General features: G+C 63.3%; 51 protein-coding genes and 1 riboswitch. Of the genes, 19 read left to right on the top strand and 32 right to left on the bottom strand.

Annotated features, from left to right (window positions below; genetic code table 11):
- Positions 1-69 precede the first annotated feature (69 nt).
- Positions 70-1287 (top strand): PucR family transcriptional regulator, encoded by a 1218-nt coding sequence (locus BLQ01_RS17740; RefSeq protein ID WP_091553412.1) that lies wholly within the window; start codon positions 70-72, stop codon positions 1285-1287.
- A 247-nt stretch (positions 1288-1534) separates the two neighbouring features.
- Here the strand turns inward: BLQ01_RS17740 and BLQ01_RS17735 are convergent, their stop codons facing one another.
- Positions 1535-2971 (bottom strand): hypothetical protein, encoded by a 1437-nt coding sequence (locus tag BLQ01_RS17735; RefSeq protein WP_091553237.1) that lies wholly within the window; start codon positions 2969-2971, stop codon positions 1535-1537.
- Between the two features lie 2 nt (positions 2972-2973).
- Positions 2974-3118: riboswitch (cyclic di-AMP (ydaO/yuaA leader) on the bottom strand.
- A gap of 129 nt (positions 3119-3247) precedes the next feature.
- Positions 3248-3478, bottom strand: coding sequence for a hypothetical protein (locus BLQ01_RS17730; protein WP_026543006.1), 231 nt, complete (start codon positions 3476-3478; stop codon positions 3248-3250).
- A gap of 45 nt (positions 3479-3523) precedes the next feature.
- Here BLQ01_RS17730 and BLQ01_RS17725 point away from each other — a divergent pair, with 45 nt between their 5' ends.
- On the top strand, positions 3524-4588 hold the full coding sequence (locus BLQ01_RS17725; RefSeq protein WP_091553236.1) for an ATP-dependent DNA ligase: 1065 nt from the start codon (positions 3524-3526) through the stop codon (positions 4586-4588).
- A 95-nt stretch (positions 4589-4683) separates the two neighbouring features.
- Here BLQ01_RS17725 and BLQ01_RS17720 read toward each other — a convergent pair whose 3' ends face one another.
- The 7 genes from BLQ01_RS17720 to ptsP all read right to left on the bottom strand — a co-directional run bounded on the left by BLQ01_RS17720 (position 4684) and on the right by ptsP (position 9840).
- Positions 4684-4947 (bottom strand): DUF6480 family protein, encoded by a 264-nt coding sequence (locus BLQ01_RS17720; protein WP_026543004.1) that lies wholly within the window; start codon positions 4945-4947, stop codon positions 4684-4686.
- A gap of 152 nt (positions 4948-5099) precedes the next feature.
- On the bottom strand, positions 5100-5930 hold the full coding sequence (locus BLQ01_RS17715) for an alpha/beta fold hydrolase (RefSeq protein WP_091553230.1): 831 nt from the start codon (positions 5928-5930) through the stop codon (positions 5100-5102).
- Positions 5930-6589 (bottom strand): maleylpyruvate isomerase family mycothiol-dependent enzyme, encoded by a 660-nt coding sequence (locus BLQ01_RS17710; protein WP_091553227.1) that lies wholly within the window; start codon positions 6587-6589, stop codon positions 5930-5932. Before BLQ01_RS17710 ends, BLQ01_RS17715 begins: the two co-directional genes overlap by 1 nt.
- A gap of 367 nt (positions 6590-6956) precedes the next feature.
- A complete protein-coding gene (locus BLQ01_RS17700; RefSeq protein WP_026543000.1) occupies positions 6957-7208 on the bottom strand; it encodes a hypothetical protein in 252 nt (83 codons plus the stop codon).
- A gap of 80 nt (positions 7209-7288) precedes the next feature.
- Positions 7289-7708, bottom strand: coding sequence for a helix-turn-helix domain-containing protein (locus BLQ01_RS17695; RefSeq protein WP_091553223.1), 420 nt, complete (start codon positions 7706-7708; stop codon positions 7289-7291).
- A gap of 121 nt (positions 7709-7829) precedes the next feature.
- Positions 7830-8108 carry an HPr family phosphocarrier protein gene (locus BLQ01_RS17690; protein ID WP_026548476.1) on the bottom strand — a complete coding sequence of 93 codons (279 nt, stop codon included), beginning with the start codon at positions 8106-8108 and terminating at the stop codon, positions 7830-7832.
- A 31-nt stretch (positions 8109-8139) separates the two neighbouring features.
- A complete protein-coding gene (gene ptsP, locus BLQ01_RS17685; protein ID WP_091553409.1) occupies positions 8140-9840 on the bottom strand; it encodes a phosphoenolpyruvate--protein phosphotransferase in 1701 nt (566 codons plus the stop codon).
- Positions 9841-9969: 129 nt separating this feature from the next.
- Between ptsP and BLQ01_RS17680 the strand changes: the two genes are divergently transcribed.
- The 7 genes from BLQ01_RS17680 to BLQ01_RS17650 all read left to right on the top strand — a co-directional run bounded on the left by BLQ01_RS17680 (position 9970) and on the right by BLQ01_RS17650 (position 17891).
- A complete protein-coding gene (locus BLQ01_RS17680) occupies positions 9970-10692 on the top strand; it encodes a TetR/AcrR family transcriptional regulator (protein WP_014923084.1) in 723 nt (240 codons plus the stop codon).
- A gap of 66 nt (positions 10693-10758) precedes the next feature.
- Positions 10759-12807: a PTS mannitol transporter subunit IICBA gene (locus BLQ01_RS17675; RefSeq protein WP_091553222.1), complete on the top strand. Its 2049-nt coding sequence runs from the start codon at positions 10759-10761 to the stop codon at positions 12805-12807.
- The gene (locus BLQ01_RS17670) at positions 12807-13955 is read left to right on the top strand and encodes a mannitol-1-phosphate 5-dehydrogenase (RefSeq protein WP_091553219.1); all 1149 of its coding nucleotides are present in this window, start codon (positions 12807-12809) and stop codon (positions 13953-13955) included. Before BLQ01_RS17675 ends, BLQ01_RS17670 begins: the two co-directional genes overlap by 1 nt.
- A gap of 169 nt (positions 13956-14124) precedes the next feature.
- Positions 14125-15075, top strand: a complete 951-nt coding sequence (locus tag BLQ01_RS17665) for a siderophore ABC transporter substrate-binding protein (protein ID WP_091553217.1) — start codon at positions 14125-14127, stop codon at positions 15073-15075.
- 26 nt (positions 15076-15101) lie between these two features.
- A complete protein-coding gene (locus tag BLQ01_RS17660; protein ID WP_091553215.1) occupies positions 15102-16109 on the top strand; it encodes an ABC transporter permease in 1008 nt (335 codons plus the stop codon).
- Complete coding sequence (locus BLQ01_RS17655; protein ID WP_217638395.1) at positions 16102-17136, top strand: iron chelate uptake ABC transporter family permease subunit; 1035 nt, start codon at positions 16102-16104, stop codon at positions 17134-17136. The genes BLQ01_RS17660 and BLQ01_RS17655 overlap by 8 nt, the downstream gene beginning before the upstream one ends.
- On the top strand, positions 17133-17891 hold the full coding sequence (locus BLQ01_RS17650; protein WP_091553212.1) for an iron ABC transporter ATP-binding protein: 759 nt from the start codon (positions 17133-17135) through the stop codon (positions 17889-17891). Before BLQ01_RS17655 ends, BLQ01_RS17650 begins: the two co-directional genes overlap by 4 nt.
- 83 nt (positions 17892-17974) lie before the next feature.
- Here BLQ01_RS17650 and cycA read toward each other — a convergent pair whose 3' ends face one another.
- The 5 genes from cycA to BLQ01_RS17625 all read right to left on the bottom strand — a co-directional run bounded on the left by cycA (position 17975) and on the right by BLQ01_RS17625 (position 21884).
- Positions 17975-19435, bottom strand: a complete 1461-nt coding sequence (gene cycA, locus BLQ01_RS17645) for a D-serine/D-alanine/glycine transporter (protein WP_175493478.1) — start codon at positions 19433-19435, stop codon at positions 17975-17977.
- 175 nt (positions 19436-19610) lie between these two features.
- Positions 19611-20372 (bottom strand): ABC transporter permease, encoded by a 762-nt coding sequence (locus BLQ01_RS17640; protein WP_091553207.1) that lies wholly within the window; start codon positions 20370-20372, stop codon positions 19611-19613.
- Positions 20369-21190, bottom strand: a complete 822-nt coding sequence (locus tag BLQ01_RS17635; RefSeq protein ID WP_091553204.1) for an ABC transporter ATP-binding protein — start codon at positions 21188-21190, stop codon at positions 20369-20371. The genes BLQ01_RS17640 and BLQ01_RS17635 overlap by 4 nt, the downstream gene beginning before the upstream one ends.
- Positions 21187-21552, bottom strand: a complete 366-nt coding sequence (locus tag BLQ01_RS17630) for a DUF1048 domain-containing protein (RefSeq protein WP_026542987.1) — start codon at positions 21550-21552, stop codon at positions 21187-21189. Before BLQ01_RS17630 ends, BLQ01_RS17635 begins: the two co-directional genes overlap by 4 nt.
- A 2-nt stretch (positions 21553-21554) precedes the next feature.
- On the bottom strand, positions 21555-21884 hold the full coding sequence (locus BLQ01_RS17625; RefSeq protein WP_026542986.1) for a PadR family transcriptional regulator: 330 nt from the start codon (positions 21882-21884) through the stop codon (positions 21555-21557).
- 112 nt (positions 21885-21996) lie between these two features.
- On the opposite strand from BLQ01_RS17625, the gene BLQ01_RS17620 reads away from it, so the two are divergent.
- From BLQ01_RS17620 to BLQ01_RS17605, 4 genes are all read left to right on the top strand, one after another.
- On the top strand, positions 21997-22503 hold the full coding sequence (locus tag BLQ01_RS17620) for a GNAT family N-acetyltransferase (protein ID WP_091553202.1): 507 nt from the start codon (positions 21997-21999) through the stop codon (positions 22501-22503).
- 114 nt (positions 22504-22617) lie between these two features.
- On the top strand, positions 22618-24072 hold the full coding sequence (locus tag BLQ01_RS17615) for an HNH endonuclease (RefSeq protein WP_091553199.1): 1455 nt from the start codon (positions 22618-22620) through the stop codon (positions 24070-24072).
- Positions 24073-24099: 27 nt separating this feature from the next.
- Positions 24100-24540, top strand: a complete 441-nt coding sequence (locus BLQ01_RS17610; RefSeq protein ID WP_026542984.1) for a MarR family winged helix-turn-helix transcriptional regulator — start codon at positions 24100-24102, stop codon at positions 24538-24540.
- A gap of 46 nt (positions 24541-24586) precedes the next feature.
- A complete protein-coding gene (locus BLQ01_RS17605; RefSeq protein ID WP_026542983.1) occupies positions 24587-25825 on the top strand; it encodes an MFS transporter in 1239 nt (412 codons plus the stop codon).
- 98 nt (positions 25826-25923) lie between these two features.
- Here BLQ01_RS17605 and BLQ01_RS17600 read toward each other — a convergent pair whose 3' ends face one another.
- The 3 genes from BLQ01_RS17600 to rraA all read right to left on the bottom strand — a co-directional run bounded on the left by BLQ01_RS17600 (position 25924) and on the right by rraA (position 30013).
- Positions 25924-27393 (bottom strand): sugar porter family MFS transporter, encoded by a 1470-nt coding sequence (locus BLQ01_RS17600; RefSeq protein ID WP_091553196.1) that lies wholly within the window; start codon positions 27391-27393, stop codon positions 25924-25926.
- A 361-nt stretch (positions 27394-27754) separates the two neighbouring features.
- Positions 27755-29407 (bottom strand): MDR family MFS transporter, encoded by a 1653-nt coding sequence (locus BLQ01_RS17595; protein ID WP_091553194.1) that lies wholly within the window; start codon positions 29405-29407, stop codon positions 27755-27757.
- 132 nt (positions 29408-29539) lie between these two features.
- Positions 29540-30013 (bottom strand): ribonuclease E activity regulator RraA, encoded by a 474-nt coding sequence (gene rraA / locus BLQ01_RS17590; RefSeq protein ID WP_091553191.1) that lies wholly within the window; start codon positions 30011-30013, stop codon positions 29540-29542.
- Between the two features lie 158 nt (positions 30014-30171).
- Here rraA and BLQ01_RS17585 point away from each other — a divergent pair, with 158 nt between their 5' ends.
- Positions 30172-31476, top strand: coding sequence for an MFS transporter (locus BLQ01_RS17585; protein ID WP_026542979.1), 1305 nt, complete (start codon positions 30172-30174; stop codon positions 31474-31476).
- Positions 31477-31478: 2 nt separating this feature from the next.
- On the opposite strand, the gene BLQ01_RS17580 is transcribed toward BLQ01_RS17585, so the two are convergent.
- The 6 genes from BLQ01_RS17580 to BLQ01_RS17555 form a co-directional block, all read right to left on the bottom strand.
- Positions 31479-33326 carry an FG-GAP-like repeat-containing protein gene (locus tag BLQ01_RS17580; protein WP_139183514.1) on the bottom strand — a complete coding sequence of 616 codons (1848 nt, stop codon included), beginning with the start codon at positions 33324-33326 and terminating at the stop codon, positions 31479-31481.
- Between the two features lie 51 nt (positions 33327-33377).
- The gene (locus BLQ01_RS17575) at positions 33378-34274 is read right to left on the bottom strand and encodes an FG-GAP repeat domain-containing protein (protein ID WP_245232974.1); all 897 of its coding nucleotides are present in this window, start codon (positions 34272-34274) and stop codon (positions 33378-33380) included.
- A 461-nt stretch (positions 34275-34735) separates the two neighbouring features.
- A complete protein-coding gene (locus BLQ01_RS17570; protein ID WP_139183513.1) occupies positions 34736-36019 on the bottom strand; it encodes an FG-GAP repeat domain-containing protein in 1284 nt (427 codons plus the stop codon).
- A gap of 142 nt (positions 36020-36161) precedes the next feature.
- The gene (locus BLQ01_RS17565; RefSeq protein WP_091553187.1) at positions 36162-38015 is read right to left on the bottom strand and encodes an FG-GAP-like repeat-containing protein; all 1854 of its coding nucleotides are present in this window, start codon (positions 38013-38015) and stop codon (positions 36162-36164) included.
- Positions 38016-38030: 15 nt separating this feature from the next.
- Entirely contained in the window at positions 38031-39179 is a 1149-nt protein-coding gene (locus BLQ01_RS17560) for an FG-GAP repeat domain-containing protein (RefSeq protein WP_091553184.1), read from the bottom strand.
- Positions 39180-39230: 51 nt separating this feature from the next.
- On the bottom strand, positions 39231-40358 hold the full coding sequence (locus BLQ01_RS17555; RefSeq protein ID WP_091553182.1) for an FG-GAP repeat domain-containing protein: 1128 nt from the start codon (positions 40356-40358) through the stop codon (positions 39231-39233).
- 219 nt (positions 40359-40577) lie between these two features.
- On the opposite strand from BLQ01_RS17555, the gene BLQ01_RS17550 reads away from it, so the two are divergent.
- The 3 genes from BLQ01_RS17550 to BLQ01_RS17540 all read left to right on the top strand — a co-directional run bounded on the left by BLQ01_RS17550 (position 40578) and on the right by BLQ01_RS17540 (position 43358).
- The gene (locus BLQ01_RS17550; protein WP_026542974.1) at positions 40578-41186 is read left to right on the top strand and encodes a TetR/AcrR family transcriptional regulator; all 609 of its coding nucleotides are present in this window, start codon (positions 40578-40580) and stop codon (positions 41184-41186) included.
- 281 nt (positions 41187-41467) lie between these two features.
- Complete coding sequence (locus BLQ01_RS17545) at positions 41468-42658, top strand: NAD(P)-dependent malic enzyme (protein ID WP_026542973.1); 1191 nt, start codon at positions 41468-41470, stop codon at positions 42656-42658.
- A 196-nt stretch (positions 42659-42854) separates the two neighbouring features.
- Positions 42855-43358, top strand: a complete 504-nt coding sequence (locus BLQ01_RS17540) for a DUF456 domain-containing protein (protein ID WP_091553180.1) — start codon at positions 42855-42857, stop codon at positions 43356-43358.
- A gap of 110 nt (positions 43359-43468) precedes the next feature.
- Here the strand turns inward: BLQ01_RS17540 and BLQ01_RS17535 are convergent, their stop codons facing one another.
- Complete coding sequence (locus BLQ01_RS17535) at positions 43469-44428, bottom strand: polysaccharide deacetylase family protein (RefSeq protein WP_091553177.1); 960 nt, start codon at positions 44426-44428, stop codon at positions 43469-43471.
- On the bottom strand, positions 44425-46029 hold the full coding sequence (locus BLQ01_RS17530; protein WP_254779518.1) for a purine-cytosine permease family protein: 1605 nt from the start codon (positions 46027-46029) through the stop codon (positions 44425-44427). Before BLQ01_RS17530 ends, BLQ01_RS17535 begins: the two co-directional genes overlap by 4 nt.
- Before the next feature lie 107 nt (positions 46030-46136).
- Here BLQ01_RS17530 and BLQ01_RS17525 point away from each other — a divergent pair, with 107 nt between their 5' ends.
- The gene (locus tag BLQ01_RS17525) at positions 46137-47645 is read left to right on the top strand and encodes a PucR family transcriptional regulator (protein ID WP_091553175.1); all 1509 of its coding nucleotides are present in this window, start codon (positions 46137-46139) and stop codon (positions 47643-47645) included.
- 97 nt (positions 47646-47742) lie between these two features.
- On the opposite strand, the gene purU is transcribed toward BLQ01_RS17525, so the two are convergent.
- Genes purU through glyA form a run of 7 tightly spaced genes read right to left on the bottom strand, consistent with a single transcriptional unit; the run spans position 47743 to position 56657 of the window.
- On the bottom strand, positions 47743-48642 hold the full coding sequence (purU, locus tag BLQ01_RS17520) for a formyltetrahydrofolate deformylase (RefSeq protein ID WP_091553173.1): 900 nt from the start codon (positions 48640-48642) through the stop codon (positions 47743-47745).
- A gap of 2 nt (positions 48643-48644) precedes the next feature.
- Positions 48645-50036 (bottom strand): L-serine ammonia-lyase, encoded by a 1392-nt coding sequence (locus BLQ01_RS17515; RefSeq protein WP_026542968.1) that lies wholly within the window; start codon positions 50034-50036, stop codon positions 48645-48647.
- Positions 50036-50680: a sarcosine oxidase subunit gamma gene (locus BLQ01_RS17510; RefSeq protein WP_091553171.1), complete on the bottom strand. Its 645-nt coding sequence runs from the start codon at positions 50678-50680 to the stop codon at positions 50036-50038. The genes BLQ01_RS17515 and BLQ01_RS17510 overlap by 1 nt, the downstream gene beginning before the upstream one ends.
- Entirely contained in the window at positions 50673-53618 is a 2946-nt protein-coding gene (locus BLQ01_RS17505; protein WP_091553169.1) for a sarcosine oxidase subunit alpha family protein, read from the bottom strand. The genes BLQ01_RS17510 and BLQ01_RS17505 overlap by 8 nt, the downstream gene beginning before the upstream one ends.
- 2 nt (positions 53619-53620) lie before the next feature.
- A complete protein-coding gene (locus tag BLQ01_RS17500; protein ID WP_091553167.1) occupies positions 53621-54052 on the bottom strand; it encodes a sarcosine oxidase subunit delta in 432 nt (143 codons plus the stop codon).
- A 29-nt stretch (positions 54053-54081) separates the two neighbouring features.
- On the bottom strand, positions 54082-55302 hold the full coding sequence (locus BLQ01_RS17495; protein WP_026542964.1) for a sarcosine oxidase subunit beta family protein: 1221 nt from the start codon (positions 55300-55302) through the stop codon (positions 54082-54084).
- Entirely contained in the window at positions 55299-56657 is a 1359-nt protein-coding gene (gene glyA / locus BLQ01_RS17490; RefSeq protein ID WP_091553164.1) for a serine hydroxymethyltransferase, read from the bottom strand. Before glyA ends, BLQ01_RS17495 begins: the two co-directional genes overlap by 4 nt.
- Before the next feature lie 152 nt (positions 56658-56809).
- Here glyA and BLQ01_RS17485 point away from each other — a divergent pair, with 152 nt between their 5' ends.
- Complete coding sequence (locus tag BLQ01_RS17485) at positions 56810-57481, top strand: GntR family transcriptional regulator (protein WP_091553163.1); 672 nt, start codon at positions 56810-56812, stop codon at positions 57479-57481.
- The last annotated feature ends 190 nt before the right edge of the window (positions 57482-57671 follow it).

Raw genomic sequence — 57671 nt, 5'->3', positions numbered from 1 at the left:
TGCGCTGCCGCGGCTCGACATTTGTCGAGCCATGGAGCGTCAGGTGTCGCCTGCTGTTGGTACGCTTCTCTGATGCAGCAAGACGTGGAACAGATCGTCGAGCGGGTGGCGTTGAAGCTGGGCCGCGGCCTCTCCTTGGAAGACCTCGACGGCGTGCTCCTCGCCTACAGCTCCAACCAATCCCACGCCGACCGCGTCCGCGTGAACTTCCTGCTGAGCAAACGGGTCCCCGGCGATGTCAGCCTCTGGCAACTGTCCCACGGCATCGCCACGGCTGTGCGTCCCGTAGTGGTTCCCGCAAACGAGGAACTGGGGATGTTGGGCCGGGTCTGCGTCCCGCTCCTGGTGCGCGGATTCCGCGTGGGCTACTTGTGGGTCCAGCTGGACCTTGAAGAGCAAAGCGCGACGGCGATACTCGCCGAGTTGCCCGGCGTGCGTGACGAGCTGGACCTGTTGGCGGGGTTGCTCCTTGATTCCAACACGGCAGAGTCGGAGTTCCGGCGCAGGCGTGAACAGGAGTTCCTGGCGGCTTGCAGCGGTGAATCGAATGCCGTGGCTGCCGTGGCCGGGTGGAAGGAAATCCAGGGCCGGGGTCCGTGGCAACTGGTGACCATCCTGGACGCGGAAGGTGCGAGGTCCGACGTCGATCCTCTCGCCGCGACCCTGACCCACCGTTCCGCCGCCCTGCAGTCCACCATCGGTGTCAACGCCGCGTTGTTCAGCGCAGGAACCGAAACGCATTCAGTGGTGCTGTTCCGCGAGTCCGGTGGCCGGGCGGACCACGCGCAGGTGCTGGTGCACTACCAACTGGAACTCGCCAAGCGCGCCGGACGGACTGTGGACCGCGTGATCCTGGGCATCAGCGAGCCGTTCCAAGTGATCCGTCAACTGGCGGGGGCGTACCGGCAATCGAAGGTTGCGGCGCAGGCGGCAGCTGTGGACAGGCCTCTCGGCGAGCTCGTGGACAGCCGGAACGTGGGTGTCTACCAGCTTTTCGATCGCCTCCTGGCGCCCGGCGGCTGGGACGACACCGGCTCACTGCACTTCCGGACCCTGGAGGACCAGGACAAGAACGGCGAACTCCTGCCCGTGCTGGAGCTCTTGTATGACAGCGATGGCTCAGTGCAGGACGTCGCGGCCAAACTTCACCTGCACAGGAGCAGCATCTACAACAGGCTGGGACGGATCCGCCAGCTGATCGGTGCTGATCCGCTGAGCGGCTCGATCCGCCTCGAGCTGCACGCCGCCTTGAAAGCCCGCCGATGGGCCGGCCGGCCAAGGATCTGAGCACTGAACGGGGCACTGAGCGCTGAACCGCGGGCCTGAGCACTGAACGGGGCACTGAACGCGATTGAGGCAGGCACCCAATGCGGGTGCCTGCCTCCATGAACTGCGCTAAACCGTGCCCGTTACGAGCGCCTCAAGCGCTGGCAGCTCCAACGGCCCAACCGACGCCGGAACGTGGCCGTGCGGCTGCTGCTGCAGTACCGGCTGTGCCATCCGGCGTGGGTGGTGATGCGGGGCAGGCGCGTGCTCATTTGAGGGCGTCCTTTGCTGCGTCAAGGATCTCGTCGAGCGCAGACTGCGTGGGCGCCGGCGTGGTCGCGCCGGGCTTGCCCGTTGGCTTGGGCTTGGAGGTCTGGGTGGGGGTAGGGGTTGGTGTTGGCGTGGGCGTCGAGGTAGCCGGAGGGGTGGTGGGTGCCGGGGTGGTCGGCGCAGGCGTGGCCGGCGGCGTAGTGATGGTGTCCGATGGCACGTCGGACGGTGCCGGTGCAGGCGCCGAGGGCGTGGGTACCTGACTGGTGCCCGGTGCCGCAGCGATGGTCGCCGGCACTGCGGATGGGACCCAGACGGGGTCAGCCAAGGAAACCTTAGGCGTGGGAACGGACGACGGCGACACTGGCGCAGGTGCCTCCGGAACCGTGGCCGGTTGGCCGGCCGCTGACGTCGCAGCAGCTGAGGCAGACGGAGAAGATGCCCTGGAGTAGGAAGCACTGGGGGCTGGTGATGCGGAACCCGAATTCCTGTCGGCACCGCTGGCTTCCTGGGCGGGCGCCTCCTGGCCGAAGAACGGCAACTCAAGGGCCTGCCCCACAGTGCCGGCCGTCAGGACCAGGCCGAGCGCGCCTGCCACTACGGCCATGCGCTGGCTCATGTGCTTGACCGAAGCCGCCTTCTGCAGGACTGCCTGGGGCTCCCGGCCAAGCGGGGACCCGCCCAGCCCTGATCGTGAACTCTGCCCGGAGCGCGAACCCTGCCCGGAGCGTGAACCAGTGGTGACGCCGGACTGTTCCCTGACATCCTTTCGGCTTGCCAGGGATGCCGATGCCGTGGCTGCCGCAGCAACCCGTGCCGGGGATGTGGCGCGAGCCTGCAAAGCAGGTGCAGCCGAGACGGGTGCAGGCGCTGTGTGGGATTCGGGGGTGGCTTCAGGCGCCGGATCTGCGGACACCAGTGGAATGGCGGCTGTGGCCGGTTCCGGTGTGGTGGGCAGGGGGTTTGCCGGCTGCCCGGAAGCCTGGACGATGGGAATGGCGGCTGTGGCCGGCTCCGGTGTGGTGGGTTGGGGGTTTGCCGGCTGCCCGGAAGCCTCGACGATGGGAATGGCGGCTGTGGCCGGCTCCGGTGTGGTGGGTTGGGGGTTTGCCGGCTGCTTGGGAGCCTGGACGATCGGAATGGCGGCCGTCGGAGGCCCGGGCGTGGTGGATACGCGGGCTTCTGCTTGCGCGGCCCGTTCCCGCTCGGCTGCACGCGCAGCCGCACGCGTGGTGGGCGTCGCGATGGTAGGCGCCGCCGCAGCGGGGGCGTCCGGCGTCGTGCCTGAAATTTCGGGTGCGGCAGTCCTGGGCGTGCCGGAATCCGGCTGCAGGCTGATATCGGATCCGCTGGGTTGGGCCCGACGGCGTCCGGTTGGCTTGGTGCGCTCGCCGTCAATTCGGGCGCGGCGCGGCTGATCCATGGTTGGGGACATGGTGGTTGCCTCTCAACGCCTTCGAGGTTAGCTGTCGGGTTCGGACGAGGCCGTCCGGCCGCAGTAGCGGCTTCACCCCAAGGACTTGGAAAAGTCCGGGAACTTGTGGGTCCCCCGCCTCTGCCGCGGGTCTGGCGGATTCCGGAGTGCGGCAGAGCTCGGCGTCATTCCGGAAGCGGCCCAGCGGAGATACGGGTCGCCCTACGACGGTACATGAGCAGGAAAGTAAAGTCACATTAATATAACGGCCGGTAGGTCTCTGCTGGCGGGAGGGCCTTAGCCCTTAGGCTTCGGGGCCGGAGCGGGCGCCGGGAGTTCGTGCTGGATCCTTTGGATCTGGTGGGCCTGATGCGTTTCCGGTCGGAAGATCTCGTCGGCGATTCCCAGCATCCCGCCGGCTGCGGCACGCCTGACACCCCGGCGGTTCTGCCGGGAAACCCAGTACCAGGCCACGGCCAGGAGGGCGGGAACTCCAAGTACGGCCGCCAACACGGCCAAGATATCCATCGCCTAAGACTAGCTTCGGCGTGCACCGGCAGGTAGACATTGTTTATGGACCTGCCCGTGATGCCACCCGTCTCGCCCATGCTTGCCAAATCCGTCCCCGCCATCCCGGACGTTGGGCACTACGAGCCCAAATGGGACGGCTTCAGGACCATCGTCTTCAAGGACGGGGATGAAATCGTCCTGGGCAGCCGCAACGAGAAGCCCATGACCCGCTACTTCCCTGAACTGGTGGAAGCCCTGCGGAAGAACCTCCCGGACAAATGCGTGATCGACGGCGAGATTGTCCTGATCGAGGGCAACCGGCTTGAGTTCGAGGTCCTGCAGCAACGGATCCATCCCGCGGACAGCCGGGTGAGGATGCTGGCCGAAAAGACTCCGGCGTCGATGGTTGCGTTCGACATCCTTGCCCTCGGCGACGACGATCTGATGGGCAGGCCGTTCTCGGAGCGTCGCGCCGTCCTTGAGCGTGCGCTCAAGGCAGCAGAGCCGCCCGTTTACGTCACTCCCGCAGTCACGGACCTGGAGCGTGCGCAGGAGTGGTTCGTGCAATTGGAAGGCGCAGGCCTGGATGGCGTCCTGTCCAAGCCGTTGGATGGGACATACCAGCCCAACAAGCGCGTGATGTTCAAGACCAAGCACGAGCGCACCGCCGACTGCGTGGTGGCCGGATTCAGGTGGCACAAGACCGCTAAGGTCGTGGGGTCCATGCTGTTGGGTCTTTATAACGACGCCGGCAAACTCCAGCACGTCGGGGTGGTTGCCTCCTTCCCCATGGCGAGGAGGGAAAGCCTGGTGGCAGAGCTTGAGCCTTACCAGGTGGACCTCAGCGAGCACCCGTGGGGCGAGTGGGCCAGCCAGGGTGAGGGGGCTGCGGGGTCCAGGATGCCCGGCGCCCAAAGCCGGTGGAGCGGAGGCAAGGATTTCTCCTTTGTGCCGTTGCGTCCCGAACTGGTCATCGAGGTGGCCTACGACTACATGGAAGGGGACAGGTTCCGGCACACCACCCAGTTCCGCAGGTGGCGGCCGGACCGGACCCCCGAAAGCTGCACCTACTCACAGCTGGAAGAGCCGGTTGCGTACGACCTCGGGGAGATCCTGAGGTTGCCGTAGCCTGCCTGCCGGGGCTGCGCAGCCGACCCGCTTAGCTGGCCTGCATGGACGTTCAGCTTGGACTTTCAGCCTGGCCGTTCAGCCGAGGCGGAGCGTTACTCTTCGTGTCCTTGATCGCTGCTCATGCTGCCCTCGGCCGGCGGGGTTTCTCCCGGCGGCACTCCACCGCCGGGTTCCAGGCCGGTGACGTTCCCATCGAGGGGATCGGGGTTGGCAGAGGCGGCGGGATCGTCGTCCTCGTCCTGGCGCATGTCGGGATCCTCGTGGATGCTGTCGGCGTCGGCGGTCGTGTCGAACGGCCCTGTAGCGCCGGTTGCTCCGAAGCCCTGGGTTTCCTCATTTGAGTCTTTATCAGTCACAATCAGCCCTTTCGTAAGCAAACTTACTAATGCGCTTGCTTTGCCAGCCTAGCCGGGAGGAGCGGACTCAACAAGCAGGCCAAAGCCAGGCGCCGGCGTCGTGCGTTAGTGCATTAGCGCGTCAGCGCATTTGAGCGTTAGAGCGTCAGCGCTTAGCGGTGCGGCGTTGTGGCGGCGACGAAACTCCGGATGGCGTCGGCCACGGCTTTGGGTCGCATGTGTTGGGCCACATGGCCGACGCCGGGAATCTCCACCAATCGCCCCTGCGCAACTGCCCTGGAAAGCCGGAGCGACCACTCCGGCCCAGCTACGTGGTCGCGGCTTCCCCGCAGGATCAGGACGGGCACCTTGATGCCGGTCAGCCGCTTCTCCGTGGGGTAGCCCATCATGACCGGAAGCTCCGTGAGGTACCACCGCGGACCACACTTGAAGTAATCGGAGATCACAATCCAATTGGACGACGCGCTCTCGCGGAGCAGTCCGTCCAGGAAGAGCGCCAAGGACTGCCGGCGAACGTTCTTGTGCCGGGAATCCACCACCGGCCCCATGAGCACCACCTGCCGTGCCTGCTCAGGCGAGTGCAGCGCCGCTTCGATGGCAAACTGCACGCCCATGGAGTGCCCCACCAATACGTAGGAACTGATGCCGCAGGATGCCAAGGCCCCGGCGATGAAAGCGCCGTAGTCCTCCACGGAGAGCTGCCTCCCGGGCTTCGGGGTCCCCGCGAATCCGGGCAGGTCCAGCGAGTACGTGGGTGCACCCGCTGCCAGGACGGTGTGGAGCCGGGCCAAGTACCGGTGCGAAACTCCAATCCCATGGATCAGGATGTATGCGGGCTCGTCGGGACTGGACACCGGTCCGGTGCCTGCATCAAGCCCGGACCCGGGAGTCGGTGTTCCCTTGGCCCAGAGGATCCGCCCCTTCAGGCCCAAAGCCTCGACGTCGGCAGAGAGCAAAGCCTCCGCAGTTGCGTGCGTTTTCATCAAGCCTGCCGCTGCAGGAATACCGGAGCGCCGGGGCCGCTGAGCTCGTTCATCCCGATCGGGCGGCCGGACACGGCAAGCAGCAGGGCTATGGCTGGTCCTTCAACCGCCGGGCCCTCTCCGTGATCGAAAGCCGCGTCAGTGGCCACCAGGCGCCAGCCCTCGGCCACTTCCTTGCCTCCGCCCATCTTGGTGCTGGTCCGCACTTGGTATCCCAGGGCCGTGGCCACGTGCGCCGCCGGGTAGTGTCGGCGCAGCCCCAACGGACGCCGAATGTCTTCGCCGTGGACGAACGCTTCCACCAGCCGGGTAGCCAGACCTGCCGGGGGTCCGGAAGTGCGGGAAACCACTGCCTGGAACCGGACCAATGTGGTGCCGGGGTCAAGGGTCCGTTCGCGCTCAACTCCCACGGCGTTGTCGCGGTCGAAATCCATCCGGGCGGCAATCATGCGGCGGATGAAGCCCAGCCGGGTGGTCTTGGCACTGTCGATCACGTGCGCCAGGACGTCATGGACGTCCCAGCCGGGGCAAAGGGATGGCGTCTTCCATTGGAAGGGCTGAAGTGGTTCGAGATCCCGGATCAGTGCGCGACGTTCCTCGTGCACCACGGGCCACACGTCGGAGGGTGAGGTCAGGGCCATACCGCTATTGAACCCCATGGTCCGGTCTGCAGCTGCCTCTGTCCCCGGCGGTTCCAGGAAGCCGCGGGTCTGGGAGATGCGGTTCAGGGAAAACCCGGTCCCGGGAGGGCTTGCGGGAATACCGCAGCGCCCTGCCCAGCCCCACGAGGCTCCAGGCAAGGAACAATGCCATGGCTGCCGTGGCAGTCCAGGTCACCGGATAACCGAGGAACGGAGCGGACTGGCAGGAATCGAATTCCCCGGTTCCCACCGCTTGGCCGCAGCCTCCGGTGTACATCCAGATCGTCCCGAGGAGCAGGCCGGTCGGAGCGATGAAAAGGAGCCAAGGCCAGGGGCGGTTCCAGGGCCACTCGGAGTACTTTGCGTTTTTCCCCGACTGCACAGGCTATTCCCTGGTGGCGTCGTCGGATTCGCTGGGGTCTGCCGCCGGCTGCGCAGCCTCAGGCGCGGCGGAAGCGTTGGCGGCGTCCCGGCGTCGTGCGATTTTTGATTCCGTCCACATGGCTACTGCCACGAAGACTGTGCAGGCAAACATGAAGGTTGCCACGAAGTTCAATCCCATGGCAGAGCCCAAGGGTGCGGCAAGGGCCATGGCGGCCAACCCGGCCACGATATGCCACCCCTTGAAATTGCCCACCGATCAAGCGTAACCCCGCCTTTAAGGGGTGCTGGTCCGTTGGCTGGGATCGTTGCTTGATCCTTATCACTCCGCAACCATCAGCCGGCGCTGGAGTCGTTCTCCCCGGGCTGGCCGGCTGTTGCTTCGGAGTGTTTCGCCTTCTGCGTTTCCAGCCACGCCATGATGGCTGCCTGCCGGATCCGTCGGTGTGTTCCACGGTATTCCACGGGGATTTCGCCGCGATCGGTCATATTGCGCAGGTAGGTATGGGAGATACCGGCGAGCTCCGCGGCCTGTGAAGTGGTGAGCATTTCCTCCACGCTGCTGACGGTCACGGTTTCGCCGCGGCCCAACCGCGCAAGGAGGTCGACGACGGCGTCCCTCGCCTCATCGGGGAGGCGGTGTACCGTGCCGTCCACGAACACAGTGATGTCGTTGCTGTCCTGGAGGGAGCGCGCCAGGTTCCGGGCGTCGTCGGCGGGGAGCCCTGCTGTGATGCGGGGAGCTATCAATGCCATGGCAGAAGCCTAGCGTGCGCGGCCGCCCATTTCGGGGGTTCCCTGCTGGCCATGCCGTGCGCGCGGCATTGCTGGCAGGGAACCATCGAAACGGGTGGGCCAAGGCCAGCAACGAGCCCGGCTACTCCGCGTCCAGGTCCGTCTCCAGGAGCTTCACCAGTGCGTCCAGCGCGTCGTCCGCGCCGTCACCCTCGGCCCGAAGCACCACGACATCGCCTTTCGCAGCGCCAAGTGTCATGAGCGACAGGATGCTGGCGGCGTCGAGGGCGTCTTCGGCAGGTTCACCCTGCATGGCAATGGTGACTTCCACGGGCTGTTCGCCGGCGGCCTCGGCAAACAAGGCGGCCGGGCGGGCATGCAGTCCGGAGCGGCTGGCGATGGTGGCTGTGCGTTCGGGCATGGTTTCTCCTTCGACGGAAACAAACAGAGGTTTAGAGGCCGAGCTCTTCGAGCACGGGGAGCTTTGCGCGGACCCAATCGCGGGCCTCAAGAGCACTCGGCGCAGACAAAGCGAGCTGTGCGAGTTCCTGCGCCTGCTCCAACGTCACAGTCTTCAGCACAGTCCCGACCGCCGCCAACGAGCGAGCGGTCATGGACAAGGTGGTGACGCCCAAACCGGTAAGAACGACGGCGAGGGCGGGGTCCGCGGCTGCCTCACCACAGACGCCGACCGGCTTCGCATCACCTTCCCGGCCCGTGCTCTCCTGGGAAGCACCTTCAACAGTGAGCTGCACCAGCCGAAGCACGGCCGGCTGCCATGGCGTGTTGAGCTCGGCGAGGGGGCCGAGTTGGCGGTCGGCGGCCATGGCGTATTGCGTGAGGTCATTGGTTCCCAGCGAGGCAAACCCGACTTCCCGCAACACGGTGGCGGCAGTCAGTGCAGCGGAGGGAACTTCCACCATCACTCCGGGCGTCTGGATTCCAGCGGCGGCACAGAGCGAGGCGAAACGTCCGGCTTCGGCAGCCGTGGAGATCATGGGGGCCATGACCCACACATCGGCCTCGGATTCCGAAGCAGCCCGGGCAATTGCCTCCAGCTGGCGTTCCAGGACGCCGGGCGTGGTGAAATCTGTGCGATAGCCGCGAACGCCCAGTGCAGGGTTGGGTTCGGTGGCATCGGTGAGGAAGGGGAGGGGTTTGTCGGCGCCGGCGTCGAGGGTGCGCAGGACAACCTTCTTACCCGGGAATGCATCGAAAACGGCCTTGTAGGCTGCCGCTTGCTCATCCACTGACGGCTCGGTGTCGCGTTCCAGGAAGCAGAATTCCGTGCGGAACAGGCCTACTCCCTGGGCACCCAAACCGGCTGCGGCTACGGCATCCTTGGCTCCACCGACGTTGGCGAGCAGCGGCACCAGGTGGCCGTCCGCCGTCGTGCCGTTACCGTCGAAGGATGCAAGGGTTGCGGACGTTTCCGCCCAGGCCGTAGCGGCAGTGCGGTGTTCTTCGGTGGGCGAGACGGCCACGAAGCCTGCCGCGCCGTCCACGTAGATCTCGGTTCCGTCCGCAATGTCATCAACACCGTGCGCCGCAACCACTGCGGGCAGGCCGAGTGAGCGGGCAATGATTGCCGTGTGGGACTGCGGGCCGCCTCCGGAGGTGACCAGTGCCTGAACCACCGCGGGATTCAGCGTTGCGGTGTCGGCGGGGGCGAGGTCTTCGGCCACCAGGATGAAAGGCGTGTCCGAGGCAGGGATGCCGGGAGCAGGGACGCCGCGGAGTTCGGCCACGATCCGGGCGCGGACATCCAGGACGTCGGTGGCGCGCTCGGCCATGTAGCCGCCGAGGTTGTGCAGCATCTCGGAGACCGAGGCGCCGGCTTCCCAGATGGCCCGCTCAGCCGAGGATCCGGCGTTGATGAGCTTGCTGGCCGATTTCAGGAGCATGGTGTCCTTGGCCATGAGCGCGGTGGCCTCGAGGACGGCTTTGCCGTCGCCCGAAGCGCTGTCCGCACGTGCCTTGAGCTCGTCATGGACGGACTGCGCGGCGGCTTTCAAGCCGGCGACGGCGTCCTCCGGACTGACGTCCGCACCCAACCGCTCGCCCGACGGCGGTTCGCTCACCGGCTTGGGCATCTGGCGGACGGAACCAATGATGCGGCCAGGGCTTACCCCTACTCCTTGGAAATTCTGCACTGAATCCTCTGTTCCTGCTTGTTGGTTCAGGCACGCCGGCGACGGCACCGGGAGCCTCGAAAACTAGCCTACAAAATTCCTTTGTGAGCCACTTCATATAGCAACGCTATAGGTGCTAGGGTAGCGGTTATGAGTTTCGATGACCAGCTTCCGCCTAAAATTCGGTTGCTTCGCGCAGCTGCCGAGTTGCTGGCGAATTCGGAGGGGTCAGCGGTCTCAACGCGCCAGATCACCAAGCTTGCCGGGGTCACGGCGCCCACGCTCTACCACCACTTCGGAGACAAAGAGGGTTTGTTCGACGCCGTCGTATCAGCCGGATTTGAAGAGTATGTGGCGGGGGAGCGGGATTTTGCACCGTCCGGGGAGCCTTTGGAAGACGTCCGGCGAATGTGGGACAACCACGTCCAGTTCGGGCTGAGCCAACCCCATCTGTATCTGGTGATGTTCGGCAACATCAGGCCGGAAAGCCGCCCAGCGATCGTGGCCGATGCTGAAGCGCTTCTGGAAGAGATGCTGAACAAGGCCGCTATCTCCGGCCAGATCAACGTGCCGCCCCGCGAAGCGGCACGCAGCATTCTGGCCGCCAACGTGGGCGTCACGCTCATGCTGATCGCTGAACCGGTGGAAGAAAGGAACCTCGAGCTCTCAACGATGACCCGGGATTCCATGATTTTTGCTGTCTCCACGGACACTGCCCGTGGCGCCGCGGCGGACGATTCCGGTAAATCGTCCGTGGTTGTTGCGGCAATCGCCCTGAATGCGGCACTGCAGGCCTCACATTCAGACCAACTTTCCAGCTCTGAATTGAAGCTGTTCCTTGAGTGGCTTCACCGCATTTCCAGCAGCTCCTAAGGCTGTTCTCTCTCGATCTATATCGACTGACCCCGCGCCGCAGCGGGACACACGTTAGGAATTCACATGGCAACAGAGACCGTTGCGAAGCCCCGCACCAGCGCCCGTGTTGGTGTCCAAAAGTTCGGGACATTCCTGTCCGGCATGATCATGCCGAACATTGGTGCCTTCATCGCCTGGGGCCTCATCACAGCCCTGTTCATCGAAAAGGGCTGGATTCCGGTCCCGGAGCTTGGCGGTTATGGGACCAACGCCGAAGGTGTTGCCCACGTGGGCCTTGTGGGCCCCATGGTCAACTACCTGCTTCCGCTCCTGATTGCCTACACCGGCGGCCGGATGGTCTACGACGTTCGCGGCGGCGTGGTGGGTGCCATCGCCACCATGGGCGTGATTGTCGGTACCGGCATCCCCATGTTCATTGGCGCCATGATCATGGGCCCGCTGGGCGGCTGGACCATGAAGAAGATCGACGGCATTTGGGACGGCAAGATCCGGCCCGGTTTTGAGATGCTGGTCAATAACTTCTCTGCCGGTATCTGGGGCGGAATCCTGACCCTGCTCGGGTTCTACGGACTGACGCCCGTGGTCAAGGCCTTCACGGCCGGCGCCGGCTCCGTGGTCCAGTTCCTGGTGGACAACGGCCTCCTGCCGCTGACCAGCATTTTCATCGAACCTGCCAAGGTCCTCTTCCTCAACAACGCCATCAACCACGGCGTGCTGACTCCGCTGGGCATCCAGCAGTCGCTGGACCAGGGCAAGTCCATCCTGTTCCTGCTCGAAGCCAACCCCGGCCCGGGCCTGGGCATCCTGCTGGCGTACATGTTCTTCGGCCGTGGAGCTGCCCGTGCTTCGGCACCCGGTGCCGCGATCATCCACTTCCTCGGTGGTATCCACGAGATCTACTTCCCGTACGTCCTGATGAAGCCCATCCTCATCCTCGCCGCGATCGGCGGTGGCATGACGGGCATCGCCACCTTGGCCATCACCAACTCCGGACTCGTGGCACCTGCTGCTCCGGGTTCCATCATCGCGGTCATTGCCCAGACCTCCCGCGACAGCTACGTCGGCGTCATCCTGGCGGTTGTCCTGGCCACTGCCGTGTCCTTCCTGATCGCTTCGCTGATTCTGCGGACGTCCAAGAACAAGGGCGAGGATGACCTCTCCGCCGCCACCTCCCGCATGGAGGCCATGAAGGGCAAGAAGAGCTCGGTCTCTTCAGCATTGGTAGGCGACAGGGCTGCAGCCCAGGGGGAGGGCACCGTCCTCACCCGCCCGGTCCGGAACATCGTGTTCGCTTGCGACGCCGGCATGGGTTCAAGTGCCATGGGCGCCTCGGTGCTGCGCAACAAGATCAAGGCGGCCGGCTTCCCGGACGTCAAGGTCACCAACTCGGCTATCGCGAACCTCAGCGACAGCTACGACGTTGTGGTCACCCACCAGGACCTGACCGAACGCGCCCAGCCGAGGACAGCCAGTGCCATCCACTACTCGGTGGACAACTTCATGAACAGCCCCGAGTATGACGACATTGTTGAGCTGGTCCGCAGCAGCAACACTGAGGGCACGGCTTCAAGCACGACGGCGGAACCCGCCGCCGGGGCACAGCCCGCCAGTGCAACTGCCTCCACAGCAGCCCCCGCCCAGGGTGCGCATACCGCTGAACCGGCTGCCGCCGTCGAAGGCAAAGGTGTCCTGCTCCGCGAAAGCGTGGTCCTGAACGGAACCGCAACGGATCGTGACGCAGCGATCGACGAGGCCGGGAAGCTCCTGCTTGACCGCGGTGCCGTGGATGTCAGCTACGTCCACGCCATGCATGAGCGCGAGGAATCCGTGTCCACATACATGGGCAGCTTCCTGGCGATCCCGCACGGCACCAACGATGCCAAGGAGCACATCAACCACTCGGCCGTGTCCATCATCCGCTACCCGGAGGGCATCGACTGGGGCGGCAAGCAAGTGAAGTTCGTGGTTGGCGTGGCCGGCCTCAACAATGAACACCTCCACATCCTGTCCTCGATCGCCAAGATCTTCACCAACAAGGCCCAAGTGGCCCAGTTGGAGGAAGCAACCACGGTTGATGAAGTGTTGGAGCTGTTCGGAAAGGTCAACGCATAGTGAAGGCAGTCCATTTTGGGGCAGGCAACATCGGGCGTGGCTTCGTGGGGCTGCTGCTTCACGAAGCCGGCTATGAGGTGGTGTTCGCCGATGTCGCGGACGCCCTGATCAGCCAGCTCGCGGCGGCCAGCAGCTACGACGTCGACGAGGTTGGCGAGAACCCGGCGGTCAAGACCGTCACAGGTTTCCGCGCCCTTAACTCGGGTTCGCAGGAAGTCGCCGTTGTGGAGGAAATCTCGACGGCGGATGTGGTCACCACTGCGGTGGGTCCGCACATCCTGAAGTTCGTGGCACCGGTGATCGCCAGGGGACTGGCCGCCCGCTCCCCGGAGTTGCCGCCATTGCAGGTCATGGCCTGCGAGAACGCCATTAACGCTACGGATCTCCTGCACACGGAAATCCGTGCGGCCTGGGACGACTCCGCGGGCGACTTGGACGCGCTCGCAGTCTTTGCCAACACGGCGGTGGACCGCATTGTCCCCAACCAGGCGCCGGGCCAGGGCCTGGACGTCACCGTGGAGACGTTCTACGAGTGGGTCATTGACCGGACTCCGTTTGGTGGCAACGCGCCGGTGATTCCGGGCGCCACGTTCGTGGACGAGCTTGGTCCGTACATTGAGCGCAAGCTGTTCACGGTCAACACCGGCCATGCTTCGGCCGCGTATTTCGGGTACCAGGCTGGGCTTGAGAAGATCTCCGATGCCATGGCGGATCCGTCTGTTGCAGCGAAGGTCCGCGCAGTGCTGGAGGAAACCAAGGAACTGCTGGTTGCCAAGCATGGGTTTGTTGAGGCGGAGCAGGAAGCCTATGTTCAGAAAATCCTTTCCCGCTTTACCAACCCGCATCTGCCGGACACGGTGAACCGCGTGGGCAGGGCGCCCTTGCGGAAGCTCAGCCGGCATGAGCGCTTTGTTGGTCCTGCTGCGGAGTTGGCCGAGCGTGGCGTGACACCGGTGGCACTTCTTGAGGCGATGTCGGCTGCCCTTCGCTTCGACGATGCCAACGACGACGAAGCCGTAGAGCTCGCAAAGCTGCTCTCCGCGCTGGACGCTGCGGCCGCCGTCGAACGCATCACGGAACTGGCGGCCTCGCACCCACTGTTCGCTGCCGTCCAGAAGCTCGTGGAGGATCGGCAGGCAGAGTCCTGATCCCCACGATCGAAAAGTAATAAAGGCTCTCCAGCGGGAAAAACGCGTGACTTCGGTCACTTTCAACCGCTGGAGGGCCTTTCGGTTTTGAAGTTAGCCTCACCTTACTAATAGAGTCAAAAGCAATTAGGCAACACATCTATGACTTATTAGTGAGTGGAGTACCGGCGTGAAAAAGAGGCTGTCGAGCTACATTGGGGTACTGGCTGCAGGCGCTGCCTTGCTGGCCGTTACGGCATGTGGAGGCGGGGCGACGGCGTCTTCCCAGTCCGGGGAAGCCGGCACCATCACCATCGAGCACGCCCAAGGTTCAACGTCCAACGTTCCCGTGAACCCGGCCAAGGTTGTTACTTTCGATCTCGGCGTTTTGGACACCATGACCGCGCTCGGCGTCGAACCCACCGGCGTTCCCGAAGCCAGCTACCCGGAAGCGCTCAAGAAGTTCTCCGACGCCAAGTACGCCAAGGTTGGCTCGCTGAAGGAGCCCGATTTCGAAGCCGTCAGCTCAGCAGCTCCGGACCTCATCATCGTCTCCGGCCGCACCGCCGGCGCCTACGAGGAACTGAGCAAGATCGCCCCCACCATCGATCTCTCCGTTGACGCCGCCAAGCCGATGGAAAGCTTCAAGGCCCAGACCGAGAAGCTCGGCAAGATCTTCAAGAAGGAAGACGAAGTCGCCTCCAAGCTTGCAGAGGTAGACAAGACGGTGGCTGAGACCAAGACCAAGGCCACCTCTGCCGGCAAGGGCCTGATCGTCCTGACCTCCGGTGGCGAAGTCACCGCGTACGGTGCGGGCTCACGCTTCGGCATCATCCATGACGTCCTGGGCGTCCCCACTGCGGCCGACGTCAAGGCCGAGGGCTCCCACGGCGAGGCTGTTTCCTTCGAATACATCAAGGAAACCAACCCGGACATCCTCTACGTCATCAACCGCGATACCGCGATCGGCACCGCCGGCTCCACAGCCAACCCCATCCTGGACAACGAGCTCGTGAAGTCCACCAACGCCGCCAAGAACAACAAGATCGTCAACCTCGATCCCGCCGGTTGGTACATCGTTGGCTACGGCCTGAACAACGTCCAGGCCATGGTCACCGCAGTGGCCGACTCCGTCGCCTGACCTTCCGCTTCACCTGAAATCCTGACGTGACAACTACAGCCGTGCGCCCCACGGCAGCAGCAAGCCGCAACCGGACTGGCGAAACCGCCCGCCTGGTTGCGGCTGCCGTCGTTGTGCTGGTGATTGCGGTGGGTAGTATCTTCGTCGGGGTCAGCGACGTTTCGTTGCCGGCCCTGCTGGCGAACGACGCCGGTGCTTGGGAGATCTTCTGGGTCTCCCGGGTGCCACGCACCTTGGCTGTGGTGCTGGCCGGGATGGCCGTCGCCGTTGCCGGGTTGATCATGCAGCTCATGGCCCGGAACCGCTTTGTTGAGCCGTCCACTGTGGGCACGGTGGAATCGGCCACTCTCGGCATCCTGGTGGTCACCGTGCTTGCCCCGGACTCACCGATTCTGACCAAGATGATCGTGGCATCCGTGTTCGCCGTCCTGGGCACAGCCCTGTTCCTGGCGATCCTCCGGAGGCTTCCGGCCCGGAATACCCTGCTGATTCCGCTGGTAGGCATCATGCTGGGCGGCATCATCGCGGCCGTCACTACGTTCTTCGCCTACCGTTTTGACCTGTTGCAGACGCTCAGCAACTGGATGATCGGCGACTTCTCCGGGGTGCTGCGCGGCCGGTACGAACTGCTGTGGATCGTGGCTGTCCTGGTGTTGGTGGGCCTCCTTGCCGCCGACCGCTTCACCGTGGCCGGCATGGGCCAGGACTTCACCACCAACCTTGGCCTGAACTACGCCCGCACCATGCGGCTCGGCTTGATGATCGTCTCGCTGATCTCGGCGGTTGTTGTTACCACTGTGGGCGCTGTGCCGTTCCTCGGCCTGGTGGTCCCCAACATTGTTTCCCTGCTGTTCGGCGACAACCTCCGCCGTGCCGTTCCCTGGACCGCGCTCTTCGGGGCGGCGTTCGTGCTGGTGTGCGACATCATTGGCCGGACCATCCGGTTCCCCTATGAGGTTCCTGTGGGCATGGTCATGTCCGTCCTGGGTGCCATCTTGTTTCTCTTCCTGCTGTTGAGGAAACGCAATGCCTGAAACTTCCGTGACGCCGGCACCCCTGAAGCCACTCGCGCCCGTTTCCGTGGTGGCCCGCCTGCGCGCAACCGTACGAAGCACCCCGCCAGGACTGGTGATCGCCATCCTGGCGATTGCCGCCGTCGTGCTTGTTGTTGTTTTCCTGACCATCGACCTCAAAGGCAACATCGCATACATCCTGCCGCGCCGGGCCATCAAGGTCTCAGCGATGCTGCTGGTAGCCGTGGCGGTTGGAGTGTCCACGCTGCTTTTCCAGACCGTGACGGCCAACCGGATCCTGACGCCGTCCATTATGGGCTTCGATTCGCTGTACATCCTGGTGCAAACCGCGCTGGCTTTCGTTGCCGGGGCCGCGACGTTGGCCACCGCGCCGTCCACGCTCAAGTTCGGTGTGGAGATCCTGCTGATGGTGGGATTCAGCGCGTTCCTTTACCGGTGGATGTTCACCGGGGCCACGAGGTCCCTGCATCTGCTGTTGCTCGTGGGGATTGTGCTTGGGACGCTGTTCCGTGGTTTCTCCTCGCTGTTGCAGAGGCTCATGGAACCGAGCGAATTCATCATCCTTCAGGACCTGTTCTTCGCCAGCTTCAACAACGTGGACCCGGGGCTGCTGGGTGTTTCCGCGGTGCTGGTTGCGCTGGTATGCGTCGGGGCGTGGCGCATGCGGCACACCCTGGACGTGCTGGCGCTGGGCCGGGAAGTGGCCATCAACGTCGGCGTGGACCACAAGCGCGTGGTGATGCGGGTGTTGCTTGCATGCTCGCTGCTGGTTGCCATCTCCACGGCCCTGGTGGGTCCTGTGACGTTCTTCGGGCTCCTTGTGGTGAGCCTCGGCTATCAGCTCTGCCGTGGCTTCCGGCATGCCTGGTTGCTGCCGATCGTGGTGTTGATCGGTGCCATTGCGCTGGTGGGCGGCCAGTTGCTGCTGGAGCGCGTGTTCGGCTTTGCCACTGCCCTGAGCGTCATCATCGAGTTCACCGGCGGCATCCTCTTCCTTTACCTGTTGCTGAAAGGCTCGCTGAAATGATTACCGTCCGGAACGTGACCAAGCGCTACGGCGGCACCACCGTGCTGGACGATGTGACCTGCGAGATTCCCCGCGGCGGCATCACGTCCATCATCGGCCCCAATGGCGCCGGCAAGTCGACGCTTCTCTCCCTGATCAGCCGGCTGCAGCCCATGGATGCCGGGGGAGTCTCAGTTGCCGGACTGGATGTCACGGCCACCCCCAGTAAGGAACTGGCCAAGACCATGGCCATCCTCCGTCAGGAAAACCACCTGACGATGCGGCTTACCGTGCGCGACCTCGTGGCTTTTGGGCGCTTTCCCCACAGTGGAGGCCGGCCCACCGTGGAGGATCTTGAGCACGTGGACGAGGCGATCCGCCAACTGGATCTCACATCCATGGCGGACAAGTTCGTTGACGAGCTCTCCGGCGGTCAGCGTCAGCGCGCCTACATCGCGATGGTCCTGGCGCAGGACACTGAATACCTGCTGCTGGATGAGCCCCTGAACAACCTGGACATGAAGCACTCCGTGGAGATGATGCGCCTGCTCCGGCGTTTGGCTGACGAACTGGGCAAGACCATCGTGCTGGTGGTCCACGACATCAATTTCGCGTCCTGCTACTCGGACACCATCATGGCGATGAAGAACGGCAGGCTCATCCATCAGGGCACGCCATCGGAAATCATGCGCGCGGGGATGCTGCACGACGTCTATGACATTGATATCCGCATCGAGGAAATCGACGGCAACCGCATCGGCGTGTACTTCGCCTGACGGGTTTCTGTCCCTGCTCCAAGAAGAGCGCGACGCCGGCACCCAAGCTGGGTGCCGGCGTCGTTCACTCTCTGTTCTTGCGGTTAGCGCGCTGCCACGGTTTCGGCTTCAGCCATCGCCTTCCATTCGGCCACGCGGGCCTGATGCAGGGGCGACCTGCGGACCACTGCGTAAGCGACGCCGAGGATGGCGAACCAGATGGGCGTTACCAGCAGGGCTGTGAGGGTGTCCGGCTGGGTGGTCAGCGCCCAAACCAGGAATCCGAAGAATGCGAAGACAATCCACACCATCGGGATGCCGCCGGGCATCTTGAAGGGTGAGGCCGCGTGCTGCTCGGGGCGGCGTTTGCGGTAAACGAGGTAGCTGGCCAGGATGATCGACCAGACGAACATGAAGCAGACCGCTGAAACGGTGGTCACCATGTCGAAGGCAACTCCAACGTCCTTGCCCGCATAAAGAAGTGCGACGCCGGCCAGCAGCAGGACGCAGGACAGGAACAGGGCGTTCTGGGGTACTTTGCGGCTGGAGAGCCGGCCGAAGAGCTTGGGCGCATCGCCGTCGTTGGCCAGGCCGTAAACCATGCGGGACGTGGAGTAGATGCCCGAGTTGGCCGACGACATGGCCGAGGTGAGCACTACCAGGTTGACCACGGTGGCTGCCATTCCCAAACCGGCGAGGGAGAACATGGCGATGAAGGGGCTTTGGCCGGCCTTGAACTCGGTCCAAGGTGTGACCGACATGAGGATGATGAGGGCGCCTACGTAGAAGAGCATGACGCGCAGGGGGATGGCATTGATGGCGCGGGGGAGATTGTGCTCCGGGTTCTTGGTTTCAGCTGCGGCGGTGCCCACCAGTTCAATGCCCACGAACGCGAAGACTGCGATCTGGAAACCGGCCACGAAGCCCATGAATTCCTTGGGGAAGAAGCCGCCATGGCTCCAGAGATTGGTGAAGCTTGCGGTTCCCGCATTGGACTGGAAGCCGGTGAAAATCATCACCAGGCCCACCACGATCAATGCCACAATGGCAACGATTTTGATGAGGGCGAACCAGAACTCGGTCTCACCGAAGGCCTTCACGGTGGGAAGGTTCAGGAGGAGCAGGATGATGATGGTTGCCAGGCCCGGGATCCAGAGCTGGATTCCCGGCCAGAGTTCGTCGGCGTAGCCCGCGATCGCGATGACGTCCGCCACGCCGGTGACCACCCAGCAGAACCAATAGGTCCAACCGGTGAAGAAACCCGCCCACGGGCCCAAAAGGTCGCCCGCGAAGTCGCTGAAGGACTTGTAGTTCAGGTTGGACAGCAGGAGCTGGCCCATGGCCCTCATGACGAAGAACAGCATGAAGCCGATGATCATGTACACAAAGATCACGGACGGGCCGGCGACGGAGATGGTCTTGCCGGAGCCCATGAACAGGCCGGTGCCGATTGCGCCGCCGATTGCCAGGAGCTGGATGTGGCGGTTGCTGAGCGAGCGTGACAGGTGGGGCTCGCTGTCCCTGCTGGAGGCGCGGAGCTGCCCCTGTGTTGTCTGATCGGACATTAGTTCAAGAACCCTTCGAAGGACCCGCCACAATAGTGACGGCCGTTACAAATGTGTTCGATAAAGCTATAGCCAATGCCTGACAAATGGCGAATCGGTCTGCATGGCGAAAACCCCTCTTGTGGGAAAGAGGAGCTTAGGCCGTGGTTTGGTGCTGTTTCTGATGCTGCGGCGCCTAGGCGATCTGGCGCTTGTAGGCTGCCGTGGCAAAGGCGTAGGAGACAACGAGGATCCCGAGGCACCAGGCCAGGGCCACCCAAATATCGCCACCCGCCGGACGCTGGGCAAACAGGTCCTGGATGGTGTTCACGATTGAGGTCACCGGCTGGTTTTCAGCGAACCAGCGCACCGGGCCGGGCATGGTTTCCGTGGGGACGAATGCCGAACTGATGAAAGGCAGGAAGATCAACGGGTAGGAGAATCCTCCCGCCCCGTCCACCGACTTTGCTGAGAGGCCGGCGATGATGGCAATCCACGTCAGCGCCAGGGTGAAGAGTGCCAAAATACCCGCCACGGCCAACCAGTCCAGCACATTGGCCGAGGTGCGGAAACCCATGAGGAGCGCCACCAGGACGATGATCACCAGCGAGAGGCCGTTAGCCACCAGCGAGGTCAGTACGTGGGCCCAAAGAACCGACGAACGTGCGATCGGCATGGACTGGAACCGCTCGAAGATCCCACTCTGCATGTCCGTAAACAAGCGGACGGCCGTGTAAGCGATGCCGGATGCGATCGCAATCAGCATGATGCCCGGGAGCAGGTAGTTGACGTAGTTGTCAGTGTCCGTCCTGATGGCCCCGCCGAAGACGTAGACGAACAGCAGCATCAGGGCGATCGGGGTGATCGCGGTGGTGATGATGGTGTCGACGCTCCGGAAGATGTGCCGCATGGAACGGCCCAGCAGGACAGAGGTGTCTGCGAAGAAGTGGGTGTTCATGACCTGTCCTTTACTGACTCGGTGCTGGCGGCTTGGGTGCCGGTACCTGCGCCTTTACCTGCGCTGGCGCCGGTGCCTACCAGTGCCAGGAAGATGTCCTCCAGGCTCGGCTGTTTCTCGACGTATTCGATTTTGGCCGGCGGCAACAGGCGCTTGAGTTCGGCCAGGGTTCCGTTGGCGATGATCCGCCCCTCATGGAGGATGGCAATCCGATCAGCAAGCTGTTCGGCTTCGTCCAGGTACTGCGTGGTGAGCAGGACTGTTGTCCCCTGTTGGGCGAGATTCTTGACGATCTGCCAGACTTCGAGGCGGGCTTCCGGGTCGAGGCCGGTGGTTGGCTCATCCAGGAAGATCACCTTCGGATCGCCGATCAGGCTCATGGCGATGTCGAGGCGGCGACGCATACCGCCCGAGTACGTTCCCACCTTGCGGGGACCGGCCTCGGTGAGGCTGAACCGGGCCAGCAGGTCATCTGCTATTCCGCCCGGATTCTTCAAGTGCCTGAGTTTCGCCACCAGGATCAGGTTCTCCTTGCCGGACAGGACTTCATCCACTGCGGCGAACTGACCGGTGAGGCTGATGGACTGCCTCACCTGGAGCGACTCGGCGGCAACGTCAAAGCCTTCGACGGCGGCCGAGCCGGCGTCCGCTTTCAGCAGCGTAGAGAGGATTTTCACCATGGTGGTCTTGCCCGCTCCGTTGGAGCCCAGCAGGGCAAAGATGCTGCCGGGGGCTACCTCGAAATCGACTCCACGGAGTACATGAAGGTCCTTGTAGGACTTTTCGATGCCCTTTACTTGTATTGCCGCAGCAGTCATGATTCCGCTTCTTTCGCCTTGTCGATTGCCTTGTTCAGGCGCTCGCGTTCCTTGTCGATCCAGCGCTTGCCGCCGTACGCCTGGGCGAAGGTTTCGGCGAATTCGATCGGATCTTCGCCCACCATTTCGGTCACCGGCGTGCCTTCAATAGCAGCCCTTTCCCACAGGTCTGCCAGGTCTGTGAACATCTGGACCATGGTGTCGCCGTCGGTGACGCCGCCGTAGTACATCAGGTACCGGTTGAAGGCCGACGCTACGGTCCGGTAGGGCTCAGGCAGTGCATCCATGCGGCCCTTGGCTTGCTTGTACTGCTTCTTCTGCTCGAGTGATCCGGTGACCAGTTCGATCCATTTTGCTGCCATGGTTACTTTCCTTCCTTGCGGAGCTCTTCAATCCGTCCGGACAAGAAGCTCCAGGTGTTCCAGAATTCGTTCAGTTCTTTTTGGCCCTGCGCATTGAGCGTGTAGACCTTGCGGGGCGGCCCCTTTTCGGACGGACGCTTCTCAACGTCCACCAGCCCCTTTTGCTCGATCCTGACCAGCAGCGCGTACACGGTGCCTTCAGCGATCTCGGTGAATCCCTGCTCACGGAGCAGCGTGGTGATCTCGTATCCATACGCTGCCTTGCCGGTCAGGAGGGCCAGGACTATGCCCTCCAATGTGCCTTTGAGCATCTCTGTCATCTGCTTGCCCATCGGACACCTCCCTTGCTACTCAGTATTACTAGCTACCACTACATAGTAGAACTAAGTACCGGTACTTAGCAACACTGAGTTCTGAAGTTATTTTGCCAAGTGGCATGCTGGGGTGGTGACTACTCCATCCGGTACCGTGCCCGCCTTGTTCACCGCCGCCGTCGAGGGTGGAACCTTCACCCTTAGGCGGGCGCGTAAAGGCGACCTGCCCCGGATCCTTGAACTGCTGGTGGACGACCAGTTGGGTGCCACCCGCGAAAACACTGAGGATCCAGTGCCCTACCAGCAGGCTTTTGACGCGATCGACGCCGATCCCGCCCACCTTCTGGTGGTGGGCGAACTCGCTGGCGAGGTGGTGGCCACGTTCCAGCTGAGCTACCTACCGGGCTTGTCGCGCAAGGGATCCTGGCGTGCGCAGATCGAAGCCGTCCGGGTGGCTGATGCGCTCCGGGGCCAAGGTGTTGGGGCGCTCATGATCCAGTGGGCCGTTGACCAGGCGCAGGAGCGGGGCTGCTCACTGGTGCAGCTCACCACGGACAAATCGCGGGTAGCGGCGCACCGTTTCTACGAGCGGTTGGGGTTTGTCGCCAGCCATGAGGGCATGAAGCTGACGCTGTGACCATCTGCGTCGCTTGCTTGTGATCCACTGCTTGCTTGTTTTCCACAGTGCTTGTTTTCCACATAGGGAGATTCCGCCCTTATGGGGCCGGAGGCCCGCTGGAAGGGTTGGGGCATGGAGAAGATTCGAGAGCGGCAAGGAGTGGACCCCGGTTCAATTGCCTCCGGGGTGGGGAACGAGGCCGGTGAAACGGTGCTCGGCGTCCCGGCCCTCATCGCACTGTTGGGAGGCGTTCGTCTTGGTTCTTCCAGCGTTCAGCTGATTGATCAGCTGCGTGGGCTGGAGGACATGAAGTCTGCCATCGCCGGAGTCCAAGCCCGTGCAGCCGTGGCCTTCGACCTCGCTCAACGCCGTGAGCAGGCGCTTGCCGGTGTTCCTTCTTCGGAGCAGGGGCAGAGTTCAGGAGCCCAGATTGCCTTGGCGCGTCGTGAGTCGCCAAGCCGGGGATCCCGTCTCCTTGGCCTGGCGAACGCGCTGGTGACAGAAATGCCACGCACAATGGCCGCCTTGGAATCTGGCCAGCTCAACGAGTGGCGGGCCACTTTGCTTGTCAAAGAGACGGCGTGCCTCTCGGTGGAGGACCGGCGCTCCGTAGACGAGGAGCTCGCCCCTGACATGGGTACTTTCGAGGGCGCCGGCGACAAAGCCATCATCGCTGCCGCGAAAGCCGCCGCCTACCGGCGCGATCCCCGTTCTGTCGCCCAACGCGCAACTCAGGCTGCCACTGGGCGGATGGTCAGCCTCCGGCCGGCACCGGACGCCATGACCTACCTCACGGCACTGCTTCCCGTTGCCCAGGGGGTGGCCATCTGGGCCGCACTCAGTCGAAAAGCCGACTCTTCCCGCTCCGGTGGCGAGTCCCGGACCCGGGCCCAGGTTATGGCAGACGCCCTCGTTGAACGGGTCACAGGGAGGCGTGGTGGGATCGCCGGCGTCGACCTTGAGCTCATCATGACAGACCGCACCCTGTTGCAAGGTGACAGCGAGCCTGCCCGACTCAAGGGCTATGGAATAGTGCCGGCAGCCTGGGCCAGAGCCCTGGTTGGCGCCGGCGAAGCTGCCTCGGAAGCGGTAGGGAAAATGACGCGCGTGACCAACGAAGGGCATACAGCGCGGGCCAGTGAGCCGGGTGGCCGTGTGCTGCCACCCCGGACGGCACCCCCGGCCCAAGATGCGGAATTTAATGTGTGGGTCCGCCGCCTCTATACGGCCCCGTCCTCGGGTGAGCTGCTCACCATGGACTCGAAAGCTCGACTGTTCCCGCCGAGACTGAGGCGTTTCGTTGAAGTCCGCGATGACATATGCCGCACGCCCTACTGTGACGCTCCCATCCGGCACATCGATCACGTTGTCCCGTGGCATTCAGGAGGGACCACCACCGTGGGCAATGGCGCCGGGCTCTGTGAAGCCTGCAATCACACCAAGGAAAACCCTGGATGGATGGCAAAGCAGGTGTCCGGAGAAGTTCACACGTTGGAGGTCAGGACGCCCACCGGGCATGGGTATCGTTCATCGGCGCCGCCGCTCCCGGGGCACGGTGGGCCGCAGGGGCCGTCGCTTGATATTTAGGTACCCTAACTGTTAGGCTACCTAAGTATGAACACCTTTGATCCCCGGCTACTGGAACTCGCGCAGGAATTCCGTGAGTCACTGCGGCTTGGCGTTTACATGTTCCGCCGCCTTGATCCTGAAGGTGACCTTACCGCTGCCCAACTCAGCCTGCTGTCCATGACTTCAGATGGTGGCCTTCGCGTTGGTGATATCGCCAAGAACCTGGGCATCAAAGTTCCCAGTGCTACCGAGCAGATCATCAAGCTCGAGCGTGCCGGCCTGGTCACCAGACAGCAGGATCCCGATGATTCCCGCGCAGTCCAGGTAGTGATCACCGAGGCAGGGACGGCCGCCGTCGGATTTGCCAACCAGCGGCGCAACGCCATGGTGGCAGAACTGCTCAAAGGCCTCAGCGGCGACGAAATCGAGCATCTCGCCGCAGCATTGCCAGTCATCGCCAAGCTCAACAGTTCATTCCAGAACTGAGAAATCCATCACGACTAGAAAAACCCAGCACACAAGGAGCCATTGAATGTCACGCCAGTTGGCTGACGCTTCAGCAAGCGCCGAAACAACAATCGAAACCACGCTGGAGGCTGAGAAAGCTTCCTTCCTTAAGCAGCCGAAGGCAGTGTGGGCCACAGCGCTCGCGGCCGTCTTCGCGTTTATGGGCATCGGGCTCGTGGACCCCATCCTGCCCGCGATCGCCAAGAACCTTGAAGCGTCCACCAGCGAGGTATCCCTTCTCTTCACCAGTTACTTCCTGGTGACAGCCATTGCCATGCTGATCAGCGGCTTTGTCTCCTCAAGGATCGGCGGCAAGAAGACCCTGTTGATCGGGTTGGCGATCATCGTGGTGTTCGCGTCGTTGTCGGGGCTCTCCGGAAGCGTTGAACAATTGGTGGGCTTCCGCGCAGGGTGGGGTCTCGGCAACGCCCTGTTCGTGGCCACGGCCCTTGCCGTGATCGTTGGTGTAGCCAGCGGTGGGACCGGCACGGCCATCATCCTCTATGAAGCAGCCCTGGGCCTTGGCATCTCACTCGGCCCATTGCTGGGTGCGCTCCTTGGCGGCTGGCAGTGGAGGGCGCCCTTCTTCGGTACGGCAGTCCTCATGGCCGCTGCATTCATCGCCCTGCTGGCATTGTTGCCAAAAACGCCCGCTCCGGCCAAGAAGTCCCGTCTCCGGGATCCGCTCCTGGCGCTTGGACATAAGGGCCTTCGCACCACCGCAGCCAGCGCGCTTTTCTATAACTACGGCTTCTTCACCATCCTCGCTTTCACGCCCTTCATCCTGGGCATGGATGCCTACGGTATCGGGGGCGTGTTCTTTGGCTGGGGTGTGGCCGTGGCCGTCTTCTCGGTATTCGTTGCTCCCGTTCTGCAGAAGCGCTTCGGTGCCGTGAAGGTCCTGACGGGTACGTTGGCTGTCCTCATGCTCGACCTCGTGGGGTTGGGACTGGCCGCAGGGCACTCGGTGACTGCCGTCGTCGTGTTCGTCATCGTGGCCGGTGCCCTGCTGGGCATCAACAACACGGTCTACACAGAACTTGCCATGGGTGTCTCAGACTCACCGCGACCTGTTGCTTCCGCAGGCTACAACTTTGTGCGCTGGATGGGTGGAGCTTTGGCCCCGTTCGCTGCGGCGCAGCTCGGCGAGCACTTCGGACCCCAGGTTCCTTTCTTTGCCGGCGCTGTTGCCATGGTCATCGCCATCCTCATCGCTTTTGGAGGGCGGGCATACCTGAAATCGCACGAGCCGCACTTGGTGTGAGCACTGCGGTGAGGCCCTGCATCCCAAGCAGAACTTAGAACATAACCCCTTAAACAAAACGAAGCCCGGCGGAATCAATCCGCCGGGCTTCGTTTGCTTTACTTTGGTTCGTCGGAGGCTACCGGCAGCGGAGCAACAGGCGCCCCCTTGGGAACGAACAGTGTCTCGGCTTGCTCCAGGGACATGCCGTTGGTCTCGGGAACCTTGAACATCACGAAGAAGAACGACGCCGCCGCGAATGCCGCGTACATGGCGTACGTCAGTGGCAGCGAACCAGCCGCCATGATGGGGAAGCTAAGGGTGATGGCGAAGTTGGCGATCCACTGCGCAGCGGCGGCCAGGCCCAGGGCGCGGGCGCGAATGCGGGACGGGAAGATCTCGCCCAACAGAACCCATACGAGCGGACCCCATGAGGCGCCAAAGCTGATCACAAATACGTTGGCGGCCACCAAGGCAACAGGGCCCCAGGCGCCGGGAAGGGTGATTTCCGATCCCGTCCCGGTGGCAGACGAGAAAGCCATCGCCATGACGCCAAGTGAAACGGCCATGCCGATGGATCCGGTGAGCAGAATGGGCCGCCGGCCAATGCGGTCCACCAGTGCGATGGCTACGAGAGTTACCAGGATATTGGTGACGGACGTGGCCACAGAGATGGTGAGTGAGTCCTTTTCCTGGAACCCGACAGCCTTCCACAGGGTGGTGGAGTAATAGAAGATGACGTTGATTCCAACGAACTGCTGCAAAACGGAAAGGATAATGCCGATCCAGACCACAGGCAGCAGGCCGAATCGGTTGCCACGCAAGGAGCCCTTTTTGGTGGACAACTTTTCCTGCTGGATGGATTCGCGGATCTCGCGGATGTGCCGTTCTATGTCGTCACCGGGGATGAGCTTGTTGAAGATGGTGCGGGCTTGGTCTTCCTTACCGTTGAGTACCAGGAAGTGAGGGGACTCGGGCAAACGGAAGGCGATCCATCCGTACACTGCTGCAGGTATGGCGCAGGCGATGAACATCCAGCGCCACGCCTCGATGCCGAACCACAACGTACCTCCCGCGCCGCCGGCCGAGTTCGCCAGCACTGCATCGGAAAGGAGCGCGGCAAAAATACCGGTGGTGATCGCAAGCTGCTGGAGTGAAGCCAAGCGGCCGCGGACGTGTCGGGGCGAGATCTCGGAGATATAGGCGGGAGCAATGACCGAGGCGAGGCCGATGCCCAGGCCGCCGACGAGCCGCCAGAAGATCAGGTCCCACACGCTGAAGGCAAGGCCTGTGCCGATGGCGCTCACCAGGAAGAGCAGGGCGCCGATCTTCATGGCCGGGATGCGTCCGTAGCGGTCGGCAATCTTGCCGGCAAAGTAGGCGCCGGCAGCACAGCCCAGCAGTGCGACAGCTACAGCAAATCCGGTCAGGGCCTCGCTCATGACGAATTCGTCCGCCATCGCATCAACGGCACCGTTGACCACAGAAGAATCGAAACCGAAGAGGAAGCCGCCCACCGCGCCGGCGACGGCCAGGCCGATCACCTTCCGTGAAACTGGGGGCGCGCCTTCGGTGCTGGAACTGGACATGGGTCTCCCTTGGGGAACGGTGGTGTGGGAGCGAAGTGCGGGACGTCGTCGGCTGTCCGACAGGGACGCCGGTGCACTCGCGCTACACAGTGTGGCACGTCATATCGCCACAGTTCCAGTCAAGTGACGGACGCTACATGCATTCAGGTTGTGAACACAACTGCGCCTGTTCGGCAGCTGAGAGCCGGCTGGGAGCCGACTGCAGCTCTTCGCCAAGGGAGACAGCGAGCCCGTCGTGTAAGTACTTGAACGCAGAAGGGGTGCGACAAGCCGGGTGTGAAGACGGCAGGCAGCCCGAGGGCTGCCTGCCGTTGACTTCAGCGCCGGAAAAGGCGCCGAGGGTAAATCGCATTTAGTTTCGCTAGTGCGCCGGTACTGAATCCTTGGCTGCGGCCTTGGGATCCGTGAGCTTCTTATTGGGCAATGCAAAGCTGATCAGGAACGCAATGATCATGAGCCCTGCGGCGGTAAGCATCACCACATCGATCGCTTGGGCGAAGCCTTCCGTGATTGGCCGGGTGAGTGTGCTGTTCGCCGAGTGGAGCCAACTGGTGTCGTTCAGCGAATCGTTGTTGGCGCCGTTCTTGAAGAAGTCAAAGAGCTTGGCGTTGGCGGGGTCCGAAGCCACGGCAGGGTCACGCATGACCGCCTGGTAGTCCGGGCTGGCTGCTGCGGTCTTCATGCCGTCGGCGATCTTGTTAGCCGCGGTGCTGAACAGCATCGAGATGAACACGGCTGTGCCTACCGCGCCGCCCATGGAGCGGAAGAACGCAGCCGTGGAGGTGCCAACGCCCATGTCCTTCGGCGGAACGGAGACCTGCATGGCGAGCGTCAGGGGCTGCATGCAGAAGCCCAATCCGACGCCGAAGAATACAGCGATCAGGCCGGGGACCCACAAGCCTGTATCGACTCCCAGAACCAGCCCCATGACGGTAGCCGCGCCGGCCAGGATAGCCGTGCCCAGGATCGGGAAGATCCTGTAAACACCCGACGACGAGATGGTGCGGCCGGCAGAGATGGACCCGAACAGGATGCCCACAGTAAAGGTGATCATCATCAGGCCGGCCTCGGTGGGCGTGAGGCCCTTGACCAGCTGCAAGTACATGGGAAGCATGGCGATGGCGCCGAACATGCCGATGCCGATGATGAAGTTCAGCAGGGAAGAGAGCCCAAACGTGGTGTTCTTGAAGAGCCGCAACGGGATCAGCGCGTAGTCTCCGGCACGCTTCTCAGCGAGCAGGAATGACACGATGCCGATGACGCCCAGTCCGTAGCAGAGCCACGATCCGGCGGATGACCAACCCCAGGTCCGGCCCTGTTCTGCCACCAACAGCAGCGGAACAATAGCCAACGTAATTGCGGCAGCACCCCAGTAGTCGATCTTTTGCTTTACATGCCTGGCCGGCAGGTGCAGATACATGAAGACCACTACAAGGGCAGCCAGCCCGATGGGCAGGTTAATGAAGAACACCCAGCGCCAGCCGTCGAAGCCGAGGATATTGGAGGATCCTGCGAAGGCACCGCCGATCACCGGGCCGAGCACGGAAGAAATGCCGAACACCGACATGAAGTAGCCCTGGTACTTGGCCCTGTCCTTCAAAGCAACGATGTCGCCGATGATGGTCAACGCCAAGGCGAGCAAACCACCGGCGCCGAGTCCCTGGATGCCGCGGGCAATCGCCAACTCGGTCATGGAGTGGACCGATCCCGCGTAAAGGGAGCCTGCCAGGAAGATGACGATAGCCACGAGGTACAGCGGGCGACGACCGAAGATGTCGCTCAGCTTTCCGTACAGGGGCGTGCTCACTGTTGAAGTGATCAAGTACGCCGTGGTTGCCCATGCCTGAAGCGAAAGGCCATCGAGGTCGTTGGCAATGGTGTAGATGGACGTGGACACGATGGTCTGATCCAGCGAGGACAGGAACATGCCGAGCATGAGTCCCACCATGACGGTGAGTGTCTGACGATGGGTCAAGACCTCGCCGGCGGCCCGAACGGGCGTGGTTTTGGACATATCTTCTCCAGAGGTGGCAGAAAAGTGGATTAAGCAGGATAGTTGCTTTCAGTAACTATCTTACTGCCAGGTTGATTCCCGCTGGGAGAATATTTCTTCAACTTTCCCTCTAAGTCGGAGACCGCGGAAGAGTCAGCGCTCGATCAGGATGCCGTCCGGATCGCAGTAGATCATCACGCCGGGTTGGATGCGGACGCGATCAATGATCAGCTCCACGTCCACCTCTCCAACGCCTGTCTTGGCACTCTTCTTGGGGTTGCTACCCAGTGCCTTGACGCCAAGTGGCAGGCGGGCGATGGCTTCCCGATCCCTGATGGCCCCGTTGATCACTACGCCGGACCAGCCGTTTTCTACAGCACTGGCGGCGATGAGGTCCCCCATAAGCGCCGTGCGGAGTGAAGCCTGGCCGTCAATGACCAGCACGGCCCCTTCGCCGGGGGTGTTGAGGACGGTCTTCACCAAGGCATTGTCTTCGAAGCACCGGATAGTGCGCACCGGGCCACTGAAGTGGGTATGGCCACCCAGGTTCTGGAACTGGACCGCTATGGACTCCAGTTCCTCTCCACGCTCGTCGTAGAGATCGGCTGTCTTTACTTGATCACTCACGGTGCTTCTCCTCAATCGCTGTGAGGCCACACTAACGCGCACCCGGGGGCTAAAGCAGGGCTTTACAGGCCTATGTGGATAAAGAGCCCGACGGCGACCCAGTGACGCTTTGCCGCGTTAGGCTGAATCCGAACATCCAAAATGAGGGGGAACCTGCCATGAGCTTGTCCGACTTGCCGGGTCCGGTGCCGGATCCTGCCGTCGTCCGTGGCGGTACCACTACGGCGCTTGCCGAACCGGTGGTACCAGTGCGGCCGCTCTGGGTCACAGGAGTGGTGCTGGTCAACCTCGGCATTAACGCTGCCTTCTTCGGCCCCCTGCAGGTTCTGCTGGGCCAGCAGGCAGCCCACTTTGATGATGGCCAGAAGGAAGCGATCCTGGCATTGGTCACTGGCTGTGGTGCGGCAGTTTCCATGGTGGCAAACCCCTTGTTCGGCGCCTTCAGCGACCGCACTACTTCACGCTTCGGCCGCCGTGTGCCCTGGGTCCTGATGGGTGCCATCCTTGGAGCAGTCGCGCTGGTTGCCCTTGCAGGGGCTCCCAACGTTGCCGTCATGACATTGCTTTGGTGCCTGGTGCAGGCCGGAGCCAACGCCATGTACTCGGCAATTACGGCGGCCGTGCCGGACCGGGTTCCGGTTCCCCAGCGCGGAACCGTTGGCGGTTTGGCGGCCATGGGCCAGACAGTAGGTATCCTCGTCGGCGCAGTGATCGCTGCCGTCGTCGCAGGTAACTTCGCTGCTGGTTACTGGGTGTGCGCAGCAGCGCTGCTGGCCGGCGTCGTGCTTTATCTTTTCAAGAGCGATGACCAACCCCTGTCGCCAGGCGACCGCTCTGCGTTCAAGCTGGCTGAATTCCTCAAGGGCTTCTGGGTTTCGCCCAAACGTTATCCGGACTTCGCCTGGGCGTGGCTGACCAGGTTGTTGGTCAGTACGGGCAACCACATGGTCACGCTGTATCTGCTCTTCTTCCTCAGCGATGCTGTACATCTGGAGGAGACCGAGGGTATCAAGCCTGAGTTCGGCGTTCTCATTCTCACCGGCCTGTATGCAGTCACCGTGATCATCACCAGCGTTGTGGGTGGGCGGTTGAGCGACAGGATGGGCAAGCGGAAACCTTTGGTCATCGCCTCATCCGTCATCATCGCTGCAGCGTCGCTGATCCTCGCTTTTGCTCCCACTTGGATCGGCGGACTTGCCGGTGCGGCGGTGCTGGGAATCGGGTTCGGAGCCTACCTCGCCGTTGACTTCGCGCTGATCACACAGGTCCTGCCGACAGCATTGGACCGGGGCCGGGACCTGGGCATCATCAACATCGCGAACTCGCTGCCCCAAGTGATAGCCCCATTGATTGCGTTCCCATTTGTGGCCTACTGGGGCGGCTACATCTCGCTGTACGTAGCTGCCGCAGTCATCGGGCTTTTGGGCGCCGTGTTCGTGGTGAAGATCAAGAGCGTGGATTAGGCCTAGAACACGGCGGTGAAGCCACCCCAACCCCAGCCGACAACGGTTGACCCTTTCCAACCGCCGAGCCCGTTTCCGTAGTACATGTGCATGCGGCCGGAATAGTCGATGCCATAGACATCCTGATGGCCATCTGCGTTGAAGTCGCCGGCAGCGCCAATTCTGGCCATGACCTCCCACCCAACGCCGATGACCTGGCGCTGGTCAATTTTCGTGCCATCCAGTCGGTAGCTGTAAAGCAGTCCGGCGGGTGTTCGCCCCATGAGGTCTTCAACGCCGTCGCCGTTAAAGTCGCCGGCAGGAAAGACTGTGTTGAACATGTTCCAACCAGTGCCGACCGGGTTCCCGCCGTAAGTAAGGCCCCCGCCGCTGTAACTGGCGAAGTGCCAGAGAGTTCCGTTGGCATCGCGTCCGTAGATGCCGCTGTGACCACCACCGATGGTTGTACTGGTTGACGCAAATATGGTGTTGAAGACACTCCAGCCAGTGCCGATTTGCCGCTGCTGGAGCCAGCCACCCTGGCCGTCTCCCGGGTAGAGGAGCAGGCGGCCCGCAGCGTCTCTGGCTACAACGTCGTTCTTGCCATCGCGATCAAGATCGCCCGTCTTGATGATGGATGTCATCCCGGACCAGCCCTGCCCGATCACGCGCGGCGCCTGCCAACCGCCCTGAGTCGACGTGGGATACATGGTAAGGATGCCGGAACGGTCGCGGGCCAGGACATCCGTCGTTCCATCGCCATCGAAACCACTGGACCAGTGGGAATCCTTGATATTTTCCTTCCATTCGCTGGTTACAAGCCGCAAGGTGTCCCAGCCGGAGGAAACAGTGACCTCAGCGGCGACGAAGTGGTCTGGGTAGTTGTGCGCTTGGTCCTGCGGGGTGGGACGATACGTCGCACCGCCCGGGCGTTCGGCATAGGGAGGTCCCACCCAGCGGTACTTGACCACTGGGTTGGCCCCGGACGGAACAGGAACTTCGGCGAGGCTGAAGTCAGTACGGAGAATGGAACCAACTGCTCCTTCGCCCAAGACTTTCGGACGTCGAGGCTGAATGATGGGTCCTACCGCTTTCGAAACAATCCCTGTGGGCAGGTATCCGGGCGCGTAGACCACCGCCCTGAAGGAAATCAGGGAGCCGACGTCAAACGAAGAAAAGTCATAGTCGTAGGTCGTTCGGTAGTGGTCCACACCATCCCGCATCCACTGATAGTCGGCGTGGGACACGCTGCCTTGCCATTGACCAAGATTGGCTCTCGCCCAGATTTCGGTTTCGGGTACCCCCTCAACGAAGGCGGGCGCCAGATTGACATTCTGCTGCAGTCGTACGGCCGGGTTGATGACCTCGAAAGCAGCTTTTGGGAAGTCCTCGGTCGCCGATTTATCCCCTCCGTATTTTCGGGGCTTTATGGTGGTGTTTGAGCCGTCCGCAAAGTCAACGGCGGCTTGCCGAAGCGTGTATTTCCCTGCTGCGTCTTTCTCGTTGACAGTCCGCACCACGGATCCGGATGTCCGTGGTTCTCCGCCGGCCGGCATACTCCAATACAGGTATATCTCGGTGGCTTGTGATGGGTCGACCATCACGATACTAAGGCGAGTGGCCGGACGAGCCACCGTGAAGTTCAAGCGCATCTCGCCTGACACAGGTATGGGGGCCGTGGTAGCTGCTCCCAGAGTCAGGAAGGCAGGGTCCGGCGGCCAAACGTAGGACTCCACGGTCGACGATTCAGCCTCCAACGGCGATGCCTCAGCGGCTGGGCTGTGCTGTAATAGACCGGCCAGCATAACCGTGAGGACCAGTGCCAGGACACGCAGATGGCGCCCTGGGGATAGGGTTGGCGAGTTCGTCATCATCACATCTCCTATTGAGTGCTGAGTAGCCAAAAAGCCGAAGGGTTCGGATTAGAACACTGCTGTGAAGCCGCCCCAACCCCAGCCGACAACCGAGGAACCCTTCCAGCGGTAACCGGCTATGCCGAAGCGCGAGTAACCCGAAGTGTCGCCCAGGTACATGGTGAGACGGCCGTTGCCGTCTATCCCGTAAACGTCGAAGTCTCCATCGCCATTGAAGTCACCGGCCACGCCGATGCGCGCTACCGATTCCCAGCCCCAGCCGATGGAGCCGGCAAAACCGCCAGGCAAGCCATATTCTTCGAACCAACCGTTCCGGTGAGTGGTTCGCACTTCGAGATTTCCCCAGAAAGGACGGGTGAGAACAACAAGGTCTGGCGTGCCAAGGAAGTGCCCAGCACCGACGGCATAGTAACCCTCCCATCCTTGGCCGATCTTGCGGGGGGTAAGCCAGCCACCCCAACCGTTGCCCGGATACAAGAACAAGTTGCCGGCAGAGTCCTTGGCGAGAATGTCATTGGTGCCGTCCCCATTGAAGTCTCCGGGCGCGATGAGGTCCGTGAAACTCTGCCAACCCTGGCCAACTTGGAGTGCCTTCTTCCAGCCGCCAGAACCGTTTCCTTGGTACAGGAATAGGCGTCCCTGACCGTCGCGGCCCAGAACATCAACCGTGCCATCGCCGTCGAAGTCACCAGGTGAGACCAACAGATTGAAGTTGTTCCAACCCCACCCAATCACTTGGGTTGGCTGCCAGTTGCCGCGCCCGTCCGTGGGGTACAACAGGAGCCGGCCCGAGGCGTCCCGCGCAAAGATGTCCAGGGTACCGTCGCCGTTGAATCCGCGGGCGCGGGCAGCTGCCGCGATGCGCAGCGGGTGGGAGGCTTGAACCGTCGTTGTGGAGTCTGCGTCATAGGTGATCGTGACGGAAGCGGCTACGACTCTTCCCAAGTCAGCTGACGTTGCGCGGTACGTTGTTCCAGTTGCACCAGGGATTGCAGCTCCGTCACGCGTCCAGGCGAATGAAACGGCCGGACTCCCTCCCTCGGGTGACACATGGGCGAATGTGTTTGAGATGTCCATCACCAGTAAGCCCCCGACGGTTGCGTCGCCGCGCAGTTGGGGTGGGGTACTGACGTAAACCAAGCGCGCAGGCACTCCAATCGCGGGCACAGCCGCTTCTGCAGGCAGCGCCGGGGCGACGAGCAAACCAGCCACCAAGGACGCGGCAAGGACTGAAAACAAACGCCGTGGCTTGCGCGCAACCGCGGGCGTAGGAGTAGTGGTCTCCAAGGGGTTCCTCCAGGAAAGAGGCTGCCTGGTTCCGGCAGCGGTAGATGCATTGAAAAATACTCGGAGGAACCCCGCCCGGGTGTCGGCGGGGCAACTCGTTGGTGAAATATCGAAAGCTGCTAGAAGACGGCGTTGAAGCCGCCCCAGCCCCATCCGACAACAGCTGAAGTCTTCCAACCACCCGAGCCGTTGCCGTAGTACATGCGCATCTGGCCGGAGGTGTCGATACCCCAGACATCGTTGGCGCCGTCTCCGTCGAAGTCTCCTGCGCCTCCCAGCTTGGTGATGGCGTTCCATCCTTGGCCGATCACGCCGCTGGTGGTCCATCCTCCATAGCCGTTACCGCCATAAAAGCGCAGGTTTCCGGCCGCGTCGCGGGCCAGGACGTCGGGCTTGTGGTCACCGTTGAAGTCACCTGGTGAGAAGACGGACGTCATGCCGTTCCAACCCCAGCCAACTGTTGAAGCACCGAGGAATCCCCCGTATCCGTTGCCCGGGTACAAGACGAGTTCGCCTGAGGACTTACGGGCCAAAAGATCGTTGTTGCCGTCTCCGCTGAAGTCTCCGGCGGCGAAGACGGAGCTGAAGATGCCCCAGCCCCACCCGATTTGCTGTCGGGGATACCAGCCGCCCTGGCCATCCGCGGGGTAGAGAAAGAGAGAACCTGCATTGTCGCGGGCAATGACGTCGTTCTCGCCGTCGTTGTTGAAGTCGCCGGCGGAGAACATCATGTTGAAGATGTTCCATCCGGAGCCAACTTCATAGGCCTGCTTCCACGTACCGTTGCCCCCGGTGGGAAACAAGCCCAAGCGGCCGGAGGAGTCACGGATAAAGAGGCTCATGTTGTAGGGGTCCCAGTACTCGGCCCGGTAGAAGCCGGAAGTATGGGGCCGGTCAATGTCCACTGGCGTCACGTAGTTGAAGTCCAAGGCATCCAAGGCAACAGCAGCGGTGCCGGACCCCGGAAGGTTGCCCGGGTTGTGGATCAGTGAACCGTCGCGCCAGTAGCCGAGTTCCTGGCCGGCAGCGGTGAGGATCTGCAGATACTGCGCAACATATGTTCCCGGCGGAGTGCCTTGGGCGAAGAACACGTCGAACGAGTAGGTCGAATCGGCAGCACTGTAGGCGCCCTGCGTCATCTCCGTGTGCAGCTTGCCGGTGGCTGTGTTGCGGAAGAGCACGTAGACGTCGTTGATGGGACCTGAAGCTTGGACTGTAATCCTGGATGTTGCTTGTCCGCCTGCAGCGATCGAATCAGGTGTAGTGGAGACCGCCACCGGGACCGGCGCAAACGTGTCGTCGGCCTGCGCTGCAGGGGCCAGGCCCAGCCCGCCAACCAACACGATGCTGCCCGTTATTGCTGCCAGCCAACCGCGCACGCGGCACCAAGGAGTGGTCCCCATTGTTCCCCCAAATCGTGCCGGTCCCAGATGGCCGGCGGGTGTAAGTGACTTGAGAGTACAACGGCAGAACGACAGTCTGGGAATTTGCTGGCAAAATTTCCGACAAAAGACAAGTCAAACCCCAAACTCAACCAATTTCGGCTTAGAACACCGCAGTGAACCCGCCCCAGCCCCAACCCACAACGCCGGCACCTTTCCAGCTGCCGCTGCCGTTGCCGTAGTACATGTTCAGTTGGCCGGCGGAGTCGATGGCCCAGACGTCGTTGACGCCGTCGCCATTGAAGTCGCCCGCACCGCCGATGCGCGGGATGACGTTCCAGCCGGTGCCGATGGCCCGCGCGGTGGTCCAGCCGCCGCTGCCGTTCCCGCCGTAGAGCCTAAGGTTGCCGGCACTGTCGCGGCCCATGACGTCGGGGTTGCCGTCGCCGTCGAAGTCGCCGGGGGAGAAGACCTGGCTGAGGGCATCCCAGCCTTGGCCCACTGCGCCCGGGGAGCGGAAGCCGCCGGATCCGTTGCCGGGGTAGAGGACCAAAGCTCCTGCCGGTGTGCGTGCCAGGAGGTCGTTGGCTCCGTCTCCTGAGAAGTCACCGGCAGCGATGACGGAGTCGAAGACGTCCCAACCCCACCCGACTGCCTTGCGGGGAAGCCATCCGCCGGTACCGTTGCCCGGATAGAGGAAGAGTGTGCCTGAATCGTCGCGTGCCAGGACGTCGTTGAACCCGTCCCCGTTGAAGTCGCCGGCGTTGAGCACAAGATCGAAGACGTCCCAGCCGTATCCGATGGTTTTCGCCGTTTGCCAGCGTCCGGCGCCGTCCGTCGGGTACAGCAGAAGGTTCGCCGCGGCGTTCCGGGCGAACAGGTCAAAGGAGGTACCGGCGTCGAAACCTGCCGTGTGGGCCTTGTTCCGCACCACGGTCCGGCTGTACACGGTGAAGGGCCTCGTGGCAGTGGCCGGATTCCCAGCCTGGACCAGCGCACGGAAGCCGACGACGGCGCCACGGTCGGCCGCGGTCAACGTGTAGGTTTTGGCGGTGGCCCCGTTAATGGGGGTACCGTTCCGCACCCATTCGTACTTGACGCTGGCCGTGCCGCCGGCTGTTCCGGTGGAGACGCTGGCCTCGTTGAAGATACCCGTGAGTTTTTCGCCGACGGTCAGCTTGCCCTGGAGCGTGGGGGCAGTGGCGGTGATGGGGGAGGTGGGTGTGAGCGGCAGGGAGGATGCCGATACAGCCCGGTAGCCTGCCCGGGTGGCTGTGACCCGCACGGACAGTGTCTGGTCCAGGTCGGCTTCGGCTACCCGGTGGCTGTTGGCGGTGGCACCGGAGATGGGTTGGCCGTTCCGCAGCCACTGGTAGGCGAATCCTGTGGGAGGGTAGGTCCACGCGCCGTTGTCCGTGGTGAGAACCTGGTCGTAGCGGGCCACCCCGGATACCACTGGCGGCTTGGTGTTGGGGTTGTCCACGAGCGGGAATCCGGGGTTGTTGACGGCGAAGTCAACGCCGTCCAGGGCCCCCGGCCGCTGCGTCGGCGCTTCGAGGCCTTGGCTGATGGAGAGGATGTTGCCATCGCGGCCATAGCGCACGGAGCCCTGCCCGGCGGGAAGCACAATATTGACGCTGAGGAGCTTGTACCGGCCGGTTCGTTTAAAGGCACTTCCGTTGACCGGAACTTTGGCCTGTGCGCTGAAGGGTCCTGGCGCCTGGCTGGTGGGGCCGTACAGGATGGCCTGCTCCAACGTGTCCTCGTTGACGTAGGCGAATCCGACTTCCTGGGCCGGACCGCTGAGGGTGAAGGACAGGGAGATGGTATTGCCGGGAACCACGGTGGCCGGTGATGTCCGCGTTACGACGGTGGGGAGGGGTGCCGGACCTGCTGCGCGGGCACCCGGCGGCGGAACCGCGATGGCAAGGGCGGCGCACAGGAGTACTGCCAGCAGGAGATGGAAACCACGCCGCATGGGGTGCTGTGAAGAAAGAACGGCAGAACGAAGTGTCATGGAATCCCCCAATCCTTAGAAGACTGCGTTGAACCCGCCCCAGCCCCAGCCGATGGCAGCGGCACCGTTCCAGCCGCCGTCGCCGTCGCCGTAGTAGGCGAGCAGTTGACCCGAGCCGTCCACGGCGTAGACGTCTACGTTGCCGTTGCCGTCAATGTCGCCGGCCGCGCCGATGGTGGACATGGCGCCCCAGCCCTGGCCAACCACGGTCATGCCGGCCCAGCCGCCTGCTCCGTTGCCTTTGTAGAGGCGCAAGGCCCCGGCGGCGTCCCGTGCCAGGATGTCGACGTTGTGGTCGCCGTTGAAGTCGCCGGGGGTGATGATGTTGTTGACGGCGTTCCAGCCGCTGCCCACCACGGAACGGCTGAGCCAGCCGCCCTTGCCGTTGCCCGGGTAGAGGTACAGGAGGCCGCTGGAGTCGCGGGCCAGGACGTCGTTGGTGCCGTCACCGTTGAAGTCGCCGGGTGCAACGATCGAGGTGAAGGCGTTCCAGCCGCTGCCTGCCTGGCGGCCGGCGAGGAAACCGCCGTCGCCGTTTCCTGCATAGAGGAAAAGGTTGCCTGCGGAGTCCTTGGCAAGAATGTCGTTGGCCCCGTCACCGGTGAAGTCACCAGGGGAGACCACGGTTCCGAAGCCGTTCCAGCCCGGCCCAACGGTGCGCGGGGCTTCCCAGGCATTGTTCAGGCGCGGATACATCATCAGGGTGCCGTCGGTGCGGCGGGCGAGCAGTTCGTAGGCGCCCCGCCCCGTGAAGCCGTTCGCCCTGTTGGAAGCGGAGATCGGGGCGGTCTCTTCGCTGGAGACTTCCAGCGGCTCGCACCCGTTCTGGCTGGCCACCACGTGGGCGGCGATGGTCTTGCCGCGATCGGATTCATCGAGCGCGTAAGTCCACCATGTCGAGTGGTCCTGGGCCCGAACGCCGTCGCGGGTCCAGTAAATGCCGTAGTCCGGCCCTGCGGCGGCGCCGCAACCACGGTAGGAGGCGGGGTCGATCTCAAGCGTGAGCGTTGAGCCGACAAACGGCGCTCCATGAATTACGGGATCCGAAGGGTCCATGGTTGCCATGGCTGGTGCCGGCGCGAAGGCGATTGCGGCGACGACCGCCGCTGCTATGCCAGCCACAACCCGGCGCACACCTGACGTAGGGCGCGTTGGTGCGTTCATGATGTCCTCCCCAGACTTTATGCGGCCAATTCTACCGCGGCTGGGATTTCTCTAGAAGATGGCTGTGAAAGCACCCCAACCATTACCGACCACCTCGGAGGTCCGCCATCCTGTCCGCCCGTTGCCGTAGTAGATCATCAAACGGCCTTGCTGGTCCACGCCGTAGACATCGTTGAAACCGTCGTTGTCGAAGTCGCCGGCGGCACCCGCTGCTTTCAGCGCGTTCCATCCAACCCCAATAAGCCATGACCTGGTCCAGCCGCCGGCGCCGTTGCCCCCATAGAAGTAGAGGTAACCGCTGCGGTCACGTGCCAGCACGTCCACGTTGCCATCGCCGTTGAAGTCTCCGGGAGTCAGCAGCGCGTCCATCATTTGCCAGCCCTGCCCGACGGCGGTCCTCGCCAACCAGCCTCCAGCACCATTTCCCGGGTAGAGGTACAGGGCGCCGCCCGGTTCGCGGGCCAGGACGTCATTGTTGCCATCGCCGTTGAAGTCGCCGGGGCTGACGATGGTGTCGAAGACGTTCCATCCCTTGCCGATGGTTTGGGCCGGTTTCCAGCCGCCGGTTCCATCCCCGGCGTACAGATACAGGGTTCCCGCAGCGTCCCGTGCGATCACATCGCCCTTGCCGTCGCCGTCGAAGTCGCCCGGGGAGAACGTCAGGTTGAAGATGTTCCATCCCCAGCCAACCGTCCGCGCCGCCTCCCAAGCGGTGCCCTTGCGGCCGTAAAGCTGCAACGCGCCGTCGGTGCCGCGGGCCAGCAGCTCATAGCTCCTGCCCGTGAACCCGGCTGCCCGGTTGGCCGCGCCAACGGGTTTGGTTTCGTCGCTGTGCAACGATTCGCCGCCGCAGGCCGTCTTGCTGGCGGTCACGTGGGCAGCCATCCGGGCGCCGGTGTCGTCGGGCTGGAGGGCATAGGTCCGTGCCGTCTCGCCGGCCACCAGGAATCCGTCCCGGGTCCAGTAGATGGTGAAGTCAGGGCCTTTCCCGCCCCCGCATCCGTAGAACGTGTACGGGCCGATGTCGGCGGTCAGCTTCTCGCCGACGAACGCTTTTCCGCTGAGGACGGGATCGGGTCCGCTGTTTTGGGCGGCCGACGCCGGCAGGGGACCAAGTGCCATGGCCGCCACAGCGGCGGTCAGCAGCGCCGCTGCCATCCGGCGTCGAAATGTCCCCATATGTGCGTTCCTCCCGTGTGTGCCCGGTTGGGCTCCAGACCTGCATGCAGTGTATGTGCGTGGAGTGCCAATGGGTGGGAGCGGCGTGGGTGCTTTCGTGGGTGCCGGGCTCTCAGGAAACGATCATTTAGCTCCCGTATCATTGATGCGATCGGCCAGCCGCGGGTCCTTGACCCCAGCCGGCCGTTTCCTTGTCAGCCTGCCAGGAGATCGCCGGAAATGCCCGCCTCAAACTCACTGGAACCGTATTCCCTTGACCTGACCTCGGGGTTGCCCCGTATGGCTGCCGCGCCTACCACCCCGCGGCAGCAGCTGCGCTATGCCCGCATCCTGAAAACGGCGGAAGGGTTTGCCCAGCGGCAGTTTGATACCTTGAGCCTCTCCGACGTCGCGGCCCGGGCTGACATACCCCTTGGCACGCTCTACCGCTACTTTCCCTCAACAGCCCATTTGATGCTGGCCGTGTACAGGCAGCAGTTGAGGGAGCTCCGGGATGGCGTCCGTCGCCGCGAAGGCAAAGGGCATGCGCTGGCCGGTTTGATGATGGAGATCTTCCACCTGAGGGTCATGCAGCCCGGTGTGGAGCACTGCCTCATCCGTCCTGCCGGCAAGGACGATGACACGGCGCAGCTTTTGCGGGAGATTGATGCGCTGTCCGAGGAAGTAGTGGGCTCGCTCAGCAAGGACCCCGGCAAGGACTCCGTGCGTGCCCGTATCCTGCTGCACCTGGTCAGTGGGTTGGTCCAAGCGGTGCGGTGCCGTCGCCTCTCCCTTTTTGAGGCTGAGAAGGATCTGAAGAAAGCCTGTTCCCTGCTGACCGGCGAATGAGGTCCGGCGGCTGCTGGTCTAGACCGGCAGCCGCCAAGAACACGCTTTTTTGCATGACGTAGATCACATTTGGTGCTGGTTGAACGTTTTACTCTCGAATCGTCTCTCTTGGTATTGAATCTTGTACCCCTTCACGCTCCTTAGGCTGGAAACACCGAAGCGGCTAGCAGCCCCCTATCTGCAGAAGCAACGCCGGACCAGCCATCCTTGGTCCGCAACAGCAGTTCTGTTCCTGCCCGAACCATGCCGTGGGTCCACGGCTAGCCTGAGGAGACAAAGACGTGTCCATCGAGACAATTGCTACAGACAACGACGCCCTGGTACTGACCGAAGAAGAGATCTTCGCAGCCCACGAAGGCGGCAAGCTGACCATCTCCAGCACCGTACCGCTGAACAACAAGCGCGATCTTTCCATCGCCTACACCCCCGGAGTTGCCCAGGTCAGCCGGGCGATCCACGCAAATCCCGAGCTTGCCCGCACCCACACCTGGGCCGAGCGCCTGGTTGTTGTGGTCAGCGATGGCACCGCCGTTCTTGGCCTCGGCAACATTGGCCCGAGCGCCTCCCTCCCGGTCATGGAAGGCAAGTCCGCCCTGTTCAAGTCCTTCGGGGACCTCGACTCCATTCCGCTGGTGCTCAACACCACCAACGTGGACGAAATCATCGAAACCCTCGTCCGCCTTCGCCCCAGCTTCGGCGCCGTGAACCTCGAGGACATTTCGGCTCCGCGCTGCTTCGAACTCGAAGAGCGGCTCATCGAAGCCCTCGACTGCCCGGTCATGCACGATGACCAGCACGGCACCGCCGTCGTTGTTCTCGCAGCCCTGACCAACGCCGCCAAGGTGACGCAGCGCGAACTCGCCGGGCTCAAGGTTGTGGTGTCCGGCGCAGGTGCCGCGGGCATCGCCATTGCCGAGATTCTTCTTGCTGTTGGCGTCAAGGACGTCATCCTGCTCGACTCCAAGGGCGTGGTCAATGCCGACCGTGCCGACCTCGTGGCCGATCCCGGCAGCGTCAAGGCCCGCATGGCACAGCGCACCAACCCCCGCGGCGTCACCGGTGGCCCGGGTGAGGGATTGACGGGCGCGGATGTGTTTGTTGGTGTTTCCTCCTCCAAGCTGGACGAAGAACACTTGAAGCTCATGAACGATCAGTCGATCGTGTTCGCCCTGTCCAACCCGGATCCGGAAGTGCTTCCCGAGGTCGCCCGGAAGTACGCAGCCGTTGTTGCCACCGGCCGCAGCGACTTCCCAAACCAGATCAACAACGTGCTGGCCTTCCCCGGCATTTTCCGGGGCGCACTCGATGCCCGGGCCCGCCGCATCACGCCCGCCATGAAGATCGCCGCTGCCAACGCCATCGCTGAGCTGGCCGCGGAAGACCTCTCCGCCGATTACATCGTGCCGAGCCCGCTGGATGCCCGCGTGGCACCGGCTGTCACCGCGGCGGTTGCGGCCGCCGTCGCAGAATAGCGTTACTGGGTAGCGGCTACTACTGCTGGACCGACGACGGCGACGCCTCCCGTGCTGGGGAGCGTCGCCGTCGTTTGTGGTTAAGCGGTGCGGAAGCAACCCGGGGTCACTACTGCACCCCTGGGCGTTACTGCACCCCTGGGCGCGTCAAGGGGGCCACAAGTGACCCCGCGTTGCTGCTCATAGACTGGTGGACATGAACGCCGAACTTATCGTGACCATCCTGTGCGGCCTGGCCATTGCGGTAGGCGTTGCCGGGACCATCATTCCTGTACTCCCGGGCAGTATCCTCATCGGCGCGAGCCTGCTGGCCTGGGCCATTTGGGGTGGTGCAGGTCCGGTTGGCTGGGTGATCTTTGCCATCGGAATGTTGTTCGTGGTGGCGGGCATGGCAGCAAGTGCCGTACTTACGGGGCGGAAGCTGAAGCAGCATGGCATCCCCAACCGGTCAGTGCTGATCGGCGTGGTGTTGGGCGTGGTGGGCATGTTCGTGATTCCCGTGGTGGGGCTCTTTGTGGGCTTCGCCGTCGGCCTCCTCCTCAGCGAGGTCCAGCGGACCCGCGACTTCCGCACTGCCGTCCGCTCAAGCGGCGCAGCGCTCAAAGCCACTGGTATTGGCATCCTGGTGGAGTTCGGACTCGCCTGTGCTGCGGCGAGTACCTGGATCATCGGTGTGTGGATCAACGCCGTGAACGGCTAAGCCCGGTTGGCCCCTCCAGCCCTCTAAAACGCGTCCCGGGATGGCAAAAGATGACAATTCCGGGCTCTGGGATTGTCATCTTTTGCCATCTGGGCGTGAAGCAGGGGGACCTAGTGGCGCGCCGGAGCTCCAAGCGGGACCTGGACCCGTGCGGGGCGGAAGTTTGCGCCGGCGCCGGGGAACAGCGGGATGTCGATCCGTGCGTGGGTGTGGATTTCCTGCACGGTGTCCTTGGTGTGTTGGGCAATGGAAGCCAGCGTGGTGACCCACATGCCGTCGAGGTCCTTGACCCGCTCCATCAAATGTTCCAAGGCAACGGCACGGGATGGCCGGCCTGAGATGAACGGGTGGTTGGTCAGGACGAAGCAGCTTCCCTGCGAATGGTGGGCCTGTGCCTCCAGGGTCCACATTTCCAAGGCCTTGGCCGGGCTCTCGATGACCCCGCTGCCGGTGACTCCGGGGTAGAACCCGTACTGCTCCCAGTCATCGAGCGCCCAGTCCACGGGAATCTCCACGATGTCCCGGGAGTCATCCTCGGCCACCGACATGCGGTAGGGGGCGTCGCCGTCGAGCAGGCTTGAGTCGTAGAGGAAGCCGCGGTCCGCCAGTAGCGCCGGGGACTGCCAGTTCAGCTCCCACCAGGGTGCCCGGTAACCAACGGGCCGGACGCCCGCAACCTTCGCCAGGGCCTCAAGGCCCCGGTCAAGGTAGCTGGCTTCGGTGGCGGCGTCGATGCCCTGCATGGGCTCGTGAAGGTAGCCGTGGTGCGCGATCTCATGCCCGCCATCGGCGATCCTGCGGACGACGTCCGGGTAGCTTTCCGCCGTGAAGCCGGGAATGAAGAACGTTGCCTTGATGTCCTGGCGGTCCAGGAGCTGGAGCAGCCGCGGTACCGCGATCTTGGGGCCGTACGACTGGTGGCTCATGAGGGACATGCGCCTGGTGCTGGCAGGGTCATGGGCGATGGTGCAGGACTCGGCATCAACGTCGAAGGTGAAGGACGCTGCTGCCCGGTAGCCCTCGGGCCAGGTGATCGGGTGGAGCGAATCAGCGAAAGCGGGCTGGTTCATGCTGTGGTCCTTTCGGGAACTGCGGGTGCGGGTGCCGCCGGATCGGTGGCGACGGGCACCGTGGCGGGGTCTGTGGCGGCGGGCACCGTGGCGGGCGCTGTGGCGGCGGGCGCCGTGGCGGAGACGTGGTTGGACTCGGCCAGGAGGTATTTCTTGTGGGCCCGTGGGCCGAGGATTGCGTAGGCGGCCGCGCTGGTGAGTCCACCGGCCAGCCAGGAGAGGTCCCAGCCGCCCAGGGCCACGGCGATGGGTCCCTGCATGGCGGGAACAAGGCCGTACATGAACAACCAGGTGGAGAAGATGCCTACCAGCAGCGAGACGATTCCGGCCCAGTTGATGACGGGCAAGCGGCGTGTTCCTACTGGATCAAAGAGCCGGTCAACCTTGGCGGGCCAACGCTTTTCCAGCCAGAAGTAGTGGACCAGCATGACCCCGCCCCACGCCGCAACCCAGGCAACCAAACCGATCAGCCAGGCATCGAGTACGGCGGCGAAGTCCTCTTGGAAGATGAAGAACACGACGGCGATGAGCGAGAAGGCGCCCACGAACAGGTTCAGCTTGCGGCGGCTGATCTTGATGTCCAGGGCCTGTGTTGCCACGGAAAAGGTGTAGATGTTCAGGATGTTGGTGGCGATGGGGCCGTGCAGCACCATGAGCAGGACAGGCAGGGCCATGACGCCGAAGTTCTGGACGATCAGTTTTCCGGGGTCGATCTCGCCGCTGTTGGTGGCAAGGCTGGCACCGAGGACGCCGAGCCACACCACCGGGATGAACTGGCCCAGGACCGAGGCAAGGTAGACCTTGCGCTTGGGAACGGAGGTGCTGACGAAGCGGGAGTAGTCGGCGGCGTAGGTGAACCAGGTGATGCCCCAGCCGATGCCGATCGCCGTCATCACAGCGCTCATGGCGGCGATGCGCTCGGAGCCTTCCAGGATGTTGCCGGCCGGTCCTGCGTAGCCCCAGTCGATCTTCATGCCGAACCAGGCCACGCAGGACATGACCGCAAGGATGATGATGGTGGGCGGGACGGTCCATTTTTCAAAGGCCGCTATGGCTTTGTAGCCGAACCAGGCGATGGCAACCTGTGCTGCCATGATGGCCGTGGCCACGCCGATCTTCCAGGCGTAATTCTTGGCGTCGGGATCCACCCAGCCAAGGGTGCCGAAGAGGGCCATGACCAGATCCAGGATGATCCAGGTGTTCACTGCGCACCAGCCGATCACCAGGAGGGCCTGGATGGCGGCCGGCAGGTAGTTGCCGCGGCGGCCAAAGGCGGCGCGGGCCAACACCATTCCGGTGGCGCCGGTCTTTTGGCCAAGGAGGACGAAGCAACCGAACAGCAGCATGCCGATCAGGTTTCCCAGGACCAGCACAATCACTGTGTCAGCGAAGCCGAGGCCCAGATGGATGCCAAGGGCGCCGAGCACCCAGTTGATGGGGGCAAGGTTGGCGCCCGCCCAGATCCAGAATTGTCCGGATACTTTGCGCGTACGTTCTGCCTCGGGAATTGGTTGAAGCCAGGCTTCGCTGTCATGGGCCGGCTCCGTTGCCGGTTTTGACTGCGCTGGACTGGAAGGCGAAGGGGAGAGGTTGTCTTGCATGGGAGAGCCTCCGTGTATGAAAGGGACTCCTTCAGCGTATGTGCCTCAAATCACAGCGACAAGATACGATGTGTCTAAACAAATCCTCGAACACCGTACGGAGTGTCATGTCAATCCTGCTGGGTGCCGCTTTGGAGTACGAAAGCCTGAAAGCCGCTGCTCCACGGCTGCTCAATCAGGTTCCGGAAGCCATGAACCGCGCGGTCCGCTGGGTCCATTCCAGCGAGGTCCTGGACATCGCCCCGCTCCTCAGCGGCGGTGAGTTGTTGTTGAGCGGTGGGCAGGCGCTCGCAGGCGTAGCCCCCGAGCGGCAGGCAGACTATGTCCGTGAACTGGCGGCCCGGGGGATTGCGGCGCTTGCGTTGGAAACCGGTCCTGCACTTCCGGAAATACCCGTCACCATGCTGGAGATAGCCGAGGCCGCCGGCCTGCCGGTCATCGAGTTGCGTCAGGTTGTCCCTTTTGTGGGGGTGATGCAGGAGATCAACTCGCTCCTGGTCAGTGAATCCGTGGAGCACCTCCAGCGCGGTGACCAAGCCAGCCATGCCATGGCCGCTGAACTTGCCCATGGTGGCGGGCTCGACCAGCTCCTGGCTGTACTGTCCGAAAAGACGGGCGCCGGCGTGCGCCTGGTCTCGCCGTCGGGGCTTACATTGGGCGCTGCCGGCGGCGCGTTTCCGGCCGGCACCTCTCCCCTCGACGGCCGGGGCGCCTCTCCCCTTGACGGCCAGGGTACTGTCGCCACGGTGGACGTGCCGGTCCGCGGCGTCCTGGCGGCGCGTCTGGAACTGCACATATACGACGGCGTTGATGGTGGCCTCGCGCGGGTGGCCGGCGAGCGATCCGTGGACATCCTCGGCTTGGCGTTGTTGCAACGCATGCCGCCGGGGCTGAAGGAGTTGGCGGGCATTGAGCTCATGCGTGCCATTAATTCGGGGAGCCAGCGCTGGCAGCTGCAGCAACTCGGGCCGGCGTCGGGGTTTCCTGCCAACGGCGCAGTGGCCGCAGTGGTGATCCGCTCAACGGGTGCGGGGCATTTGCGCCCGGCAGTGGATGCGCTGCTCCGCACCTGCGTGACGCACAGTGCGAGCTATGCCAACAATGCTGAGCTGATGGCCCTGGCCGCTTTGAGCGATGGAGCATCCACCCGGCGTTTCCTTGTGGACGCATTGCGCGCGCTGGAAGTACCGGCCGGTTCGGTGGTGGCCGTGGGGCCGTTGGGTTCCGGAATCGATGATGCGCCGTGGTCCCTGGCCGAAGCTCGGCGGGCCCTGGACCTGCACCCCATAGCGGGGGAGGTGGTGGATGCTGAGACGTTGGCTGTTGAGCTCCTTGCGGAGGAATCGCTGGACCCGGCCACGCGGGAAGGGTTCGTGCAGCGGCAGCTGGGTGCCGTCGTCGAGCATGACCGCCTGAAGAAGTCCGAACTCATGAGGACGTTGGCGGTCTGGTTGGATACCGGCTGCAACACTGCCCAGGCCGCACGTGAGCTGCACTTGGAGCGGCAGTCCTTGCATCACCGGCTTCAACGGATTTTTGAGTTGTGTGGCGGTGATCCACGGGGAACGGGACGGTTGGCTGCACTGCACCTGGCAACCCGGCTGGCTCGTTTGTAGGCCCCCGTTAAACGCCAATTCGATGGTTCCCTGCACACGGTGCCGTTCGCAACAGCGTATACGCAGGGAACCATCGAAATGGTTGCTTTGCAGAGCCCTACTTCAGCACGATCGTCCTGTTCCCATTCAGGATGATCCGCCCCTCGCAGTGCCAGCGAACGGCGTTGCTGAGGGCCTTGCATTCGGTGTCCCGGCCGGCGGCTACGAGATCGTCCGGCCCGAACGTGTGGTCCACTTCCACTACCTGCTGGGCGATGATGGGACCTTCGTCCAACTCGCCGTTGACGTAGTGGGCCGTGGCGCCCACAGTTTTCACCCCACGCGCGTAGGCCTGGTGGTAGGGCTTGGCGCCCTTGAAACTGGGCAGGAACGAGTGGTGGATGTTGATCGCGCGGCCGTCCAGCTTGCGGGCGAGGTCGTCGCTGAGCACCTGCATGTACCGGGCCAGGACAATGAGTTCCACGTCCAGTTCATCGATGATCTCCAGCAGGCGCCCCTCGGCAGCCGGCTTGGTGGCGGCGGTGACAGGAACGTGGAAGAACGGAATCCCGTGCCATTCCGCCAGACCCTGGTGGTCGGTGTGGTTGGACACCACGCCCACCACGTTGATGGGCAGCTCGCCGATTCTTGCCCGGAACAGGAGGTCGTTCAGGCAGTGCCCGAACTTGGAGACCATGATCAACACGCGTCGCTTGTAGCCTTGGCGCTCCAGCTCCCAGTTCATGCTGTATTTCTTCCCCACCGGGGCGAAAGCTGTCCGCAATGCATCAACTGTCGAGGTGTCGCCGGACGAAGCGAAGTGCACCCGCATGAAGAAGTGGCCTTCGGCGCGGTCGCCGAACTGCTTGTTGTCGATGATGTCGCAGCCGTGTTCCAGCAGGAAGCCGGACACCGCGTGCACGATTCCCGGTCCTTCGGGGCAGTCGAGGGTGAGGACGTGTTCCACTGTGGTCTCAGGTGAGGAGACAGAAGTGGTTTCGGTTTGCATGGCAGTCATGGCTAGCACTCCACTACGTTGACGGCGAGGCCTCCACGGGAGGTCTCCTTGTACTTGGATTTCATGTCTGCGCCGGTCTCGCGCATGGTCTTGATGGCTTTGTCCAGCGATACTTTGTGGCTGCCATCGCCATGCAGGGCAAGGCGCGCGGCGTTGATGGCCTTGACGCTGGCGATTGCGTTGCGTTCGATGCAGGGAATCTGCACCAGCCCGCCCACGGGATCGCACGTGAGGCCGAGGTTGTGTTCGATGCCCACTTCAGCGGCATTCTCCACTTGCTCCGGCGTTCCACCCAGGACTTCGCAGAGCCCGGCGGCGGCCATCGAGCAGGCGGAGCCCACCTCGCCCTGGCAGCCCACTTCGGCGCCGGAGATGGAGGCGTTGATTTTGAACAGGATTCCGACGGCGGCCGCCGCCAGCAGGAAGCGCACGACACCGTCGTCGTTGGCTCCCGGAACAAACTTGGTGTAATAGTGCAGCACGGCGGGCACAATCCCGGCGGCACCATTGGTGGGCGCGGTGACAATCCTGCCGCCCGCGGCGTTTTCCTCGTTCACAGCCAAGGCGAAGAGGTTGACCCATTCCATGGCCAGGAGGGGGTCCGCTGAACTTGCTCCGTTCAGCTCGGCGTCCGTTTCGGAAAGCTTCTTGAACAACGACGGCGCCCGTCGCCTGACCTTCAGGCCTCCCGGGAGGATTCCCTCGGCAGAGCAGCCGTTCTCCACGCATTCCTGCATGACGGCCCAAATGCTGAGCAGCCGTTCGCGGAGCTCGTCCTCGGTGCGCCAGACGAGTTCGTTGGCCAGCATGATGTCCGAGATCGATTTGCCTTCCCGGACGCAGATGGCCAGCAGCTCGTCCGCCGTGGTGAACGGGAAGGGCAGGACGGTGTCGTCGGCTACCACTTTGTCGGCTCCGGAGACGTCCCCGTCCACCACGAAGCCACCCCCGATGGAGTAGTAGCTGCGTTCCCGGAGCACGGTGCCGGTGTGGTCCAGGGCGCGGAAGGTCATGCCGTTGGGGTGGGCCGGCAACGACTTGCGGCGGTGCAGGACCACGTCCTCGTCCCAGTTGAAGTCCACCCGGTGGTTGCCTCCCAGCCGGAGTTCGGCGTCGAGGGCCGCGGCGGCCACCTGGTCATCAGCGGTATGGGTGTTCACGGTTTCGGGTGAGTGGCCTTGCAGCCCCAGAACCACGGCTTTGTCTGAGCCGTGGCCCCGGCCGGTGGCGCCCAGGGAGCCGAAAAGCTCAGCCTGGACGCGCACCGTAGCCGGGAGCTGGCCGGAGGATTCAAGTCCGTCCGTGAACTGTTTTGCCGCGCGCATGGGGCCAACCGTGTGTGAGGACGACGGCCCGATGCCAACAGAAAACAGGTCAAGCACACTCAACGCCATTAGGGGACCTCGGGGGAGGCGTACTCCCGCATGGCGTCAAGGAGCCAGCGTCCCAGGAAGTCGGCAAAGGAGGCCCGGGGAAAGATCCGGTAGGACTCCTCCGAGGTCTTCCAGAGCATCACCGGAATGTGCGCGAGCTCAGTGGAGACAGCGGTACCGGCCCTGAAGACGCGGGGGTGCAGGTCCAAGGCGCAGGTCTTCTCCAGCACTGCCCGGGCGTGGCTGCCGGAGAGCTCGAACGTGGTGCGGTTGGCGGACAGGTCCACCACCTGGCCTGCGTCGTTGCCCAATGCCGAGGTCAAGTCGCTGACCAAGGAACCACCCAGGGAATCGTGTGCTTCCTCCGGAGCTACCACCAGGAACTCGGTGGGGCCAAGCCATAGGGCGTTCACGGAACCGCCCCCCGTCACCTCACCGCAGGTGGCCGGCAAGCCGCCGGTCACGGACGCAACCCGGGTACCGGCGTCGGACGTTGGGTGAACCCTGATACCCACCATGGTTTGGTAGGGAACTTCCGTGAGAGTCACCGTGCCCGGCACGGAGCCGGAGGTGAAAGCGTCAGCGAGGTGTTCGGCCGGGCTGCGGCGGGCGCCCCGGACGCGGTTGACGTGTGCGGTTTCTGCTGGTGTTGCTGTTTCAGCCATCTTTGCGGGTCCCTTCAGCATCGAAAAGTACGGTTTCGCCAACAACCACGTCCACCAATTGGTCTCCCAGCGAGGCCACCAGGGTCTCGCCGACGCGGTTGCGGCCGTTTTGAATGAGGGCCAGGGCGAAGGAACGGCCCAGTGCGGCGCTGTGGTAGCTGGAGGTTACAAATCCCTCCATGGGGACGGGTCCGTTGGCCGGGTTGACCGGGATGCCCTTTTCCACCAGTTGGGTGCCTTCCGGCAACCGCAGCGAGTGGTCCACGGGAAGGACGCTCACCAGGTGCTTGCGGTCCTCGCGGCTTGCATCCTGCCGGAGGTAGGAGCGCTTGCCGATGAAGTCCTTGGCCTTGGAGACAATCCAGTCCATGCCGGCGTCCTGCGGGGTGACCGTGCCATCGGTGTCCTGCCCCACGATCGGGTAGCCCTTCTCCGCGCGGAGGACGTGCATGGTTTCGGTGCCGTAAGGGGTGATGTTGAACTCGGCACCCGCAGCGGCAACTGCTTCCCAGGTGTTCAGTCCGTACCAGGACGGGATGTTGATTTCGTAGGCCAGTTCACCGGAGAAGGAGATCCGGCAAACACGTGCCTGCACTCCGGACGCCAGCGTGGTCTCGCGGAACGTCATGAACGGGAAGTTCTCCGCATCCAGGCCACCGTCTTCGGCGAGCTGGGGAGCAACCTTCGCGATCACTGCGCGGGACTTCGGGCCAACTACCGCAATGGTGCTCCACTGTTCCGTGACGGACGTGCAGACCACATCGAGCTCGGGCCACTCCGTCTGGTGCCACTCTTCCAACCAGTCCAGCACCTTGGCTGCGCCGCCGGTAGTGGTGGTCATGAAGTAGCGGTCATCGTCCAAGCGCAGGGTCACGCCGTCGTCGAAGATCATGCCGTCCAAGGTGCACATGACACCGTAGCGGGCGGACCCCGGGGCGAGCTTCTTGAACGCGTTGGTGTAAACCCGGTTCAGGAATTCTCCGGCGTCCTTGCCACGGATCTCGATCTTGCCCAGGGTGGTGGCGTCCATGAAGCCCACGGAGTCGCGGACGGCTGCGCATTCACGCAGGACGGCCGTGTCCATGTCTTCGCTGCCCTGCGGGTAGTACCAGGGGCGCTTCCACTGCCCAACATCTTCGAACAATGCGCCCTGGGCAACGTGCCACGGGTGGATGGAGGTGACGCGGGCGGGATCGAACAGTTCCCCACGCTGGCGGCCGGCCAATGCTGCGAAGGCCACGGGCGTGAACGGTGCACGGTATGCCGTGGTTCCGATCTCACCCACTCCGGGGATGTTCTCTGCTCCGCCGAACTTCAGGGCTGCGGCGATCACACCGATTGCGTTGACGCCGGAGGTCTTGCCCTGATCATTGGCCGTGCTGATGGAGGTGTACCGCTTGACGTGCTCCACGGACCGCATGCCTGCGCCGGTGGAGCGGAGGACGTCGGCTACGGACTGGTCGCGCTGGAAGTCAACGAAGTGGTGGTGCCATTCGCCGGGCTCACCCGTTTGGCCAGGAACCAGCCACAGCTGGCGGCTCGGAGCGCTTGCCTTGGGTGCCTGGAGCTCCAACGGAGTGGTTTCGGACTCAAAGCCGGCGGCGATGGATGCTGCCGCGCCCGCCGAGATGCCCTCTGCCAGGCAGTCCTGGAGTTCAAAGCTGCCACGGCCTGCGCCCACAACCTGTTGGTCACGAACGGGAGCGGCGGGGATGAACGCTGCGAGCTCGTCATCCCAACGCAGCTTGCCCTGGCGCTGGCTGTGGAGGTGGACCACGGGGCTCCAACCACCGGAAACTGCAAGTAGATCGGCAGCCAGCTGTTCGACGCCCGAGGTGAGTTCGCCGTCGTCGTTGATACTGCGGACGGTCACCCCATTCAGGCGGCCGTTTTCATCCGCGGACGTGTCAGCCACGGCGCTGCCGATCAGGACCCGGATACCGGACTCGACGGCGGCGGCGGCCTTCGCGCTGATCTGCGGACGGGCATCGACGACGGCGGCAACCGCCACGCCTGCTGCCTGCAGGTCCGCAGCCAGGGCGTAAGCGGAATCATTCGTGGTGCTGATGACCACGCGCGAACCGGCTGCCACGGCGTAACGGTTGAGGTAAGTGCGGGCCGCTGAGGCGAGCATGATGCCGGGGCGGTCGTTGTTCTCGAACACCAGCGGACGCTCGTGCGCGCCGGGGGCCAGGACAACCTGCTTGGCACGGATGTGCCAAATACGCTGGCGGGAGACGCCCGAAGCTGCCGGAACACTCAAGTGGTCCGTGCGGTTCTGGGCGGCGATGAAGTAGTTGGAATCGTAGGAACCGAACGCAGTGGTGCGGTTCAGCACCGTGCATTCACCGGCCGACACCAGCTCGGCCTCAACGTCGGCAACCCATTCCAGGGCCGGCTTGCCTTCGATCTGCTCGGCGAGTTCCGGGGCCGTGGAACCGGACAGCAGGGAGCCGCCGAGTTCAGGCTGGTCGTCGATGAGGATGACGCGGGCACCGGTGCGGACAGCTTCGCGGGCTGCGGCCAAGCCGGCAATGCCTCCACCAACCACCAGGACGTCGGTGTGGACGTACTTCTTGTCGTACTCGGCTTTGTCCTCGTTGGGATCGAGCTTGCCCAGTCCGGAGAGGAGCTCAATGTTCATGCCATCCACCAAGGAAACTGCGGTGGCGGGAAGCATGGACTCGGCAACGTGACCGCGGAAGCGGGGAGCGATCTTGACCAGGGCGTTGGACTCTTCCACGCCGGCGGCCATGATGCCGCGGGGGCGGTCCTCGTACAGGGAGTTGCCGGCGTTGATGTGGCCGTTGGCCAGAAGCGCCGAAGCGATGGTGTCGCCCGGGTGGCCGGTGAATTCCCGGCCGTCCACCGTGAAGCGCCAGGAGATGCTGCGATCGATGCGTCCGCCGGTGGCGAGGCGTGCGTTCTTGCTGCTCACTTCTAGACTCCTTCCGAGGAGGTGGGTGCTGTGGAGCCGGAGATGGGGACGCCGGTGGTTGGGGCTCCGGGGGCGAGGCCGGGTTCGGTTTGGCCGAATTCCCCTGTCTGGGTGAACTCGCCCGGCTGGGTGGTTTCACTCTTGCTGGTGCCGGCGCCTGGGATGTCCGGGCGGGCCTGGCCCATCCCGTAAATGGAGTGGATCTCGTAGCTCACGGTGTCGCGGAGCATGTTGAACCACTGACGGCAGCCGGTGCTGTGGACCCAGCGCTCGGCGAAGGTTCCCTTGGTGTTCTCACGGTAGAACAGGTATTCAGCCCATTCGCGGTCCGTGAGGTCGTTGGGGCTTTCGGGGTAGGCAACGTGTGCTTGGCCGCCGTAGTGGAATTCGGTTTCGTCGCGTGGCCCGCAGTTGGGGCATGAAATGAGGAGCATGTCTTGTCCTGTCCTGTCCTGGGTGGGCGCTAGTGGGCCACGGCTGCGGCGCCGTGTTCGTCGATCAAGGCGCCGGTCTCGAAGCGTTCCAGAGCAAAGGGCTTGTTCAGCTTGTGGGGTGCGCCGGTTGCAATGGTGTGCGCGAAGGTCAGGCCCGCGGCCGGGGTGCCCTTGAATCCGCCCGTTCCCCAACCACAGTTGACGAACATGTTCTCCACCGGGGACAGGCCAACGATCGGCGAGGCATCCAAGGTGGTGTCCACAATGCCGCCCCAGGTCCGGAGCACGTGGGCCCGGGCGAAGATCGGGAAGAGCTCTACGGCTGCTGCCATCTGCTCCTCAATGACGTGGAACGAGCCGCGCTGGCCGTAGCCGTTATAGGAGTCGACGCCGGCGCCCATCACCAGTTCGCCCTTGTGGGCCTGGGAGACGTACACGTGGACGTGGTTGGACATGACCACCGTGGGGTGGACAGGTTCGTGGAGCTCGGACACCAAAGCCTGGAGCGGGTGGCTCTGGATCGGCAGGCGGAAGCCGGCCATTTCTGCCAGGACCGAGCTGTGGCCGGCGGCGCAGAGGCCCACTTTTTCGGTGTTGATGGTGCCGCGGGTGGTCTTGACGCCGGTGACCCGGTTGCCGTCCTTGATGAAGCCGGTGACTTCGCAGTTCTGGATGATGTCCACACCGAGTTCGTCGCACTTGCGGGCGAAGGCCCAGGCCACGTGGTCGTGCTTGGCGATGCCTGCACGCGGCTGGTAAGTGGCGCCCATGACGGGGTAGCGGATGTTGTCGCTGATGTTCAGGATGGGGCAGAGTTCCTTGACCTGCTGCGGGTCCAGCCATTCTGCGTCCACGCCGTTGAGGCGGTTGGCTCCTACGCGGCGAACGCTTTCGCGGACGTCACCCAGGGTGTGTGCCAGGTTCATCACGCCGCGCTGGCTGAACAGGAAGTCGTACTCCAGCTCTTCCGGGAGGATCTCCCAGAGCTTGAGGGCGTGCTCGTAAATGGCAGCGCTCTCGTCCCAGAGGTAGTTGGAACGGATGATGGTGGTGTTGCGGGCCATGTTTCCACCGGCCAGCCAACCCTTTTCCAGGATGGCGATGTTGGTCATGCCGTGGTTTTTCGCCAGGAAGTACGCAGTGGCCAGGCCATGCCCGCCACCACCCACAATCACGGCGTCATAGCTTTTCTTCGGGTCCGGGTTACGCCAGAGGAAGTCCGGGTGTTCGGGGAGGTGGTCGGCACTCACTGGGCTGCTCCAATCAGTTCTGTTTCGTTTACGGCGCCATTGCCGTTGTTGTTCAGGTGGGGGTAAAGCGGGAACTTCTCCGCCAGGGCGGTTACGCGGCGGCGGAGCTCGACGGCGGTGGTTTCGTCCAGGGACACGTCGGCTTCGGTGCCGCTGTTCGCTGCGGCGATCAACGCCGTCGCAATGATGTCCGAGACTTCGGTGAAGTCCTCGGCACCGAAACCGCGGGCGGCGAGGGCGGGAGTGCCGATGCGCAGGCCGGAGGAAACCATGGGCGGGCGGGGGTCGAAGGGGACGGCATTGCGGTTGACCGTGATGCCGATCCGGTGCAGGGTGTCTTCTGCCTGCTGGCCGTTAAGGACGGAGTTGCGGAGGTCGGCCAGCACCAGGTGGACGTCGGTTCCGCCGCTGACAACGGAGATGCCGGCTGCAGCAACGTCGTCCTGGAGGAGGCGCTGGGCCAGGATCTTGGAGCCTTCGAGGACGCGGACCTGGCGTTCCTGGAACTCCGGCTCGGATGCCATCTTGAAAGCCACGGCCTTCGCGGCGATAACGTGCTCCAACGGACCACCCTGCTGGCCGGGGAAGACGGCGGAGTTAACCTTCTTGGCGATGTCGGCGTCGTTGGTCAGGATCACGCCGCCGCGGGGACCGCCGAGGGTCTTGTGGGTGGTGCTGGTGACGATGTGGGCGTGCGGCACCGGGCTCGGGTGGAGCCCTGCAGCGACGAGACCCGCGAAGTGGGCCATGTCCACCATCAGGTAGGCGCCCACCAGGTCCGCGATCCGGCGGAATTCTGCGAAGTCCAACTGGCGGGAGTAGGCCGACCAGCCGGCGACGATCAGTTGGGGCTTGCTCTCAAGTGCCAGGCGTTCAACTTCAGCCATGTCCACGGTGTGGGTGTCCTCGCGGACGCCATAGGGAACAACTTTGTACAACTTGCCGGAGAAGTTGATGCGCATGCCGTGGGTCAGGTGACCGCCGTGGGCGAGGTTCAGGCCCATGATGGTGTCGCCCGGGGTAATCAGTGCGTGCATGGCCGAAGCATTGGCCTGGGCTCCGGAGTGGGGCTGGACGTTGGCGAACTCCGCGCCAAAGAGTGCCTTCAGACGATCAATGGCGAGCTGTTCGATCACATCAACGTGTTCGCAGCCGCCGTAGTAGCGCTTGCCGGGGTAGCCTTCGGCGTACTTGTTGGTCAGCACCGAGCCCTGGGCCTCCATGACGGCCGTGGGAGCGAAGTTCTCAGAGGCGATCATTTCCAGCGTCGACTGCTGGCGGATGAGTTCCTGGGCGATCGCCTGATCAACCTCCGGGTCCGCCTGTGCAAGCGGGCGGATCAGCGGTTCAACCATGGTGTTCTCCTTCAAAAGCTTGGCTAGTGGCCGACTGTTAGGCAACTGATATATTAGAACTATTGCCATAGTATGTTGGAGATCACATAGTCGTCAACAGGTCCGCCGTAACTCATCCATCAGGCTGGGAGTGCGACTACCGGGAGAGAGCAATGAGCGCAGCACTGGAAGCACTGGAATCAGCTCCACAGGGTACGTCCCTCGCGGAGAACGCCTACCTGCTGTTGCGCGACAGGCTCATCATGCTGGACATCAAGCCGGGCGACCCCATCAATGATGGCCAAATAGCCGCTGAGCTAGGCATTGGACGCACCCCTGTGCGCGAGGCCATCAAGCGCCTCGAAAGCGACCACCTCGTGGTGTCTTACCCCCGGCGCGGCACGTTCGCCACCGGCGTGGACATCACCCAGCTCGCCGAAGTCTCCGAAATCCGAGAGCTCCTGGAACCCCTGGCCTCCCGGAAAGCCGCCCGCATGGCCAGCCCTGCCATGCGGTCCGAACTGAGGGCCGTCGCTGCCGCCATTCGTGATCTCGAAGGCCAGGAGAATTCCTCGCAGGAACTCATGCGCTACGACATCCAGGTCCACAGGCTCATCTACAAAGCCTCTGCCAACGCCCACCTCGAAGACGTCCTGATCCGGTACGACAACCTCGCCACCCGAATCTGGTGCCACATGCTCGAGAAGATGCCCTCCGTCTCCGGCCACATCTCCGAGCACGCCGACCTCCTCACGACCATAGCCGACGGCGACGAAGACCGCGCCGCCGACCTCGCCCTGCACCACGTAGTGAGCTTCGAAGAGACCATCCGCAAGGTCCTCTAAGCCCTCCTGCCCCACCCCCTCCCGACGCTCTTTCACATCCCCTTGGCTTGAGCGCGTCGCTCGCTCACTTCCCCCTGGCTTGAGCGCGTCGCTCGCTCACTTCCCCCTGGCCTGAGCGTGATCTTCTCTCGTATCGCCCGGTGGTGGCGTCATCCTCTGCGCGCTCGCTCGTTCCTCGCTTGGACGCGCG

It is taken from the genome of Arthrobacter sp. UNCCL28, assembly GCF_900102805.1.
Lineage (GTDB): Bacteria > Actinomycetota > Actinomycetes > Actinomycetales > Micrococcaceae > Arthrobacter > Arthrobacter nicotinovorans_A.
This window is presented reverse-complemented; position numbering and strand designations above follow the sequence as displayed.

Bases quoted from the DNA above. Each gene is read 5' to 3' on its own strand.
- BLQ01_RS17735 (WP_091553237.1), bottom strand. From the start codon at position 2,971: ATGTCCCCAACCATGGATCAGCCGCGCCGCGCCCGAATTGACGGCGAG.
- BLQ01_RS17730 (WP_026543006.1), bottom strand. From the start codon at position 3,478: ATGGATATCTTGGCCGTGTTGGCGGCCGTACTTGGAGTTCCCGCCCTC.
- BLQ01_RS17725 (WP_091553236.1), top strand. From the start codon at position 3,524: ATGGACCTGCCCGTGATGCCACCCGTCTCGCCCATGCTTGCCAAATCC.
- BLQ01_RS17715 (WP_091553230.1), bottom strand. From the start codon at position 5,930: ATGAAAACGCACGCAACTGCGGAGGCTTTGCTCTCTGCCGACGTCGAG.
- BLQ01_RS17710 (WP_091553227.1), bottom strand. From the start codon at position 6,589: ATGGGGTTCAATAGCGGTATGGCCCTGACCTCACCCTCCGACGTGTGG.
- BLQ01_RS17695 (WP_091553223.1), bottom strand. From the start codon at position 7,708: ATGGCATTGATAGCTCCCCGCATCACAGCAGGGCTCCCCGCCGACGAC.
- BLQ01_RS17690 (WP_026548476.1), bottom strand. From the start codon at position 8,108: ATGCCCGAACGCACAGCCACCATCGCCAGCCGCTCCGGACTGCATGCC.
- BLQ01_RS17680 (WP_014923084.1), top strand. From the start codon at position 9,970: ATGAGTTTCGATGACCAGCTTCCGCCTAAAATTCGGTTGCTTCGCGCA.
- BLQ01_RS17675 (WP_091553222.1), top strand. From the start codon at position 10,759: ATGGCAACAGAGACCGTTGCGAAGCCCCGCACCAGCGCCCGTGTTGGT.
- BLQ01_RS17655 (WP_217638395.1), top strand. From the start codon at position 16,102: ATGCCTGAAACTTCCGTGACGCCGGCACCCCTGAAGCCACTCGCGCCC.
- BLQ01_RS17650 (WP_091553212.1), top strand. From the start codon at position 17,133: ATGATTACCGTCCGGAACGTGACCAAGCGCTACGGCGGCACCACCGTG.
- cycA (WP_175493478.1), bottom strand. From the start codon at position 19,435: ATGTCCGATCAGACAACACAGGGGCAGCTCCGCGCCTCCAGCAGGGAC.
- BLQ01_RS17640 (WP_091553207.1), bottom strand. From the start codon at position 20,372: ATGAACACCCACTTCTTCGCAGACACCTCTGTCCTGCTGGGCCGTTCC.
- BLQ01_RS17635 (WP_091553204.1), bottom strand. From the start codon at position 21,190: ATGACTGCTGCGGCAATACAAGTAAAGGGCATCGAAAAGTCCTACAAG.
- BLQ01_RS17630 (WP_026542987.1), bottom strand. From the start codon at position 21,552: ATGGCAGCAAAATGGATCGAACTGGTCACCGGATCACTCGAGCAGAAG.
- BLQ01_RS17625 (WP_026542986.1), bottom strand. From the start codon at position 21,884: ATGGGCAAGCAGATGACAGAGATGCTCAAAGGCACATTGGAGGGCATA.
- BLQ01_RS17615 (WP_091553199.1), top strand. From the start codon at position 22,618: ATGGAGAAGATTCGAGAGCGGCAAGGAGTGGACCCCGGTTCAATTGCC.
- BLQ01_RS17610 (WP_026542984.1), top strand. From the start codon at position 24,100: ATGAACACCTTTGATCCCCGGCTACTGGAACTCGCGCAGGAATTCCGT.
- BLQ01_RS17605 (WP_026542983.1), top strand. From the start codon at position 24,587: ATGTCACGCCAGTTGGCTGACGCTTCAGCAAGCGCCGAAACAACAATC.
- BLQ01_RS17600 (WP_091553196.1), bottom strand. From the start codon at position 27,393: ATGTCCAGTTCCAGCACCGAAGGCGCGCCCCCAGTTTCACGGAAGGTG.
- BLQ01_RS17595 (WP_091553194.1), bottom strand. From the start codon at position 29,407: ATGTCCAAAACCACGCCCGTTCGGGCCGCCGGCGAGGTCTTGACCCAT.
- BLQ01_RS17585 (WP_026542979.1), top strand. From the start codon at position 30,172: ATGAGCTTGTCCGACTTGCCGGGTCCGGTGCCGGATCCTGCCGTCGTC.
- BLQ01_RS17580 (WP_139183514.1), bottom strand. From the start codon at position 33,326: ATGACGAACTCGCCAACCCTATCCCCAGGGCGCCATCTGCGTGTCCTG.
- BLQ01_RS17570 (WP_139183513.1), bottom strand. From the start codon at position 36,019: ATGGGGACCACTCCTTGGTGCCGCGTGCGCGGTTGGCTGGCAGCAATA.
- BLQ01_RS17565 (WP_091553187.1), bottom strand. From the start codon at position 38,015: ATGACACTTCGTTCTGCCGTTCTTTCTTCACAGCACCCCATGCGGCGT.
- BLQ01_RS17560 (WP_091553184.1), bottom strand. From the start codon at position 39,179: ATGAACGCACCAACGCGCCCTACGTCAGGTGTGCGCCGGGTTGTGGCT.
- BLQ01_RS17555 (WP_091553182.1), bottom strand. From the start codon at position 40,358: ATGGGGACATTTCGACGCCGGATGGCAGCGGCGCTGCTGACCGCCGCT.
- BLQ01_RS17550 (WP_026542974.1), top strand. From the start codon at position 40,578: ATGCCCGCCTCAAACTCACTGGAACCGTATTCCCTTGACCTGACCTCG.
- BLQ01_RS17540 (WP_091553180.1), top strand. From the start codon at position 42,855: ATGAACGCCGAACTTATCGTGACCATCCTGTGCGGCCTGGCCATTGCG.
- BLQ01_RS17535 (WP_091553177.1), bottom strand. From the start codon at position 44,428: ATGAACCAGCCCGCTTTCGCTGATTCGCTCCACCCGATCACCTGGCCC.
- BLQ01_RS17530 (WP_254779518.1), bottom strand. From the start codon at position 46,029: ATGCAAGACAACCTCTCCCCTTCGCCTTCCAGTCCAGCGCAGTCAAAA.
- BLQ01_RS17525 (WP_091553175.1), top strand. From the start codon at position 46,137: ATGTCAATCCTGCTGGGTGCCGCTTTGGAGTACGAAAGCCTGAAAGCC.
- purU (WP_091553173.1), bottom strand. From the start codon at position 48,642: ATGACTGCCATGCAAACCGAAACCACTTCTGTCTCCTCACCTGAGACC.
- BLQ01_RS17515 (WP_026542968.1), bottom strand. From the start codon at position 50,036: ATGGCGTTGAGTGTGCTTGACCTGTTTTCTGTTGGCATCGGGCCGTCG.
- BLQ01_RS17510 (WP_091553171.1), bottom strand. From the start codon at position 50,680: ATGGCTGAAACAGCAACACCAGCAGAAACCGCACACGTCAACCGCGTC.
- BLQ01_RS17500 (WP_091553167.1), bottom strand. From the start codon at position 54,052: ATGCTCCTCATTTCATGCCCCAACTGCGGGCCACGCGACGAAACCGAA.
- glyA (WP_091553164.1), bottom strand. From the start codon at position 56,657: ATGGTTGAACCGCTGATCCGCCCGCTTGCACAGGCGGACCCGGAGGTT.
- BLQ01_RS17485 (WP_091553163.1), top strand. From the start codon at position 56,810: ATGAGCGCAGCACTGGAAGCACTGGAATCAGCTCCACAGGGTACGTCC.